The following is a 45,873-nucleotide window of genomic DNA, read 5'->3' on the forward strand; positions in this document are numbered from 1 at the left end:
GGGGCGCCCGCTGTCACAGCGGGCGCCCCTCGCGCGTGTCGCGCCCCCGTGCGCGCCGGCTCCCCGCACCGCCGGGCCGTCGCCGTCCCGAGGAGTGAGACGGCATTCCGGACACGGTCAACTGCCGTCAGGCCCCTGACCAGCGCGAAACGGCGGGGGACCAGGGGAATGCCATGTCGATTTCACGCCACGGAAGCGTCCAAGCAGTGAGAGGAGACTCCTGCCCGCCGCGCGCCTCTGCTTCAATGGGCCCATGGCCGGCTTCCAGAAGATCACCGCGACGGGTCGTCACGACCTCGAGCCGTTCTGGCCTTCCCGTCAGCACCACGACTTCGACCGTGTGTGTCGCCGCGCGATGAACGCGCGGGCCCTCTAAAGCCGTACACCCCCGGCCTTCGGCCAGCGCGGAACGACGTACGTCCTCCGGCGCGCCCGACCACGAATCGCGGCCGCCGCTCCTCCCGACGAACTCCTCGCGCGAAAGAGCTGACCTCTCATGGCGACCTCTGGTTCCCTCTCCACCGCCACCCTGGCCACCCCCGCCCCGAACGGCGCCCGGCACCGGCTCCGCGCCGTCGACCGGGACGAGGTGGTCGACGTCGCGGACTTCCTGCCGCCGGGCGCCACCTGGCTGCCCGCGCCGCAGCACACCCTGCCGGCCCTGCCGGGCCAGCCGCCGATGGTGGGCTACCTGGTGCTGGTCCCGGCCGACCAGCGGCCCCCGTTCCTGCCGGTCGCGGTCCCGGACCAGCCGGAGCCCCTGGCGGGCTCCGCCGGCACCGACCCGCTGGTGCGGATCGACACCGTGCAGCGCACCGCCAGCGTCGACGGCCGCGAACTCGACCTCACCTACCTGGAGTTCGAGCTGCTCGCCCACCTGGTGGCGCACCCGCACCGGGTGCACACCCGCGACCAGCTGGTCACCACGGTGTGGGGCTACGGCCACGTCGGCGACGGCCGCACCGTCGACGTGCACATCGCCCGGCTGCGCCGCAAGCTGGGCGCCCAGCACCGCCAGGCGATCCAGACGGTGCGCCGGGTCGGCTACAAGTACACGCCGCCGACCGGCCGCTGACCGTTCTGCCGTCGGCAGAGCCGCGCGCCCTCCGGCTCCGGACCGGGCACCATCCCGGCATGAGACTTCTGGTGCTGGGCGGTACGGAGTTCGTGGGGCGGGCCGTGGTGGAGGCCGCGCTCGGGCGCGGCTGGGAGGTGACCGTCTTCCACCGGGGACGGCACCGGGCACCGGCCGGGGTGCGGTCGCTGCACGGCGACCGCACCGCGCCCGACGGTCTGGCCGCGCTCGCGGCGGACGGTTCCGGCTGGGACGCCGTGGTCGACACCTGGTCGGCCGCCCCGCGTGCCGTGCACGAGGCGGCCCGGCTGCTGCGCGGCCGGGCCGGCCGGTACGCGTACGTCTCCAGCCGGTCGGTGTACGCGTGGCCCTGGCCGCGCGGCGCCGCCGAGGACGCCCCGCTGGTCGAGGGTGCCGCCGACGCCGGGCCGACGGACTACGCGGCGGACAAGCGCGGCGGCGAACTGGCCGCCGTCGGGGCCTTCGGCGCGGCCGGCTCGCTGCTGGTCCGGGCCGGCCTGATCCTCGGCCCGTACGAGAACGTGGGCCGGCTGCCCTGGTGGCTGACCCGGATCGCCCGCGGCGGCCCGGTGCTGGCCCCCGGCCCGCGGACACTGCCGTTGCAGTACGTCGACGCGCGCGACCTCGCCGCGTGGCTGCTCGGCGCGCTGGAGCGCGGTCTGTCCGGCCCGTACAACCTGGTCGGCCCGCCCGGCCACACCACGATGGGCGAGCTGCTCGAGGCGTGTCTGCGGGTCACCGGCGCGGACGCGGAACTGTGCTGGACCGACCCGGAGCCGATCCTGGACGCCGGGATCGAGCCGTGGACCGAGCTGCCGGTGTGGGTGCCGCCGGGCGGCGAGATGTTCGACGCCGTGCACTGCGCCGACGTGTCGCGGGCGTTGGCGACGGGGCTGGTGTGCCGTCCGGTGGGCGAGACCGTGGCGGACACCTGGCGCTGGCTGACGGAGCTCGGCGGCAGCGCGCCCCAGCGGCCGGACCGCACCCGTAAGGGACTGGACCCGGAGGTCGAGGCGAAGGTGCTGGCCCGGGCCGGGGGTGTACCTGGCACCACCCCCCAGGAGGGGCCCTCGGACGACTGACCCGGCCGCGGCCGTCGGCAAGACTGGCCGCATGAACACCGAGAAAGACACAGCCGCCTTCCGTTCCCAGGCCAGGGAGGCGCTGCTGGCCGCCGTGCAGGGGCTGGTGCTGGCCGTCGTCGTGCTGCCGTGCGGTGTGGCGTTCCTCGTCCTGACGCTCCTCTCCGTCGCACTGATACCGCTCGGCATCGGCCTCGTCACCACTCCGGCGATCCTCACCGGCGTCCGGGCGCTGGCCGACGCCCGCAGGAGGCTCGCCGCCCAGTGGTGCGGGATCCACATCCCGGCGGCGTACCGGCCGCTCCCGGAGAGCGCCAACCCCTGGACGCGCACCGTCGCGCTGCTCCGGGACCCGCAGGTGCGGCGGGACGTGCTCTGGCTGCCGGTGGACATGACCGCGGGCTTCGTCACCGCGCTGGCACCGGCCGTGCTGGTGTTCTTCCCGCTCCAGGGGTTCCTGGTGGGCGCCGGGCTGTGGCGGGCGTACGTCCGGGAACCGGGCGACGTCTACTGGTACGGCTTCGTGCCGGTCACCGGCCAGGCGACGGCCCTCGGCGCGGCCGCGTTCGGCGCCCTGGTCCTCGCCGGCACCTGGCGCTTCACCCCCCGCCTGCTCACCGCGCACTTCCGGCTCACCCGGGCCGTGATCGGCGCCTCCCACGCCGCACTCGCCGAGCGGGTCCGGGTGCTGACGGAGACCCGGCGGGACGCGGTCGACACCTCGGCCGCCGAACTGCGCCGCATCGAACGGGACCTGCACGACGGCGCCCAGGCCCGGCTGGTCGCCATGGGCATGGACCTCGGCACCATCGAGATGCTGGTCGAACGGGACCCGGCGCAGGCCAAGCGACTGCTCGCGCAGGCCCGCCGGAACTCCGCCGAGGCCCTGGCGGAGCTGCGCGACCTGGTGCGCGGCATCCACCCCCCGGTGCTCGCCGAACGCGGACTCGGCGACGCCGTACGGGCGCTGGCGCTCCGGCTGCCCCTCCCCACGGAGGTCACCGTGGATCTGCCCGGCCGCGCGGACGCGCCGGTCGAGTCGGCCGCCTACTTCGCGGTGAGCGAGGTGCTCACCAACGCCGTCAAGCACTCCGGTGCCGACCGGATCCGGGTCGACGTGCACCACACCGACGGCCGGCTGCGGATCATCGTCACCGACGACGGCCGGGGCGGCGCGGCCGCCGGGGCCGGTTCGGGGCTCGCCGGGATCGAGCGCCGGCTCGGTACCTTCGACGGAGTCCTGGCCGTCAGCAGTCCCGCCGGCGGTCCCACCATGGTGACCCTGGAGATCCCGTGCGCGTTGTCCTAGCCGAAGACCTCTTCCTGTTGCGCGACGGGCTGGTGCGGATGCTGGAGGCCTACGGCTTCGAGATCGCCGCCGCCGTCGAGTCCGGGCCGGAACTCGGCCGGGCGCTGGCCGAGCTGGCGCCGGACGTGGCGGTGGTGGACGTACGTCTGCCGCCGACGCACACCGACGAGGGTCTGCAGTGCGCGCTCGCGGCCCGGCGGGCGCGGCCCGGGCTGCCGGTGCTGGTCCTCTCCCAGCACGTGGAGCAGCTGTACGCGCGCGAGCTGCTCGCCGACGGCACGGGCGGGGTCGGCTACCTGCTGAAGGACCGGGTGTTCGACGCGGAGCAGTTCGTGGACGCCGTACGGCGGGTCGCGGCCGGCGGTACGGCGATGGACCCGCAGGTGATCCAGCAGTTGCTGTCCCGGCGGTCGGCCGGCGACCAGCCGCTCGCCCGGCTGACCCCGCGGGAGCGGGAGGTGCTGGAGCTGATGGCACAGGGCCGGTCCAACGCGGGGATCGCCGCCCAGCTCGTGGTGACGGAGCGGGCGATCGCCAAGCACACCTCCAACATCTTCGCCAAGCTGGGCCTGGAGGTGTCCGACGACGACAACCGGCGCGTGCTGGCGGTGCTCGCCCATCTGGACCGTGACCGGTGACCTGTCAACTCTGCTGTTTCTGAGGGGAATTTGTGAGACCGGTGAACACCTCCGGGGCGGCGTCCGTATGGAAGGGCGCCGCTTCACTCCTGTCGGGCGCCTCGATGCTGCCCCGCAAGGAAGTCAGAGGAGTTCCATGGGACGCAACACACGAAAACGCCGTACGCCGCTGGCCACCAAGGCCATTGCCGCATCGGCGGCCCTAGCGCTCGGTGGGGGCGGGCTGATCTGGGCGAACTTCTACGCCTCGGCGCACGAGTCGAACAACCAGTCGTGGGGAGGCAACCAGACCAAGGCCGCGACGGCGCAGGTCGCGACCATCTCCTGCCCGGACGTCGGCCAGAAGCTGACGAACGTGCCGAACGCGGCCCGGCAGGGCGTGGCGACGGAGCTGGCCAACCTCGACAAGCAGATCACCGAGGCCTACAACCGGCTCGCCTCCACCCGGGACGCCCAGACGAGGGACGCGAGCTTCGTACAGAACTCGATCGTCGGCCCCCTGAAGGAGAAGCGGGCGGCGACGATCGACCGGATCCGCATCGACATCCAGCGCGTCGGCGGTTCCTTCGACAACACGCTCAAGCAGCTCGCCGCCTGTACGACGCAGACCGCCAACCAGACGAACGCCGGTGGCCAGCAGCAGAACGACGGCCAGCAGCAGAACGGCGGTCAACAGCAGCAGGGCGGCCAGCAGCAGAACGGCGGTCAACAGCAGAACGGCGGCCAGCAGCAGGGCCAGAACGGCCAGCAGGGCAACATCGGCGGGCAGGCCGGCAACGGCCCGGTCGCGGCGGACTTCGTCGACATCACCAAGGTGGCGCCGAACGTCCAGGGCAAGCCGAACAAGACCGGCAACGCCTCGACCGGTACGTTCACCACGCGCTGCGGCGTGAACGCGAACAAGAACTTCAACACCGACAACGTGATCGTGGCGCCCGGCGTGACCAACGGCGCGCACCACCTGCACGACTACGTCGGCAACCAGAAGGTCAACGCGTTCTCCAGCAACAACACGTTCCTGCAGGGCGGCACCAGCTGCCAGAACCGCAACGACCTGTCGTCGTACTACTGGCCGGTGGTCCGCATCCAGGACGGCACCCAGGACTTCGACCAGAACAAGGACGGCGGCGGCAAGGAAGGCAACGTCGGCCGCATCCTGACCCCGGCCCAGGCCGAGATCAAGTACGTGGGCAGCCCGGCCTCCAAGGTCGTCGCGATGCCGCAGTTCCTGCGCATCATCACCGGTGACGCCAAAACCACCACCAACGGTCTGGCGAACGCCAACGCGCACTGGAGCTGCACCGGCTTCGAGAACAAGGTGCAGCTGACGCAGCAGTACCCGATCTGCCCGCAGGGCAGCAAGGTGGTCCGCTCGTTCGCCTTCCAGAGCTGCTGGGACGGACAGAACGCCGACAGCGCCAACCACCGCACCCACGTGGCGTTCGCCGACCCGGCGAGCGGTGTCTGCCCCAACGGGTTCAAGGCGATCCCGCAGCTGACCATGCGGCTCGTCTACAACATCAACCCGCCGACCATCCAGAACGGCCAGGTGAAGAACGCCTACGCAGTGGACGGTTTCCCGGAGCAGCTGCACAAGGCGGCCACGGACCACGACGACTTCATCAGCGTCACGAAGAACGGTCTGGCCAACAAGATCGCCAACTGCATCAACCGCGGTCAGAACTGCGCGTGATCCGGTAACGGACACAGGACAGAAGGCCGGTGACGAATCCCCCTCCCGTCACCGGCCTTCGTCATGCCCCGGCATTCCGGTCAGCCGCTGTGCGCGTGGTGGTCGGTGCCCTCCTCCAGGTCGCCGCCGAGCGTGCCGCGCAGCGCCTTGACCACCCCGTCGTCACCGACGGCGACCCACTTGCGGCCGACCAGGTAGTGACCGCCGTAGTCCTTCGCGTCGTTGATCCACTCGCGCTGGCCGCGGTCGGTGGCGAAGGTGGCGAGGATGAATTTGCCGTCACCGTTGCGGCAGATGGCCTGGCGGATCTCGTCGGCGTCGGTCTGTATGTTCGGCTTGCACTTCACCTCGGCGGCCAGACGCTCCAGGCTGCCGGTCGCGGTGGGCGGCACCGACTCGGTGTCCCCGCCCGAGCCGGAGCCGCAGCCCGCCAGCGTCAGCACGGCCGCGGCGCCGAGCAGCAGTCCTGTCAACCTCATCTGTTCCTCCGGTCCTGGTGTGCCAAGCATGCCCCAGCCCCTTCGGATACGGCTCCCGCGCGCGGTGCGCTCAAAACCGGTGACCGGGCGCGCACGGATGTGCGAAGGTGACGCGGTGAACCAGAACTGGGAAGACCGTGTGGCCGCCGCCTGGGCCGCCTTCGACGACTATCCGGAAGAGCGCGCCCAGGACTTCCGCGCCCTGATCGACGCACTCGTGGCCGAGCTGCCGGACGACAGCCCGCTGGGCCCCTTCGAGCAGGCCTGCGCCTGGGACTCCACCGGGCACTCCGACAAGGCGGTGCCGCTGTACCGGGAGGCGCTGGCCCGCGGACTCGACGGCTACAAGGGCCGCCGGGCGAAGATCCAGCTGTCGAGTTCGCTGCGGAACACCGGGCACGCCGAGGAGGGCGTCAAGCTGCTCACCGCCGAACTGGACGCGCCCTCCGACGAGTTGGACGACGCGGTACGGGCCTGCCTCGCCCTGTGCCTGTCCAGCCTCGGCCGTGACCGCGAGGGCCTGTCCCTCGTGCTCGGCGCGCTCGCCCCCCATCTGCCGCGCTACCAGCGGTCGATGGCGAACTACGCGCGTGCCCTGGTCGAACCCGAGGTGTGAATCACTCGTCCGGCGGTGACCGACGACCGGCTCGCTCGTTCTCCCGGACGTGCAGTCACAGGATGTATCCCAGCGTCCCCCCTCCGCCGGCGGCGCCGGCCCGGTCGACGTCGAGCAGGCCGAGGCCGCGCTCGTCGAGCACTACCCCCGGCTGGTCCGGCTCGCCTACCTCGTGCTGCCGCCGGGCCTCGGCCGCAGCCGCCGCGTGCTGACCGCACACGCCCTCACCCAGCGCGCGCTGCCCCGGGGCCGCAGGCAGCCGTCCGTGATCCCGGCCCAGACCGCGGGCCGGGAGGGCGACCCCGGGTACGCCTGTCTGCGCGAGCGGGTGCTGCGGACGGCCCTGGAGGCGGCCCGCCCCCGCAAGGGCCTGCCCCGGCTCGCCCAGCTGCCGCCGCTGCTCCCCCAGGTGTGGGGCCTGAGGCTGTTCCCGCGCTCGGGCGGTGCCGACGAACTCGCCCTGGACCAGCGGCTGTCCGCCCTGTCCGGACCGGCCCGCGCCGCCTACGTCCTGCGGGGCCTGGAGCAGCTGCCCGACCCGGACGTCCGCGACCTCCTCGAAGCCGCCGGGGTGGCCGACCCGGGCGGCGCGCTGGCCTCGGCGAACAGCGTGCCCGCCCAGCCGGGGCTGCTGTGCTCCCCGGAGTTCGACCCGTGCTCGCTGCAGGCCCGGCCCACCGACCTGATGCGCCGCCGCCGGCACACCAAGGCGGTGCTGACCGCCGTCGCGGCGCTCTCGGTGTGCGGCGCGCTGGTCGCCGTGCCGGGCGGCGGCTGGGGCCCCGACGGTGCCGCCGCGCCCGTCTACGCCGGGAACCCGGCCGCCGAGGCCGCCCTGGACCCGGGCCGGCTGACCCGGGTCTCCCCCGCCGTCTGGCGCACCTCGGCCCGCACCGACTTCTCCGTGTGGCCCGCGCGCGGCCCGCTCACCGGTGACAAAGCCCTGCTGCGCCGCGCCCTCGCGGTCTGGGCCCGTCCCGGGGAGACGGTCCGGGTGTCGGCGACCCCCGGCACCCAGACCGGCGGCCCGGCCGGCCCGCCCCAGCTGCTGTACGCGGGCGAGATCGACGCCGCCCGGGTGGTGATCCTCTACGACGGCCTGCGCATCGCCCGGTACGCCGAGCCGAGGAGCGGCACGCAGGGCGCGGCCCTGGACTTCGCCCGGGTGGACGGCGCGACGGGCGCCGCGGCGAGCGCGCTGGTGCTGGGCCGCTCCGACGGCAACGTCCGCTATCTGACCGCGCCCTGGGTCACGAAGGCGGCCCAGCGGGACCTGACGAAGCCGGGCGCGTCGGTGACGCCGCTCGCCCTCGCCGACGGTGTCACCGCACCGCTGGCCAGCCCCGCCCTGCAGCCCGGGGCCTGCGCGTCGTGGAACGTGCTCCAGCTGACCGGCGCCTTGGGCACGCAGCTCGCCACCGACCTCGGCGAGCTGGTCCCGGCCCACCTCACGGCCGGCCGGCCCGGTGCGGCCGAGGAGGTGTCCGGCGCGGAGGGGCTGCGGACGTGGGCGCCGTTCGCCTGTTCCCTGGCGGCCGAGCGCTCGGCGGGCATCCGGAGCGTCAACGCCTGGGCGTACGCCGAGCAGCCGCTGCCGGACGGCAGCGGCTCCGGTACCTGGGTGTGCACCCGGGCGGAGACCTGGCGCGGCGACGGCACGGCCGCGCTGGCGCTGTTCCGCACGCCGGGCGGGGCGGCCGGCGCGGTCGTCGCCAAGGGCACGAACGTGCCGGCCTGCGGGCCGCGTGATCCGCATGTGCTGGCCGGCGTGCTGTGGAAGTCGGCGGCGGGCTCCTGGTACCTGCTGGCGGCGGGGAGCAGGGAGACCGCGTCGATCGGGGCGTCGGGCGGGGTCACCGCGTCCGGGCCGGGGCCGCTGCTGGCCGTGAAGGCCGCGCAGGGGGCACGGGCGGACCTGACGGGGAGGCTGGCGGACGGGCGGGAGATCCGCGGACTGCACTAGCTGACACCAGCGTCAACAAGCTGCCGCACAGGGGTTCTCAAGCACCCTACTGATCAGTACATTGACGCCATGTCCAACACGCAGGCCCGGGTGCCGCTCAAGGCCCGCAAGGTGTCCTTCTCCTGGGAGGACACGCCGCTGCACTGGGTGCCGGGGGACCCCTTCACCACGCACACCATCAACGTGCTGCACCTGCTGCTGCCGGCCGGTGAGCGCTGGTTCGTGCACGTGTACAAGCAGGTGCTGCCGTACATCCGGGACGAGCGGCTCCGTGCGGACGTCATCGGATTCATCGGCCAGGAGGCGATGCACTCCCAGGCCCACGACGAGGTGCTGCCCCACCTGCGTGAGCTGGGGCTGGATCCGACGCCGTACATCGCGCAGGTCGACTGGTTCTTCGAGAAGCTGCTCGGCGACCGGACCCTGCCGCCGGGCAGGCCGCGCAGGTGGTGGCTGATGGAGCGGGTCGCCCTCATCGCTGCCATCGAGCACTACACGGCGTTCCTGGGCAACTGGGTCCTCAACGCCGAGGCACTCGACCGGCACGGCGCCGACCCGACCATGCTGGACCTGCTGCGCTGGCACGGCGCGGAGGAGGTCGAGCACCGCTCGGTCGCCTTCGAGCTGTTCATGCACCTCGACGGCGGTTACCGCCGGCGGGTCCGGACCTGGGCCACCGCCTTCACGGCGCTGGTGTTCCTGTGGCAGCGCGGGACGCGCTTCTTCATGGCGAACGACCCGACCCTCGTCGACGGCAGGGCCACGCTCAAGGACCTGTACGTGCGCGGCAGGCAGGGCCTGCTGCCCACGACCGGGGACATGCTCAGGTCCGTCCCCCGCTACCTGCGCCGCGACTACCACCCCTCGCAGGAGGGCGACACCGAGCAGGCCGTCGCCTACCTGGCCTCCTCGCCCGCGGCCACGGCGGCGGAGAAGAGGGCCGCGTGATGCCGAAGCCGCGTACCGTCGCGCTCGTCGCGGGCGCCGCCCTGCTCACCCGGCGGGCCCTGCGCCGCCGCGTCCGGCGCTCCCCGCTGTGGCCGCTGCCCGCCCTGGACCCGCCGCTCTCCGGCCGGCCGCGCCCGCGGGCCCTGCGGCTGCTGCTCACCGCGCACGAGACGATCGCCGACGGGGTCGTCCAACTGCGCCTGGAGGGCGCGGACCTGCCGCGCTGGGAGCCGGGGGCGCACCTGGACCTGGTGCTGCCCTCGGGGCTCGTGCGGCAGTACTCCCTGTGCGGGGACCCCGGGGACACCTCCTCCTACACGGTGGCCGCGCGGTTCGTGCCGGACGGCCGGGGCGGCTCCCGCGAGGTGCACGAGCAGCTCGCCGAGGGCATGGAGCTGGAGGTGCGCGGCCCCCGCAACCGCTTCCCGCTGGCCGGCGCGCCCTCGTACGTGTTCGTCGCCGGCGGCATCGGCATCACCCCGATCCTGCCGATGCTGCGGTCCCTGCCGGACGGCACCGACTGGCGGCTGCTGTACGGCGGGCGGACCCGGGCGTCGATGCCGTACCTGGAGGAGGTGCGGAGGCTGGCCGGGGACCGGCTCACGGTCGTCGCCGAGGACGAGGACGGCCGGCCGGACCTGGCCGCGCTGTTCGCGGGCACGGCCCCGGGTGCGGCGGTGTACTGCTGCGGTCCGGAGGGCCTGACGGCGGCGGTGCAGGAGGCACTGCCCGAGGGGACCGCCCTGCACCTGGAGCGGTTCGCGCCCGGTGCGGCGGCCGGCGGCGACAGCGCGTTCGAGCTGGAACTGCGGCGCAGCGGGCGCACGTTGACGGTGCCGGCCGGCTCGTCCGTGCTGGACGCCGTACGCCGGGAGCTGCCGGACACCGCCTACTCCTGCGAGCAGGGCTTCTGCGGGACCTGCCGGCAGCCGGTACTGGACGGGGAGGTCGATCACCGGGACGAGCTGCTGACGGACGCGGAACGGCGGGACGCGATGCTGATCTGCGTGTCCCGGGCGCGGGGCGATCGCCTGGTGCTCGACATGTGATCGCAAACGGCCGGAACTGATCGGTAAAGTGTTCGCATGAGTACCGGGGTTCGCCGCAGGATGGGCGTCGAGGAGCGGCGGCAGCAGCTGATCGGTGTCGCCCTCGACCTGTTCAGCCGACGCTCGCCCGACGACGTCTCCATCGACGAGATCGCCACCGCGGCGGGCATCTCCCGCCCGCTCGTCTACCACTACTTCCCCGGCAAACTCAGCCTGTACGAGGCCGCGTTGAAGCGTGCCTCGGAGGATCTGGCGAGCCGTTTCGCCGAGCCGCACGAGGGCCCGCTCGGCGCCCGGCTGCTGCGGGTGATGAGCCGCTACTTCGACTTCGTGGACGATCACGGCCCCGGTTTCTCGGCCCTGATGCGCGGCGGCCCGGCCGTCGGCTCCTCCACCACGAACGCGCTCATCGACTCCGTACGGCAGGCCGCGTACGACCAGATCCTGTCGCACCTCGGGGTGCGGGAGGCGTCCCCGCGCCTGGAGCTGGTGGTCCGTTCCTGGATCTCGCTCGCCGAGTCCACGGCGCTGATCTGGCTGGACGGCCGGCGCGTCCCGCGCGCCGAGCTGGAGATCCAGCTCGTGCACGACTTCGCCGCGCTGGCGGCCGTCAGCGCGGCCTACGACGCGGACATGGCCGGGCTGCTGCGCACGATGGTGAAGGACGAGCCGGCCGACGGCCCCTTCGCGGACCTGGTCGGCCGGCTCATCGCCCTCGGTTCGTGAGCGTGCCCTAGGGCCTCTCTTCCGGATCTTGCCGGTGTCGCGGGTCGGCCAGGTGGTGCGGTCGCTCGGGGCCGGCCTGATCCGGAAGAAAGACCCTAGCGGTCGAACTTCCGGTACGACGCGTCGAGATCGCGGATCTCGGCGGAGGCGTGCACGGCGAACGCCGTGTCCGCCACGTGCTTGCGGAGCAGGTCCAGGACCGCCTCCGTCAGCTGCGCCTTCGTCTCGTCGCTGCGCCCGGCGAGGAGCCCGATCGTCACGTGCACGACGGCGTGCCCGCGCGCCCCGGGATCCTCCTGACCGACCACCGTGTACGCGCTCGGCCGGAACTGGGACTTGCAGTTCTCCGGCTTCGCCACCGCGATCTCCGCGACCGCGTCGTGCAGGCCCCGGGCGAAGCCCTCGCGGTCGAAGGCGTGCTCCAGCGTGTCGGAGTAGTCGATGGTGATCTGCGGCATGCGCACTCCTGTTCTACGGCAACGGCCTCACCCTAGTTCCGACCGGGTGAACACCGCGACGGTCCGGGCCGGAACGGTGAACGTGCCCGAGCCGGCCGCGTAGGCGGAGCCCTTCACGACCTCGTCCGCTCCCGCCGCCTGCACCGGGTGCAGCCGGTACCGCTGACCGGCCAGTGCCGCGATCCGCTGCTCCTGCCGCTCGGGGGTGGCGTTGAAGACGACGACCAGGTCACCGAGGCGCATGGTGATCACGCCCGGCGTCTCCTCCGTGCCGGACAGCGGGAAGGAGAGGTGCTCCTGCACCTGCCCGGCGGTGCCGAGGGAGAAGGCCCGCTCGGTCGTCCGGATCCTCAGCAGGTCCCGGTAGGCGGCGGAGGTCCCGGTGATCTGCGGGCAGCCCACCGCGACGGCGCTCAGCAGCGGCTTGGCGTACTCCCACTTGGACGCGTTGTCGGCCGCCGGGGGCAGCCCGCGGCCGAAGCCGTTGCCGTCGGCGCAGTTCCAGTGGATGGCGTTGAACCAGTCCCCGCTGTCGAAGGAGTTGCGGTCCAGGGACTTCGAGCGCAGCAGGTCGGTGCCGGCCTGGGAGAGGGCCGGTCCCTGCGAGAGGGCCGCGGTGGCCATCGCGAGGACCTGCATCCGGGACCGGTCGGACGCGGAGGTGTCCTTGGGCAGCTTGTAGGCCAGCGCGTCGAACAGCGACTCGTTGTCGTGCGCGTCCACGTAGGCGAGGGCGTCGCCGGGCGCGTCCGCGTAACCGGCGGGCGAGCCGTTGTAGTCGACCTCGGCGCCGGTGACCTGCTTGCCGGCGGTGTCGGTGAAGCGGTACCGCGCGAGGTTGCCGGTCAGACCGACCTTGATCAGGTCCTGGTAGTGCAGCAGCCGGGCCTTCTGCTCCTCCTTCGTGCCGTTGGCCGTGGAGGAGTTGGGGTCGGTGTAGAGCCCGGACGCGAAGCCCTGGACGCCCGGGTCCTCGTCGAAGGGGCCGCCGCCGCGCACCGCGTCACGGGCGCGGTCGGAGAAGGTGGCGATGCCGGTACCGGCCATGTTCTTCTGCGTGGCCTGCACGAACCGGGCGTCGTCCGCGACCTCGCCGAAGTTCCAGCCCTCGCCGTACAGGATGATCTTCTTGCCGTCGACGCCGTCCTTCTCCGGCGTGAGCGCGTCCAGGGCCTTGCGGACGGCCAGGATGTTGGCCTTGGGGTGGTGGCCCATGAGGTCGAAGCGGAACCCGTCGACCTTGTACTGCTTGGCCCAGGTGACGATCGAGTCCACGACCAGCTTGCCCATCATCGCGTTCTCGGGCGCGGTGTTGGCGCAGCAGGTGCTGTTGGCCACCGAGCCGTCGGCGAGGAGCCGCTGGTAGTAGCCGGGGACGATCCGGTCGAGTACGGAGGTGTCCGCCTGGCCGGCGGCCGCCGTGTGGTTGTAGACGACGTCCATGACGACCCGCAGGCCGTCCTGGTTGAGCGCCTTCACCATCGTGCGGAACTGGACGGTACGGGCCGTGCCGTCCGGGTCGGTGGCGTAGGAGCCCTCGGGGACCGTGTAGTGGTACGGGTCGTAACCCCAGTTGAAGGCGTCCTTGGCGGCGATCTTCGCCACGCACTCCTGCTGCTTGTCGGAGTCGGCCGGGTAGGAGGCCAGGTCGCAGTCCGTGGTCGCCTGGTCGGCCTTCCTCTCGGGGATCGTCGCGATGTCGAAGGCGGGCAGCAGGTGGACGTACGACGTCCCGGCCTTCGCCAGCGCGCGCAGGTGCTTGGAGCCGTCGCTGTTCTTGTCGGTGAAGGCCAGGTAGGTGCCCTGGTCCTTGGCCGGAACGGTCTTGTCGGCGACCGAGAAGTCCCGGATGTGCAGCTCCTGGATCTGCGCGTCCTTCAGCGGTACGGCCTTGGGCTTGCTCAGGGCCGCCCAGCCGCTCGGGGAGAGCTTCTTGTCGTTCAGGTCGACGACGAGGCTGCGCGCCGAGTTCGCGGTCAGGGCGACCGAGTAGGGGTCGGTGACCTTGTTGGTGACCACCTTGCGGACGCTGGGCGCCCAGACCTTCACCACGTACCGGTAGGGCTTGCCCTTCCAGGAGGCCGGGCCGGTGACGGACCAGACGCCGGTGGTGTCGTTCCGGCGCATCTTCACGGACGTGCCGTCGAGGTCGAGGTGGACGCTCTGCGCGGTCGGCGCCCATACGGCGAGGGTCGGCCTGCCGTCGTGGAAGGTCGGCCCGAGGTCGGCCTTCGTCGCGCCGGGGTACAGGTCGTCCAGCACGCCGGCGATCTGCACGCCGGTCGCGGCCAGGACGGCGCCGTTCGCGGCCCGCTGGGTGGCGACGAGCTGCCCGGCGAGCGCGCCGCGCACCCGGTCCCGGTCGCGCGGGTCGACGGACCAGGCGGTGTAGTCCTTCAGGTGCGGGAACTTCGCCTTCTGGGCGTCGGTCAGGGTGGTCTTGGTCAGTCGCAGCCAGCGCTCGTCGTCGCTGGTCAGCGCGCCGTCCTTGACGGTGATCGAGCCGTCGTGGGAGGAGAGGAGCTGGGTGGAGGCGGCGCCGTCGACGCCGTTCCATGCGACGGTGTTCCGGTCGATCCAGATCGCCTTGGAGGTGGTCAGGTCGAGCGCGGCCGCGCTGCCGGCCGGCTGGGGCAGCAGGTGCTCCTCCTGGCCGTTCAACAGCCACACCTCGTGGCCGTCGGCCTTGAGGTCCAGGGACTGGTCGGTGGGCAGGTCCTTGTCGTCGCCCTTGTGGAGGATGTAGCTGAGACTGGTGGCACCCGCGCCGAGCGGCACCTCGAAGACCGCGCCATAGGCATCAGTCTTCACCGGCTTCAGCGGGTTCGGCCAGTCGGTGGGGTTCGCCGCGCCGGTCCAGACGTGCAGACCCCAGCCGTCGTAGTTCCCGTCGGCCCGGTGGTAGTGCAGGACCGCCTTGGTGGTGTCCTGGGCGGGGTAGTCCGGCTTCCGGGTGAGGACGTCGGCCTTGCCCTGCTCGATCCACACCTCACCCGTCCGGGTGACGTCGATCGACCGGTCGGCGGAGACGTCCTTGTCGCCGTCCTTGTCGATGACCAGGAAGCCGACGTTCGAGGCGCCGGACTTGAGCTTGACGTAGGCGAAGGCGCCGTAGGCGTCGCGGCCCACGAAGGGGTGGCTGGCCGGCCAGTTCGTGGCCTCGCCGTCGGCGAGGTCGCCCCAGGCGTACAGGCCCCAGTTGTCGTAGTCGCCGTCGGTGCGCTTGTAGTGGACGACCGCGTAGTCGCGGGAGGAGGCCGTGGGGACCTCGGGCGCGGGCGGGGTGCCGGTGCTGCTGCTCGCCGTGGCGCTCGCGGTGTGCCCGGCGGAGTCGACGACGACGGCCTTGTAGCGCAGCGCGGTGCCGGCGGGCACGTCCTCGTCGAGGGTCTGGGTGACCTGGTAGGGGGCGTGGTCGGCGGAGCCGAGCGTCTTCCACCTGCCGTTGCCCACCTGGGCGGCGAAGACGACCCGGTTGAGCTGTCCGCCGTCGACGCCGGCCTTGAGGACGACCGTCCCGGTGGCGCCGGCGGCCGGCGCGGTCAGGGTGATCTCCGGCGCTGCGGCGGGCGCGGGGAGGGCGCCGGCGGCCCGGTAGACGACGGCGGAGCCGGCCGGGACGGTGACGGTGACCTTCTTGTCGCCGTCGGACCGCACGGTGCCGGTGGCCCGGTAGACGCCCCGGTACGTCCTGTCCGCCGATCCGGTCGCGAAGGTCGCCGTCCGTTCCTCGCCGGCGTTGTTGAAGGCGACGACGTACTCCTGGCCGCTGCGGGCGTCGGTGCGGGTGAAGGCGTAGACGCCGGGCCCGTCGGCCGCGTACCGCTCGGTCTGCACTCCGTCGGTCAGGGCCGGGTTGGCCCGGCGCAGCTTCGCGAGCGCGGCGATCTGCCGGTACAGCGGGGCCTTGGTGTCGTAGGCGGCACTCGCGTGGGTGCGGTCGGTGCCGATCTCGTCGTCGTCCAGGTAGTCGGCGACCTTCGAGGCGAACATGGTCTGGCGGGCGTCCTTGTCGCCGCCGGGGCCGGTGAAGCCCTGCTCGTCGCCGTAGTAGACGACCGGGTTGCCCCGGCTGAGGAACATCAGCTCGTTGGCGAGCCTGTCCTTCGCCAGGATCTCGGCGTCGGTGGCCTTCGGGTTGTCCTGCTTCAGGAAGTACCCGATGCGGCCCATGTCGTGGTTGCCGAGGAAGGTGACCTGCTCGTACGCGTTGGCCTTGTCGGTCGTGTACTTGTAGTCGTCACCGAAGACGCCCGCGAGCTTCTGCGCGCTGCCGCCCTGGGAGGCGTAGGAGCGGGCCGCGTCCTGGAAGGGGAAGTCGAGGGTGGCGTCGAGGCGGCCCTGGGTGACGTACGGGGAGGTGACGGAGGTGTCGGCGGAATAGACCTCGCCGAACATGAAGAAGTTCTTCCGCCCGTGCCGGGCCGCGTACCGGTCCAGTGCGGTGGCCCACTGGGTCCAGAACTCCATGTTCACGTGCTTGACGGTGTCGATGCGGAACCCGTCGACGCCGAAATCCTTCACCCAGCGCTGGTAGATCCTCTCCATGCCGCTGACGACCTCGGGGCGCTCGGTCCACAGGTCGTCGAGGCCGGAGAAGTCGCCGTAGGTGGTGGACTCGCCCGCGTAGGTGGAGTCGCCCCGGTTGTGGTACATCGTCGGGTCGTTGAGCCAGGACGGGACCTTGGACCCGCTCATGACCTGCGGGGTGCGCGGGAAGGAGCCGGCGTCCACGGCCGGGAACCTCCGGCGCCCGTCGGCGTGGTCGGCGTCGTCGAAGGGCCGGCCGTCCTTGGTCAGGTACGGGAAGGCGCCCTTGGAGAGGTAGTCGTACGACTTCTCCTTGTAGTCCACGACGTCGGCGGTGTGGTTGGTGATGACGTCGAAGAAGACCTTCATGCCCTTGGCGTGCGCCTTGGCGATGAGGGTCTGGAGGTCCTTGTTGGTCCCGAAGTGCGGGTCGACCTGGGTGAAGTCGGTGATCCAGTAGCCGTGGTAGCCGGCGGAGGCGTTGGCGCCGGTGCCCTGCACCGGGCGGTTCTTGAAGATCGGCGCCATCCAGATGGCGGTGGTGCCGAGGCCCTTGACGTAGTCGAGGCGCCGGGTCAGGCCCTTGAGGTCGCCGCCCTGGTAGAAGCCCTTGTCGGTGGGGTCGTAGCCGGTGTTGAGCCGGGAGCCGGTGAGTCCGCCCCGGTCGTTGGAGGTGTCACCGTTGGCGAACCGGTCGGGCATGACGAAGTAGAACTGCTCGCGGGTGTCGTCGTGCCGGGCGGGCACGGCGGCGAGGGTCGCGTCCGAGGGGGGTGCGGGCGGGGTGGCGGCCCGGGCCGCCGGCGCCTGGATCAGGGCGGCGGCGAGGGCCAGGCCGGTGAGGGCGGCGGCCCTTCCTCTGCGATGCGGCGTACGGCGCGTGCGCGGCGCCGGCCATCTCGGTATCACGGCTCGTGACTCCTAGGGGGATTGCGGCGGGGAGTTTGCTGCAAGGGGTGTGAAACCTCCCGTAAGAGGTTTCACACCCCGTCAGGAAGGCGGATCAGCAGCTCGACTTGCCGGCGTAGATCGCCAGGGCCGTGTTCGAGCCGAGGGTGGCGGTGAACTGTCCGCTGGAGTTCACGCTCACCGTGGTGTTGTTCTGGACGTTGCAGTACGTCCCGGCGGGCAGGGACGTCTGGTAGGTGCGGGTCAGCGACGAGGACTCGTGGTTGATCGCCACGTAGCCCTTGCCGCCCCGGCCGAACGCGATGGCGTCGTTGCCGTTGTCCCACCAGTTGACGACCGCCTGGCCGCGGGTCGCGTTGCGGAAGGCGACCATGCGGATGATCTCCGGCCAGGCGTGCTGGCACTTCCAGCCGTCCTGCCAGCAGGCGTTCACCTGGCCGCCGTTGGGCGGGCCCGCGTCGGCGTCCGACCACTCGTAGCCGGAGTTGACGTCGGGGGCGCCGTAGGGCCAGGCGAGCATGAAGACGTTGGCCAGCGTGTAGTCGGCGCCGCTCTTGTAGTTCAGCGTGCTGCCGTTGCGCTCGGTGTCGTGGTTGTCCACGAAGACGCCGGCGGCCGAGTTGCTCAGGTAGCCCCAGCCCTCGCCGTAGTTGGTGAGGTACGCGAGCTTCTCGCTGGTGAAGACGCGCTTGAGGTCGTAGGCGTAGCGGAACTCCTGGACGTCTCCGTTGCCGGTGTACTCGGCGGGCTGGACGGCCTCGCCCGCGCCGTAGATCATCTCCTGCTTCCAGTAGACCGACGGGTTGGTCAGGCGGCTCTTGACGTCGGCGAGGTCGTCGGCGGGGATGTGCTTGGCCGCGTCGATGCGGAAGCCGTCGACGCCGAGGGTGAGCAGGTCGTTCAGGTAGCCGGCGATCGTCTTGCGGACGTACTCCTCGCCGGTGTCCAGGTCGGCGAGGCCGACGAGTTCGCAGTGCTGCACGTTCCAGCGGTCGGAGTAGTTCGACACCGGGGAGGTGCAGTCGTCGAAGTCGGAGGAGGAGTACAGGCCCGGGTAGGTGTACTTCGTGTACGGCGAGCCGCCGGTGCCGGTGCCGCCGCCCGCCGACATGTGGTTGACCACCGTGTCGACGACGACCTTCACACCGGCCGCGTGGCAGGTGTTCACCATGTTCCGGAACGCCGTGCGGTCGCCGAGGCGGCCCGCGATCTTGTACGACACCGGCTGGTACGACGTCCACCACTGCGATCCCTGTATGTGCTCGGCGGGTGGGGAGACCTGGACGTAGCCGTACCCGGCGGGGCCGAGGGTGGTGGTGCACTCCTTGGCCACCGAGGCGTAGTTCCACTCGAAGAGAACGGCGGTGACGTCCTTGGTGCCGGGCGGGGAGGCCTCGGCGGTGGTCGGGGTCATGCCAACCAGAGCTGCGGCCGTGAGGGCGACCGCCTTGGGGAGGGTTCTGCGTGCCATGTGGGGATCCTTCGACGTTGAAGGCAAGGACCGCTGAAGGCGCTTGCTGAAATCTTTCAGCAAACTTGCGGTGACGCAGATGTTAAAGGCCCGCCGCCCGAAAGGCAGCGGGCCGTAGTGAAGTTCATGCAAGAACTTTCAGGCGAGGCGTCAGCCGGGCTCGCCCGGCCCGCTCTCAGTCCGCCGTCGTCCACCACACGGTGGTGTCGGCGGGCAGCTTCGCCTCGCCGCCGGTCTCGGCGATCTCCCCGCTGGCGAGCAGCACACGGCCGTACGCCGGGGTCGTCACCGACTCGCCCGTGGTGTTCGCGACGCACACGAAGTCGCCGCGCCGGAAGGCCAGGACGCCCTCGGGCGCCCGCAGCCACTCCACCGCGTCACCGGCGCCCAGGTCCGGGTGCGAGCGGCGCGCCCGCAGCGCGGCCCGGTACAGCTCCAGCGTCGAACCGGGCACGCCCGTCTGCGCCTCCACGCTCAGCTCGGCCCAGCCCGCCGGCTGCGGGAGCCAGCTGCCGCCGCTGCCGAAGCCGTACGACGAGCCCTCCCGGGTCCACGGGATCGGCACCCGGCAGCCGTCGCGGAAGCCGTCCTGGCCGGCGCCCCGGAAGTACGCCGGGTCCTGGCGCACCTCGTCGGGCAGGTCCACGACGTCCGGCAGGCCGAGTTCCTCGCCCTGGTAGACGTACGCCGAGCCGGGCAGCGCCAGCATCAGCAGGGTGGCCGCCCGGGCGCGGCGCAGGCCCAGTTCACGGTCGCCCGCCGTGCGGATCTGGGTGCCGAGGCCGGGCGGGTTGGCGAAGCGGGTGGCGTGCCGGGTGACGTCGTGGTTGGACAGCACCCAGGTGGCGGGGGCACCGACCGGGCGCATGGCCTCCAGGGTGCGGTCGATCACCCCGCGCAGCTCGGCCGCGTCCCACTCCGTGGCCAGGTACTGGAAGTTGAAGGCCTGGTGGAGCTCGTCGGGGCGGACGTAGTTGGCGGTGCGCTCGACGGTCGGGGTCCAGGCCTCGGCCACGAAAATGCGCCCGCCCGTCTCCCACCACCGCCCTTCTGACGAAGGCCCTTCGGGCCCCCTTTTGTCCGCATACTCGTCGAGGATCGTGCGCCACTGCCGGTAGATCGCGTGCACGCCGTCCTGGTCGAAGAACGGCATGACATCGTTGCCCAGCAGTTTGAGCTGGTCGTGGGAGCCGAGGTCGGGCAGGCCCTCGGCCTTGACCAGGCCGTGGGCGACGTCGATGCGGAAGCCGTCCACGCCCATGTCCAGCCAGAACCGCAGGATGGAGCGGAACTCGTCGCCGACGGCCGGGTGTTCCCAGTTGAAGTCGGGCTGCTCGGGGGCGAAGAGGTGCAGGTACCACTCGCCGGGCGCGCCGTCGGGTTCCGTGACCCTGGTCCAGGCCGGGCCGCCGAAGATGGACTCCCAGTCGTTGGGCGGGAGTTCGCCGTCCTTCCCCTTGCCGGGGCGGAAGTGGTAGCGCTCGCGCAGCGGGGAGCCGGGGCCCTCGGCGAGGGCGCGCTTGAACCACTCGTGCTGGTCGGAGGAGTGGTTGGGGACGAGGTCCACGATGATGCGCAGGCCGTTCGCGTGGGCGTCGCGGATCAGCGCGTCGGCGTCGAGCAGGGAGCCGAACATCGGGTCCACGGCGCGGTAGTCGGCGACGTCGTAGCCGGCGTCGGCCTGCGGGGAGGCGTAGAAGGGGCTGAGCCACACGGCGTCGACGCCGAGGTCACGCAGGTAGGGCAGACGGGAGCGTACGCCCTCCAGGTCGCCCATGCCGTCGCCGTTGCTGTCGGCGAAGCTGCGCGGATAGACCTGGTAGATGACCGCGTCCCGCCACCAGTCGCGGCGGTCGGCGACGGTGGCGACGGCGGAGTGGCGGGCCGGTGCGGCAGGTGGCTGCTGGCTCATGGCGTCCTTGATACGTAACAGGGGCATGGTGGTCGGGCGGTGGGTGCGGCGGGCGGCCGGGCGGGACTGCGAGGCGGGCCGCGGTGGCAGCGGGGTCGGAAGGCCACGGCGGCCCGCCTGGTCGGGTGCGGGCCTCAGCCCTTGGTGCCGCCGGCGGTGAGACCGGTGACGAGGTTCCTCTGCACGAGGTAGAAGAACACGGTCACGGGTATCGCGATCAGCACCGCGGTGGCGGCCATGTAGTTCCACTGGGCGTCGTGCTCGCTGACGAAGGTCTGCAGGCCGACGGCGAAGGTGTACTTGGAGTCGTCCAGCAGGAAGGTGGTCGCGAAGGCGACCTCGCCGACGGCGGTGATGAAGTTGTAGAACGCCGCCACGGCCAGGCCCGGGCGGGCCAGCGGGAGGATGAGCCGGAAGAAGGTGCCGAACGGGCTCAGCCCGTCCACGCGCCCGGCCTCGTCGATCTCGAAGGGGATGGTGTCGAAGTACCCCTTGAGCAGCCAGGCGCTGTACGGCACCGCGGTGGTGCAGTTGATGAGGATCAGCGCCCAGTAGGTGTCGATGAGGCCGAGTTCGCTGAAGATCTCGTACATCGGCACGATCAGGACGGCGATCGGGAAGGCCTGGGTGAGCAGCAGGACCCACATCAGCTGCTTGTAGCCGGGGAAGCGCATGCGGGAGACCGCGTAGCCGGTGGTGGCGGCGACGAGGACACCGACGAGGGTGGTGCCGAGGGCCACGATCATCGTCGACTTGAACCAGTCGAGGAAGCCGGTGTGCTCCAGCACGAAGCTGTAGTTGGAGAAGGTCAGCTTGCCCGCGATCTCGCCCGGGTGCAGGTAGTCCTCCTTGTCCGGGCCGAGGGACAGGTAGAACAGCCAGGCCACCGGGGCCAGGGCGATCAGGCTCGCCACGACGAGGCCGCCGTGCAGCAGGGCGGCGCCGACCGGGCCTCGCTCGCCGCGCCGGCGGACGCGGCGCCGGGGCGCGGGCGCGGGGGCCGGGGCGGTCTCGGTCTTGTCCAGGGTGGTGGTGCTCATGGCGGCGGCTCCTGCGGCGTCAGACGGCGAGCTGGTCATTGCGCTTCAGCCAGCGGAAGTAGAAGGAGGTGAAGACGGTCAGGATCGACAGCAGCAGCACGCCGTACGCGGCCGACTGGGCGAAGTCGCGCGGCTGCTGGCCGAAGCCCAGGGCGTAGGCCCAGGTGACGAGGATCTGGGCGTCCGGGGCGGAGTTCTTGCCGAACAGCAGGAAGATGATGACGAACTGGTTGAAGGTCCAGATGATGCCGAGCAGCACGACGGTGGAGCTGACCGAGCGCAGCCCGGGCAGGGTGACGTGCCGGAACCGCTGCCAGGCGGTGGCGCCGTCCATCTCCGCGGCCTCGTAGAGCGTGGAGTCGATGGACTGCAGGCCGCCGAGCAGGGAGAGCATCATGAACGGCACACCGCACCAGGTGTTGACCATGATCGCGGAGAACCGCTGCCAGAAGGTGTCCTCCAGCCACCCCGGCTGGGGCAGGTGGAGGCTGCCGAGGAGCTGGTTGAGCACGCCGGAGTCGGCGAGCATGATCCGCCAGGAGAAGACGGTGACGAAGGTCGGCACGGCCCAGGGCAGGACGAGCAGCAGCCGGTAGACGGTACGGCCGCGCAGCTTCTGGTTGAGCATGAGCGCGAGGCCGAGGCCGATGGTGTAGTGCAGGGCCACGCAGGCGACCGTCCAGAACACGGTCCACAGGAAGTGGGACCAGAACCGGTCGTACGCCGTCGGGCCGAACAGGATGTCCTGGTAGTTGTCCAGGCCGATGAACGTGTAGGTGGCGTCGATGTGGTTGACGCCGATCGTCCGCGCCGAGTTGAGGCTGTTGGCGTCGGTGAGGGTGAGGTAGAAGCCCCGCACCAGCGGATAGCCCACGAGGACACCGAGCACGACGACCACCGGGGCGATCATCGCGTAGGCGTACCAGTACTTCTGGAAGCCGTTTCTGACGCGCTGCCCCAGCCCGGGACGAGGCGCGCGGTCACCGCGGCGCTTGCCGGTCGCGCGGTCGATGGCGACTGTCATGGTTCGACACCTTCAAACGTTCAACGGGTTGGGCTGGGCACAGGGCGGTGGCCGCCGGACCCTTCCCCCTGTGCGCGCAGGGAGGATCCGACGGCCACGCGGACTCACTTGCTGAAGCCGTCGACCAGCTTGGAGATGGCCAGCTCGGCGTTGCCCAGGCCCTTGTCCAGCGACTCCTTGCCGCCGGCGACCTTGGGCAGCTCGGTGTCGAGCGGGCCCCACAGGGAGCTGTACTCGGGCAGCGCCGGGCGGGGCTGCGCGGCGGCCAGGACGCCCTGGTAGCCGGCGATGCCCGGGTCGGTCTTGACCTTGTCGGTGTAGGCGTCGGAGCGGGTGGGCAGCGTGGAGTTCTTCAGCGCGATGGTCTCCTGGGCCTGCGCCGAGGTCATGTACTGCACGAACTTCAGGGCCGCCTGCTGGTGGGCCTTGTCGGAGCCGGCGTAGACCGAGAGGTTGTGGCCGCCGGTCGGGGCGCCCGCCTTGCCGGTGGAGCCGGCCGGGACGGTGGCGATGCCGAGGTTCGACTTGTCCTTGAAGGCGCTGCCCTTGTAGAAGTTCGTGATCTCCCAGGGACCCTGGATGATCGCGGCGACCTTGCCGTTGACGAACGCGTCCTGGATGTGGGCGTAGGCGTCGGCGGTGGCGTCGGCCTTGTGCAGGCCCTTGCCGGAGAACAGGCTCAGCCAGGTGCCGTAGGCCTTCTTGGCGGTGGCCGAGTTCACGGTGATCTTCTTGGCGGCGACGTCGACGGTGTCGGTGCCCTCGCCGTAGAGGAAGGTCTGGGCGTAGTAGGCCTGGGTGGAGCCCCAGTAGCCGTCGACCTTGGCCTTGTCCTTGATCTTGGCGGCGTCGGCCTTCAGCTCGTCCCAGGTCTTGGGGGCCTCGGTGATGCCGGCCTTCTTGAACAGGGCCTTGTTGTAGACGAGCGCGAGGGTGTCGGTGACGAACGGCACGCCGTAGGTCTTGCCCTCGTACTGCGCCTGCTTGATCAGGTTCGGCTCGAACTTGCCCTGCTCGGCGAGGGCCTCGGTGCCGTCCAGCGGCAGGAAGTAACCCTTCTTGGCGAAGGCCGGGGTCCAGCCGACCTCGGAGCGCAGCACGTCCGGGGCGCCCGTGGCACCGGCGGCGGTGTCGAACTTGTTCTGCGCCTGGTCGAAGGGCACGTTGACGTACTTGACCTTGATGTTCTTGTTGGCGGCCTCGAACTGCTGGACCAGGGCCTTGTACGTCGGTGCCTCATTGGTGGCGTTGGAGGTGTCCCACCAGGTGATGGTGACCGGGCCGTCCGACTTCCCGCTGTCGCTGTCGCTCCCGCCGCACGCCGTCGCCGTGAGGGCGAGGGACGCCACCAGCGCGGAGGCCGCTATGCCACGCCGCATGAGTTCTCCTTGAGGGTTAAGCCCGAGTGGTACAGAGGGCGGTCCCGTCCGCCTCTGCGACTTGCCGACTGCGCCGTTGCCGCGGCCGGGCGACTGGGAACGTAACAGCGATGTAAGCGCGGCGAAAGACCTTGCAGAAAAAAAGTGCAAGGGGACACGATGGTTACCCCGTCGTGACCGCCCGTCGACCGGGACGCAACCCGGAGACACAAGGGCTGAGCGGTGTGGACGGTACGTGTGCAAGACTTGCAAGCTCTTGCCACCATGAATCCCGAGGGAGCGCGATGACGCAGCAACCCACGGCAGGCCGTGCGCCCGCCCGCGCCCGGCGTCCGGCCGGTGTGCAAGGGGAGATACGACCGGTACAGTCCAGTGGCGTGACCACACGGCTTGCCGACATCGCTGCGCAGGCGGGGGTGAGCGAAGCGACCGTCAGCCGGGTCCTCAACGGGAAGCCGGGCGTCGCCGCCACCACCCGCCAGTCCGTGCTCGCCGCGCTGGACGTGCTCGGCTACGAGCGCCCGGTGCGGCTGCGGCAGCGCAGCGAGGGTCTGGTGGGGCTGATCACGCCGGAGCTGGAGAACCCGATATTCCCGGCCCTGGCCCAGGTCATCGGCCAGGCGCTGACCCGCCAGGGCTACACGCCGGTGCTCGCCACGCAGACCCCGGGCGGGTCGACGGAGGACGAGCTGACCGAGATGCTGGTGGACCGCGGGGTCGCCGGGATCATCTACGTCTCCGGGCTGCACGCGGACACCACCGCCGACATGCAGCGCTATGAGCGGCTGCGTGCCCAGGGCGTGCCGTTCGTGCTGGTGGACGGCTTCTCGCCGAAGGTGCAGGCGCCGTTCATCTCCCCCGACGACCGGGCGGCGATGGCGCTCGCGGTGACCCACCTGGTGTCGCTGGGGCACACCCGGATCGGGCTGGCGCTGGGGCCGAAGCGGTTCGTGCCCGTGCAGCGCAAGATCGAGGGCTTCGTCCGGGCCGTCCACGACCAGCTGGGCCTGCCCGTGCAGACCGTCGAGACGGAGCTGGTGCAGCACTCGCTGTACACGCTGGAGGGCGGCCAGGCGGCGGCGACGGCGCTGATCGAGCGGGACTGCACGGCCGTGGTTTGCGCCAGCGACATGATGGCGCTGGGCGCCATACGGGCGGCCCGGCAGCGGGGCCTGGAGGTCCCCCGGGACGTGTCCGTGGTCGGGTTCGACGACTCCCCGCTGATCGCCTTCACCGACCCGCCGCTGACCACGGTCCGCAAGCCGGTCCCGGCGATGGGGCAGGCCGCGGTGCGCACCCTGCTGGAGGAGATCGGCGGGACCCCGGCACCGCACAGCGAGTTCGTGTTCATGCCGGAACTGGTGGTCCGCGGATCCACCGCCTCGGCCCCGCACGTCCTCCGTGCGTCGTAGAAGGTGCGCCGCGGACCCGACCTTGGGATGATCGGCCGGGGAAGCCGCATCTGGCAGACTCTGTGCCTATGAGTGACTCGACCGTGACAGGGCCGGAAGGGCGCGAGCAGGTGGCCGTTCCGGGAACCGTCACGGGCGAGGACCGACCCGGTCCGCTGGACCGCCTGCGCCGCCCCCGGCGGCCCCGGCTGTGGTTCGAGATCCTTCTGATCGCGGTGAGTTACTGGACGTACTCGCTGATCCGCAACGCGGTGCCGGAGCAGCGGGGCGAGGCGCTGCGCAACGCCGACTGGATCTGGCGCACCGAGCACACGCTCGGCGTCGCCGTCGAGCAGTCGGTCAACCACGCCGTCAACTCGGTGTCTTGGCTCATCGTGGGGATGAACTACTACTACGCCACCCTGCACTTCGTCGTCACCCTCGGTGTCCTGGTGTGGCTGTACCGGTGGCATCCCGGCCGGTACGCGGCCACCCGGATGGTGCTGTTCGCGACCACGGGTGTGGCCCTGGTCGGTTACTACCTGTTCCCGCTCGCGCCGCCCCGGCTGATGCGCGGCGGGTACTTCGTGGACACCGTGACGGTGCACCACACCTGGGGGTCGATGGCCTCCGGCGACCTCAAGCACATGTCGAACCAGTACGCGGCGATGCCGTCGATGCACATCGGCTGGTCGCTGTGGTGCGGGCTGACGATCTTCGCGCTGGCCTCGGTGCCGTGGGTGCGGGTGCTGGGGCTGCTGTATCCGGCGGCCACCCTGCTGGTGATCGTCGCCACGGCCAACCACTTCTGGCTGGACGCGGTGGGCGGGGTGCTCTGCCTGGGCTTCGGCTGCGCGGTGGCCCGGGTCTGGTACGGCCGCCTGCCGCACGCGCTGCCCCGGCTGGTGCCGGCCCGGCCGCCCGCGCCGGCTCAGGCCCTGTCGTCGTAGAACAGCTCCTCCACCACCGTGCGCGCCCGGCGGGTGGTACGGCGGTAGGCGTCCAGCATGTCCCCGGCGTGCCCGGCGCCGTGGCCCAGGTAGCGGCCGACGGCGGCCAGCTCGCGCGGCTCAGTCGGGAAGGTGTCCCCGGCCCGGCCGCGGACCAGCATCACCGCGTTGCGCACCCGGGTGGCCAGCACCCACGCCTCGTCCAGGATCTCGGCGTCCTCCGCGGCCAGCAGCCCGGCCTCGCGGGCGGCGGCCAAAGCCTGCCGGGTGCGGGTGGTGCGCAGGCCGGGAACGCGGTGGCCGAGCCGGAGCTGGAGCAGCTGCACGGTCCACTCGACGTCGGACAGGCCGCCGGGGCCGAGCTTGGTGTGCAGCTTGGGGTCGGCGCCGCGGGGCAGCCGCTCGGACTCCATGCGGGCCTTGAGCCGGCGGATCTCGCGGACCGCGTCCTCGCCGAGGCCCTTGGCCGGGTAGCGCAGCGGGTCGATCAGCTCCACGAACCGCCGGGCCAGGTCCTCGTCGCCGGCGACCGGCTCGGCGCGCAGCAGCGCCTGCGACTCCCAGACCAGGGACCAGCGGCGGTAGTACGCCTCGTACGACTTCAGGGTGCGCACCAGCGGGCCCGACTTGCCCTCCGGGCGCAGGTCGGCGTCGATGAGCAGCGGCGGGTCGGCGCTGGGCAGCTGGAGCAGGCGGCGCATCTCGGCGACCACCCTGTTCGCCGCCGCGGCCGCCTCGTGCTCGTCCACGCCGTCCCGGGGCTCGTGCACGAACAGCACGTCCGCGTCGGAGCCGTAGCCCAGCTCGTGGCCGCCGAAGCGGCCCATCCCGATGATCGCGAACCGGGTGGGCAGGGTGTCGCCCCAGCCGTCCCGGACGACCGCGCGCAGGGTGCCGGCGAGGGTGGCCGCGGTCAGGTCGGAGACGGCCGCGCCGACCCGGTCCACCAGGGCGCCCTGGTCGGCCTCGACGGGGCTGGTCTCGGTGCCGTAGGAGCTGACGATGTCGGCGGCGGCGGTGCGGAACAGCTCGCGGCGGCGGACGCCACGGGCCGCGGTGACGCCCTGCGCGGCGTTCTCGGCGCGGCCCACGGCCGCCATGATCTCCTGCTCCAGCTGGGCGCGGTCGCGGGGGGCCAGGCCGCCGCCGAGGGCCGCCGGGCCGGCGCCGGTGCCGTCGCCGAGGAGGGCGACCGCCTCGGGCGCGCGCATCAGCAGGTCGGGGGCGAGGCGGCCCGCCGACAGGACGCGGGCCAGGTTCTCGGCCGCCGCGCCCTCGTCGCGCAGCAGCCGCAGGTACCAGGGTGTCTTGCCGAGCGCGTCGGAGACCTTGCGGAAGTTCAGCAGGCCGGCGTCGGGGTCGGCGGAGTCGGCGAACCAGCCCAGCAGGACCGGGAGCAGGGTGCGCTGGATCGCCGCCTTGCGGGTCACGCCGGAGGCCAGGGCCTCCAGGTGGCGCAGGGCGGCGGCCGGGTCGGCGTAGCCGAGCGCCTCCAGCCGTTCGCGGGCGGCCTCGGGGCGCAGCCGGGCCTCGCCGGGGGCGAGTTGGGCGACCGCGTCGAGCAGCGGGCGGTAGAAGAGCTTCTCGTGCAGCCGGCGTACGACGCCGGTGTGCCGCTTCCACTCGCGGTTCAGCTCGGCCACCGGGTCGGTGCGCAGGCCCAGGGAGCGGCCGAGGCGGCGCTGGTCCGGCTCGGCCTCGGGGACGAGGTGGGTGCGGCGCAGCCGGTACAGCTGGATGCGGTGCTCCATGGAGCGCAGGAAGCGGTACGCCTCGTCCAGGCGGGCGGTGTCCTCGCGGCCGACGTAGCCGCCGGCGGCCAGGGCCTGGAGGGCGTCCAGGGTGGTGCCGCTGCGCAGGCTCGGGTCGGTACGGCCGTGCACCAGCTGCAGGAGCTGGACGGCGAACTCGACGTCGCGCAGACCGCCGGGGCCCAGCTTGAGTTCCCTCTCGACCTCGGCGGCGGGGATGTTCTCGACCACGCGGCGGCGCATCTTCTGGACGTCGGCCACGAAGTTCTCGCGCTCGGCCGCCTTCCAGACGAGGGGTTCGAGGGCGTCGACGTACGCCTGGCCGAGCGCGGTGTCGCCGGCCACCGGGCGGGCCTTGAGGAGGGCCTGGAACTCCCAGGTCTTCGCCCAGCGCTGGTAGTAGGCGAGGTGGCTGCTGAGGGTGCGCACGAGGGGGCCGTTGCGGCCCTCGGGGCGCAGGTTGGCGTCCACCGGCCAGATGGAGCCCTCGACGGTCGTCTCGGAGCAGATCCGCATCAGGTGGGAGGCGAGTTTCGTGGCGGACCGGAGGGCCTGGTGCTCGGGGACGCCCTCGGCCGGCTCCGCCACGAAGATCACGTCCACGTCGGAGACGTAGTTCAGCTCGTGGCCGCCGCACTTGCCCATCGCGATCACCGCGAGGCGGCAGGCGGCGGCGTCCTCGGGTGCGGCGCGTTCGGCCAGGGACAGGGCGGTGCGCAGGGTGGCGGTGGCCAGGTCGGCGAGTTCCGCGGCGGTCTCGGCGACGTCCGTGGTGCCGCAGACGTCCCGGGCGGCGATGGACAGCAGGCAGCGGCGGTAGGCGATGCGCAGGGAGACCGGGTCGGTGGCCTCGGCCAGGCCGCGTTCGAACTCCGTGACGCCGGGGTGGAGGTCGTGCGGCTCGTACGTGACCAGGGCGTGCCAGTCGCCGGGGTGGCGGGCCAGGTGGTCGGCCAGGGCGGCGGAGGCGCCGAGGATGCCGAGGAGGCGGTCGCGGAGGGGCTTGGCCGCGATCAGGGTGTCCAGCAGCTCGCGGTGGGCGGTGGGCCCGGGCTGGGCCTCCAGGAGGCGGACCAGGCCGTGCAGGGCGAGGTCGGGGTCGGCGGTGGCGCCGAGGGCTTCCAGGAGGACGGGGTCGTCGCGGACGGGGGCCAGTTCGGGGCCGTCGAGGAGGCGCTCGGCGGCGGATGGGTCGGTGAAGCCGTGCCGCAGCAGACGGGTGAAGGTACTGCTCCTGCGCCCCGGCGTCATGTCCGTGACCTCCCCTGGCATACGTCTCGGATCGCACTCGTCCTGGCCAGAGCCTAACCGGAGGGGGCGGGGGCGGCTTCGCGGGCGGGGGGTTGGCTCGGCGTCCCTGCGCGGCAGCGCGGCGCGCCCGCCGTGCCCACGGCAACCCATCCCGGTGCGCCGCGGCATGCGGTGGGCCGGGGCGGGGGCGGCTTCGCGCGCGGGTGACCGGCTCGGCGTTCGCGCGGGGTGGGGCGGCGCGCCCGCCGTACCCGCGGCAACCGGCCCCAGTACGCCGCGACGTGCGGCACACCCGCCATGCCAGCGGCAACCGGTCCCGGTAGGCCGTGGCGTACGGCGCGCCTGCGGTGGACCGGGGCGGCTTCGCGCGCGGGTGGCCGACTCGCCCTCCCCGCGCGGCAGCGCGGCGCGCCCGCCGTACCCGCGGCAGCCGGTCCGGAGCGCCGTGGCGTGCGGCGCACCCGCCATGCCTGCGGCAACCGGTCCCGGTGCGCCGTGGCTGTGGTGGGCGGGGGCGGGTGGTGTCCGGGGTCCGCCCGGGGGTCTGGGGGGGTGGGTCGTCGGAGTTCGCCGGCTCCTGTGGGCGGGGGCGAACCGGCGCGTCCCCTTCCCGTCGTGCGCGGGCCCGGGTCAGGGGGCGGCCCGGTCGGTGGTGTCGCGCTGGTGCGGGAGGCTTGTCCGCAGGAGGTCGTGGAGCGTCTCGGCCGCGGTGGGCGCCGCGTCCCCGCAGCAGTTGTTGAAGAGGATGTGCAGTTCGTCCGTGGCCTCCGCCAGGGCCTGGATGCGGGGCAGCCATTCGGTCAGCTCCCGCTCGGTGTAGGCGTGGCGGAAGCGCTCCTCCTTCGTGCCCTTCCCCCAGTGGGGGCTGCGGCCGTGGAAGCGGATCACGGCGAGGTCGGAGGTGGTCACGGGGGCGGTCTGCACGCCCTCGTAAGTGTCGGTGGCCACGGCGGTCGCGTCCAGGTCCGCGAGGAAGGCGGTCGTACGGTCCGCCTGGTCGGGGTGCCACCAGGCGGGGTTGCGGAACTCCACCGCGAACGGCCAGTCGTGGGCGCGTTCGCGTGCGGTGCGGATGAAGGCCTCGGCCTTCGGGCCGGGGGCGAGGGAGGGCGGGTACTGGAAGAGGACGGTGCCCAGGCGGGCGGAGCGGTGGAGGGGGGCCAGCGCTTCGGCGTAGCGGGCCCAGACCTCGGCGTGCAGGTCCTCGTCCCGGGGGTGGCCGCGCAGGTCCGGCGGGAGGGCGGCGGGGCGGGTGGGGTGGCCGGTGAGGAGGGAGAACGCCTTGACGTCGAAGCGGAAGCCGGGGGGTGTGCGCTCGGCCCACAGGGCGGTGGTGCGGGCACTGGGCAGGGCGTAGTACGGGGAGTCGGCCTCGACCAGCGGGAAGCGGGTCGTGTAGTGCCGCAGCCGCTTCTCCGTGTCGCGGTGGCCGGGCGGATACCAGCCGCTCCTGAGCAGGTCAGGGTCGGTCCAGCCGCAGGTGCCGATGAGGATCTTCGCCATGGGAGCCCAAGTACCCGTCGTTCATCCGGTCTTCACCCGCGAGGTTGGCTCGCGTGGGCCGCGGGAATGTCGGCGTGTGCATGCTCTGTCCGCACCGCCAACCGTCCATCCATTCCCCGGAGGTTGATGTGTCCGGCAGTTCTGCTCGTTCGGCGTATCGCCGTGCCCGTACCGCCGTGGCGTCCGCCGCGGCCCTCGCCGTAGCCGCCGTCGGACTGTGGACCGGGCTCGGTGGCGAGTCCGCCCATGCCGCGGGTGCCGTGCCCAGCCCGGACCACGTGGTCGTCGTGGTCTTCGAGAACCATGCGTACAGCCAGGTCATCGGGTCCTCCAGCGCGCCGTACATCAACTCGCTGAAGACCGGGGGCGCCAACCTGACCCAGTCGTACGCCGAGACCCACCCGAGCCAGCCGAACTACTTCGCGCTGTTCTCCGGTTCCACCCAGGGCATCACCGACGACAGCTGCTACACCCCGGGCTTCTCGTCGGCGCCCAACCTCGCCTCCGAGCTGATCGCCGCCGGCCGCACCTGGGCCAGCTACAACGAGACGCTGCCGAGCCAGGGTTCCACGACGTGCAGCAGCGGGAACTACGCCCGCAAGCACAACCCCTGGTTCGGGTTCAGCAATGTGCCGACCTCGACCGCGAAGACCTTCGCGCAGTTCCCGACCGACTACTCGACGCTCCCCCACCTGTCGTTCGTGGTGCCGAACCTGTGCAGCGACATGCACGACTGCTCGGTGTCCACCGGCGACACCTGGCTGAAGAACAACCTGGGCGCCTACGCGACCTGGGCCAAGACCCACAACAGCCTGCTCGTCGTCACCTTCGACGAGGACAACCGGCTGAGCGGCAACCGGATCCCGACCGTGCTCTACGGCCAGCCCGTGACCGCCGGGTCCAGTTCCTCGACCACGTACAACCACTACGACCTGCTGCGCACCCTGGAGGACACCCAGGGCCTGACCACGCACGCGGGCAACGCGGCCACCGCCAAGGACATCACCGGCGTCTGGGCGTCCTGACGTGTACGTAGCGGACAGCCGTGCCAGTACGTCCGCTCAGGGTGCCGTCCGGCCTTCCGCCGGGCGGCGCCGTGCGGCCCTCACCCCCACCGTGCTCGCGCTGGGCACGGTGAGCCTGGTCACCGACGTGTCGTCGGAGATGGTGACGGCGGTGCTGCCGCTGTACCTGGTGACCGGGCTGGGCCTGTCACCGCTGGGCTTCGGACTGCTGGACGGCATCTACAACGGGTTCTCGGCGCTCGTGCGCCTGGTGGGCGGGCACTTCGCCGACCGGGGCGGCGGCCGGCACAAGTGGGTCGCCGGGATCGGCTACGGCATCTCGGCCGTGTGCAAGCCGTTGCTGCTGGTGGCGCACTCCCTGACGCCGATCGGGGTCGTGCTCGCCGCCGACCGGACGGGCAAGGGGCTGCGGACGGCGCCGCGCGACGCGCTGATCTCGCTGTCCAGCACGCCCGAGGCGCGCGGGCGGGCCTTCGGGGTGCACCGGGCGATGGACACCGCCGGGGCCCTGCTCGGGCCGCTGGTGGCGTTCCTCATCCTCCGGGCCACCGTGGACGGGTACGACGCGGTGTTCACCGTCAGCTTCTGTGTCGCCGTGCTGGGCGTCCTGGTGCTGGTCCTGTTCGTGCCGGGCGGCCGGCGCGACGCGGTCCCGGCGGAACGGCCCACGCTGCGGGCGGCGCTCGCCCTGCTGCGCCGCCGCGACCTGCGCCGGATCACCGGCTGCGCGCTGCTGCTGGGCCTGGCCACGGTCAGCGACTCCTTCGTCTACCTGCTGCTCCAGCGCCGACTCGGCGTCCCCGACCGCTGGTTCGCGCTGCTGCCGCTGGGCACGGCCGCCGCGTTCCTGCTGCTGGCGGTGCCGCTCGGCCGGCTCGCGGACCGGGTGGGCCGCTGGACGGTCTTCCTGGCCGGCCACGGCGCCCTGCTCCTGGCCTACGGTCTGCTGCTGACCTCCTGGCACGGCACGGTGCTGCCCGGCCTCGTGCTCGCCCTGCACGGCGGCTTCTACGCGGCCACCGACGGGGTGTTGATGGCCGCCGCCTCCGACAGCGTGCCGGAGGGGCTGCGCTCCTCCGGGCTGGCCGTCGTACAGACCGGGCAGGCGCTGACCCGGTTCGCCTGCTCCCTGCTGTTCGGCGCGGCCTGGACGGTGTGGGGCGACCGGGCGGCGCTGGCCGGGGCGGCGGTGGCGCTGGCCGCGTGCGCTGCGTTCTCCCTCACCCTGCGCCCGAAGGGGACGGTGCCCGCATGACCGTACGCAACCGCGTCCTGATCCTGGCCTCGGCCGTCGCCGTGCTCGCCGCCGTCGCCCTGGCCTCCGTGCTGCACGCCTCCGCGCGGGCGGACCGCCGCAACCACACCCAGGCGGGCGGACCGCGCGTCACCTCGGGCACGGTGACGCTGCACGGCGCCGGGCGGCTGGTGTTCCGGAACATGGCGTGGGGGCCGCACCGGGACGAGCTGACGGCCGTCCCCGCGGACGACCCGGGCGGACCGCGCACCGCCGCCGGCCTCAAGTGCCTGCGTTTCCACGCCGCCTCGGGCACCGGCGTGTGCCTCCAGGCCGTGCACGGACCCGTCTCGGACACCTACCGCGCGCTGATCCTGGACGCCCGGCTGCGGACCGTGGACCGCTACGACGTGCCGGGCATCCCCTCACGCGCCCGGGTCTCCCCCACCGGGCACTTCGCCGCCTGGACGGCGTTCGTGGGCGGCGACTCGTACGCCGGGACCGACTTCTCCACGCGCGCGGCGATCGTGGACACCCGCAGCGGGGAGCTGACTCCGTCCCTGGAGGCGTTCCGGATCGTCAGGGACGGGCGTCCGTACCGGGCGGCGGACGTCAACTTCTGGGGCGTGACGTTCGCCGCCGACGACCGCACCTTCTACGCGACGATGGCCAGCGGGGGGCGGACGTACCTGGTCCGCGGCGACCTGCGCCGCCGTACGGTCACCACGCTGCACACGAACGTGGAGTGCCCGTCCCTGTCGCCGGACGGCACCCGGGTCGCGTACAAGAAGCGGGTCGCGGGGCTGCCGAAGGACGCGCCCTGGCGGCTGTACGTCCTGGACCTGCGGACCATGCGGGAGACTCCGCTCGCCGAGCCGCGCAGCGTGGACGACCAGGCGGTGTGGAAGGACGCCCACACGCTCGTGTACGCGCTGCCCGGGGACTACGGCGCCGACCTGTACGAGGTCCCGGCGGACGGCTCCGGACGGCCGCACCGGATCAGCTCGGCGGCGGTGTCACCGGCGTACCTGCCCTGAGGCCCGGCCCTCAGGCGTACACCAGCCGCACCGGGGAGGGCAGTTCGGCGGAGCCCCGTGACGGCTTCCCGCTCGTCGCCGGCGATCGCCGGTTCGCCGGTGCGCGGGGCCCGGTTGACGAGCTTGGCGGCGCGGCCGCGCAGGTCGGGTGCGGTGAGGCGGCGTTTCTCTCCCTGAAGGAGACGCACCCGGAGAGTCCGGTCCGGGCAAGGGCCCGGTCAAGCCGATAGCGCGGGTTTCCGTCATCACGGTGGTTTGCCGTGCGCGGCTGCCGTCGTCGCGTTCCGTCGCACCGGAGACTTTCCGCGGCGGTGGCCGGGTGGTCGCCGGCAGGAAGCGAGGGCACCAGATGGCCGACAGCAGGATCCTGGTGGCGGTACCGGAGCACCCGCGCGCCGAGGGCGCCGGGGCCGAGCAGTTGCGGAAGATCCGGGAGGCGGTGGAGGCGGACGGCTTCGGGGTGCGCTGGGCGGTCACAGCCGAGGACGCGGACGCGGTGCTGCGGACCGAGGCGGGCCTGGCCGCGGCCCTGGTCGCCTGGGACCTGCCCGGCGGGCGGGCCACCGGTGACGGGCCCGGGGCGGCGCTCGCCGCGCGGGACGGTGCGATCGACGGGGCCCCGGGCGGGGCGGCCGTACTGCGCCGGATCGGGCGGCGGTACCGGGACCTGCCGGTGTTCCTCGTCATGGCCGAGGAGGGCGTGCGGGAGCTGCCGCTGTGGGTGTCGGAGACGGTCGTCGGGTACGTGTGGCCGCTGGAGGACACCGCCGGGTTCATCGCGGGCCGGATCACCAGCGCCGCCCGCGCCTACCGGGAGGACGTGCTGCCGCCGTTCTTCCGGGCGCTGCGCCGCTTCGACGACGCCCACGAGTACTCCTGGCACACCCCCGCCCACTCCGGTGGCGTCGCCTTCCTCAAGTCGCCCGCGGGACGCGCCTTCCACGACTACTTCGGCGAACGGCTGCTCCGCTCGGACCTGTCGATCTCGGTGGAGGAACTGGGCTCGCTGTTCGAGCACACCGGCCCGATCGGCGAGGCCGAGCGTAACGCGGCCCGCGTCTTCGGCGCCGACCTCAGCTACTTCGTGCTGCACGGCGACTCCACCTGCAACCGGCTGGTGGGGCACTTCAGCGTCACCCGCGACGAACTCGCCCTGGTGGACCGCAACTGCCACAAGTCGGTGCTGCACGGCCTGGTGGTCTCCGGCGCCCGGCCCGTCTACCTGGTGCCCACCCGCAACGGCTACGGTCTCGCCGGCCCGCTGCCGCCGGCCGAGCTGGCGGCGGACTCGGTCGCGGCCCGGATCGCCGCGCACCCGCTCGCCGAGGGCGCCGTCTCACCGGACCCCTAGTACGCGGTGTTCACCAACTCCACCTACGACGGCCTGTGTTACGCCGCCGTACCCGCCGCGAAGGCGCTCGCGGCCAGCACGCCCCGGGTGCACTTCGACGAGGCGTGGTTCGCGTACGCCCGCTTCCATCCGCTGTACCGGGGCCGCTACGGCATGTCGGTGGACGCGGACACCTTCCCCGGCCCGGAGCGGCCCACGGTCTTCTCGACCCAGTCCACGCACAAGCTGCTGGCCGCGCTGTCCCAGTCGGCGATGGTGCACGTACGGCCGACGCCCCGGGCACCCGTGGAGCACGACCGCTTCAACGAGGCGCTGATGATGCACGGCACCACCTCGCCCCTGTACCCGATGATCGCCTCGCTGGACGTGGCGACGGCCATGATGGACGGGCCGCAGGGCGAGTGGCTGCTGGACGAGGCGGTGACGGAGGCGATCCGCTTCCGGCAGGAGATGGTGCGGCTGGGGCGGCGGGTGGCGAGCGCCGGGGACCGGCCGCCGTGGTTCTTCGGCGTGTGGCAGCCGGAGGAGGTCACCGACCCGGCGACGGGCGAACGGCTGCCCTTCGCGGACGCCCCGCCCGAGCTGCTGCGCACCGAACAGTCCTGCTGGCTACTGGAGCCGGGCGCCGCCTGGCACGGCTTCCCCGGGCTGACCGAGGGCCACTGCATGCTGGACCCGGTCAAGGTGACGCTGACCTGCCCGGGCATCACCGCCACCGGGGAGATGGCCGAGGAAGGCATCCCGGCCCGGGTCCTCACCGCGTACCTGGCCACCCGGAACATCGTGGTCGAGAAGACCGACAGCTACACCACGCTGATCCTGTTCTCCATGGGCATCACCAAGGGCAAGTGGGGCACGCTGCTGGACGCCCTGATGGACTTCAAGGCCCTCTACGACTCCGACGCCCCGCTGGACCGGGTCCTGCCCGAGGCGGTCGCCGCGCACCCGAAGCGCTACGCCGGTCTGACCCTGCGCGGACTGTGCCGGCAGATGCACGAGCAGCTGCGCTCGGCACGTCTGGTGGAGCTGCTCGAAACCGCGTTCCAGCATCTCCCGGAGCCGGTCCACCCGCCCCAGCACTGCTACCAGCGGCTGGTGCGGGGCGGCACGGAGCGCGTCCGCGTCGCCGACGCGGCGCACCGGGTGGCGGCCGCGATGGTCACGGTGACCCCGCCCGGCATCCCGGTCCTCATGCCGGGCGAGTCCACCGGCACCCCCGACGGCCCCCTCCTGCGCTACCTCACCGCCCTGGAAACCTTCGACCGCCGCTTCCCGGGCTTCCGCAGCGAAACCCACGGCGTGACGATCGACGAGGACAGCGGGGACTACGGGATCGAGTGCCTGCGCGAGCACTGAGCCGGCACCGCGCCGGCCGTCGAACGTGTCACGGGGCGGCGGCCCGCGCCGCCTCGGCCGGCACGCACCGCCACGCCAGGCCCGCCGCGAGCAGGTAGGCGAGGGCGCCGACGACCATGGCCAGGCGCACTCCGGAGCCGTAGTCGGCACTGGTCGCCAGCAGACTGCCGCCGAGTGCGACGCCGGTGGCGCTGCCGATCTGCCGGGTGGTGTTGAACACGGCGGAGGCGGCTCCCGCGTACGCCCGCGGTGCGGCGCCCATCACCGTGGCGGTCGAGCCGGTCAGGGCGAAGGAGGTCCCGAACCCGGCGGCCATCATGGGCGCCACCAGCAGCGGGTAGGCCGGATCCGCCCCGGCGACGGCCCAGCCGGCCAGCCCGAGGGCGCCCAGGAGCATGCCGGTCACCACCAGCGGGCGGTCTCCGGTACGGCGGGTCAGCCGCCCGGACAGGACGGAGGCGAACATGGTCACCGCCACGGCCGGGAACAGCGCCAGCCCGGTCCGCAGCGCGCTGAAGCCGCGCTCGTGCTGGAAGTACAGGCTGGCGGTGAACACCATGCCGTAGAAGCCGAAGTTGAACAGGAGCCCTACGACGGCCGTTCCGCCCATCGCCGGTGAGCGCAGCAGCCGCAGCGGGAGGGCCGGAGCCCGGGCGAGCCGCTCACGCAGCGCGAACCCGGCCACGGCCAGGGCCGCCAGCCCCAGTCCGGCGAGAACGGCCGGGTCGGACCACCCGCGCCGGCCGGCCTCGTTGAGAGCGGCTGTCAGCAGGGTGACGGCCGCCACCACGGCGGCCTGGGCCGGCCAGTCCACGGCCCGGTCCGGGTGCCGCGGCGAGGGCGCGACGAACCGCGCCGTCAGGACCAGACAGGCCACGCCGACGGGCACGTTGATGAGGAACACCCACCGCCACCCGACGGTGGACACCAGGAGCCCGCCCAGCAAGGGCCCGGCGGAGGCGGCGGTCCCCGCCATCGACCCCCACAGCCCGAAGGCGCGCGAACGCGCCGCCGGCTCGGGGTAGGCCTCCTGGAGCAGGGCGAGCGAGCCGGGAACGATCAGCGCCGCGCCGAGCCCCTCCCCCAGCCGGGCGGCGACGAGGGCCGGGACACCGGGCGCGCCCGCGCACAGGGCCGACGCCACCGTGAACAGCGCCACGCCCGAGCAGAAGACCCGCCGGTTGCCCAGCCGGTCGCCGAGCGCACCGCCCGTCATGAGGAACCCGGCGAGGACCAGGGTGTAGCCGTCCGTGATCCACTGGATGCCGGTGAGCGAGGCCGTCAGCTCCCGGCCCACCACGGGCACGGCGACATTGATGATCGTGACGTCCAGGATGACCATGAAGTACCCGACGCACACGGCGAGCAGCGGTGCCACAGCCGCATGCTAGGGCCGGGGGGACGCCGTTCCGACGACCTCGGGGCGTGTCCGTACCCGGCCGGGCGGCGTCGTGGCACCCGGCCGTGGGACCGGCGGTGCGCGACCGCCGGCCCCGTGGGACGTTCCGCCGGGACTCCGCTCGGCGCGTGCTACAGCACCGGCAGGTTCTTCCTCAGCTCGAACGCGGTGACCTCGGAGCGGTACTCCTCCCACTCCGACTTCTTGTTGCGCAGGAAGAAGTCGAAGACGTGTTCGCCGAGGGTTTCGGCGACGAGGTCGCTGCCCTCCATGAGGGTCAGGGCCTCGCCGAGGTTCTGCGGCAGGGGCTCGATGCCCATGGCGCGGCGTTCGGCGTTGGACAGGGCCCAGACGTCGTCCTCGGCGCCCGGCGGGAGTTCGTAGCCCTCCTCGATGCCCTTCAGGCCGGCGGCGAGGAGGACGGCGTAGGCCAGGTAGGGGTTGGCGCCGGAGTCGATGGAGCGGACCTCCACGCGCGCGGAGCCGGTCTTGCCGGGCTTGTACATCGGGACGCGGACCAGGGCGCTGCGGTTGTTGTGGCCCCAGCAGATGTAGGAGGGGGCCTCGCCGCCCGCGCCGGCCGTGCGCTCGGAGCCGCCCCAGATGCGCTTGTAGGAGTTCACCCACTGGTTGGTGACCGCGGAGATCTCCGCCGCGTGCCGCAGCAGGCCCGCGATGAAGGAGCGGCCGACCTTGGAGAGCTGGTACTCCGCGCCGGACTCGTAGAAGGCGTTGCGGTCGCCCTCGAAGAGGGACAGGTGGGTGTGCATGCCGGAGCCGGGGTGCTCGGAGAAAGGCTTCGGCATGAACGTCGCCTGGACGCCCTGTTCCAGCGCCACCTGCTTCATGACCAGGCGGAAGGTCATGATGTTGTCGGCCGTCGAGAGGGCGTCGGCGTAGCGCAGGTCGATCTCCTGCTGGCCCGGCGCGCCCTCGTGGTGGGAGAACTCCACCGAGATGCCCATCGACTCCAGCATGGTGATCGCCTGGCGGCGGAAGTCCATGCCGACGTTGGTGGGGGTGTGGTCGAAGTAGCCCGAGTTGTCCGCGGGGGTCGGCCGGGAGCCGTCCAGCGGGCGGTCCTTCAGCAGGAAGAACTCGATCTCCGGGTGGGTGTAGAAGGTGAAGCCCAGGTCGGAGGTGCGGGCGAGGGCACGCTTGAGGACGTAGCGCGGGTCGGCGAAGGACGGGGAGCCGTCCGGCATGAGGATGTCGCAGAACATGCGGGCCGTACCGGGGGTCTCCGCGCGCCAGGGCAGGACCTGGAAGGTGGACGGGTCCGGCTTGGCGATCATGTCGGACTCGTAGACCCGGGCGAAGCCCTCGATCGCGGACCCGTCGAAGCCGATGCCCTCGTCGAAAGCCTGCTCGAGTTCCGCAGGGGCCACGGCGACGGACTTGAGGAAGCCCAGCACGTCCGTGAACCACAGGCGTACGAACCGGATGTCGCGCTCCTCCAAGGTCCGGAGCACGAACTCCTGCTGCTTGTCCATCTTCCGCTTCCCCATCCTTGCTGGTCAGGCCGCCTGTCCCCGGTACCACGGGAGGCGGTCGGGCACCTGAGCATCCCACCACAACACCGTTTCACGCGCGTTGCGGACCTTGATCGCCCGAGCGTCCTGGTGCTGAACGCCTCTCGTACGGCAGCTGTACTGCGCTCTCGCCCATCTTGCCTGCTCCGACCGATATCCGTAATGGCCGGTCCGCTCCCCCTGGTGAGCGACACCACTCCGGTTAAATTTGCATCTCGGATGCAAGTTTTCATAGCGTGTCGATCAGCCGAGTTCTCCGAGGAGTCCCGATGCTGACCGAACAGTCCGCAGCCACCGTCCGCGCCACCCTGCCCGCCGTCGGAGCGGCCATCGGCGAGATCACCGAGCGCTTCTACACCCGCCTCTTCGCCGCCCACCCCGACCTGCTGCGCAACCTGTTCAACCGCGGCAACCAGGCCGCCGGCACCCAGCGGCAGGCCCTCGCCGGCTCGATCGCCGCCTTCGCCACGCACCTGCTGGACCACCCCGACCAGCGGCCGGACGCGATGCTCGCCCGCATCGCGCACAAGCACGCCTCGCTGGGCGTGGCCCCCGAGCAGTACCAGGTCGTCCACGAGCACCTCTTCGCCGCCATCGCCGAGGTCCTCGGCGAGGCCGTCACGCCCGAGGTGGCCGCCGCCTGGGACGAGGTGTACTGGCTGATGGCGAACGCGCTGATCGCGATCGAGAAGCGGCTGTACGAGGAGAGCGGCGGCCCCGGCCCGCGCGCGTGGGAGGTCGTGGAGCGGGTCGAGGAGACGGCGGACGTCGTCACCTTCCGGCTGCGGCCGGCCGACGGCGGCCCCGTGGCCGGCTTCCGCGCCGGGCAGTACGTCTCCGTCGGCGTCACCCTGCCGGACGGGGCCCGGCAGATCCGGCAGTACAGCCTGACCGGGGCGCCCGGCGAGGCGGTGCGCCAGATCAGCGTCAAGCGCGTGCACGGCGCGGCCACGCCCGACGGCGAGGTCTCGAACCACCTCCACGCGCGCGTGCGGCCCGGTGACGTCCTGGAGCTGTCCGAGCCGTACGGCGACCTCGTCCTGGCCGGCGCGCCGGACACCCCCCTGCTGCTCGCCTCGGCGGGCATCGGCGTCACCCCGATGATCGCGATGCTGGCCGACCTGGCGGCCGGCGGCCACCGTGCCCCGGTCACCGTCGTGCACGGCGACCGCTCCCCCGCCGAGCACGCCCTGCGCGCCGAGCACACGGGCTACGCCGGCAAGCTGCCCGACGCCTGCGTGCACCTCTTCTACGAGCGGGACGCCGAGCCCGGCACCCGGACCGGCCTGGTCGACCTGGCGGACGTCACCGTCCACCCCGGCACGCGCGCGTACCTGTGCGGCCCCCTGCCCTTCATGCGCGCCGTCCGCACCCAGCTGATCGCGAAGGGCGTCGCCCCGGCCGACATCCACTACGAGGTCTTCGGCCCCGACCTGTGGCTGGCGAGGGGCTGAGCGACAGCGCCCAGTGAGAGGCGCGGGGCCGCCGCGTCTCGTGAGGGGCGCGGCCCTGCGCCTCGCGAAGGGCACGGCCCTGCGCCTCGCGAAGGACGCGGAGCCTGCGTCTCCTGAGGGGCGCGGGCCCGCGTCCGGTATGCGGCCACCACCGCGCGGGCGCGCCGTGCGCTCAGACCGGCCCCGGCCCCCGGGAGATCCCGAGCAGCAACGGCCCCGTCGGCTCCCCCACGATGTCGGCGATCGTGACCGGATCCAGCGAAGCGAAGAACGCCTCCTGAGCCCCCCGCAGCGCGCCCCGCAGGCGGCAGGCGGAGCGCAGGGGGCAGGCCGGCGTCCCCTGCGTCCCCTCGCAGTCCACCACGTCACCCTCGCCCTCGAAGGTCCGCACGACGGCGCCCACCGACGCCGTACGGCCCCGCTCGGTCAGCGCCAGTCCCCCGCCCCGGCCGCGCCGGGCGTCGACCAGGCCCAGGTGCTGGAGTTCGGCGACGACCTTCGCCGCATGGGTGTAAGGGACGTCCATGTCGGCGGCGACCTGGCGGGTCGTGGGGGTGGCGTCGGCCACGGCCAGTCGCATCAGGACGCGCAGGGCCAGGTCGGTGGAGCGCAGCAGCCGCATACCGCGAGCGTAGGTAATGCGCATCCTGGCTTCAAATTATCCGGTTCCGGTGCCCTCCCTACGGAAGCGCGGCCCGAGCGCATTACGATCAGCGGGCCCCACCGTCCACGTCCCCTTCTGAAGAAGGACACGCCTCATGGGTTCCGGCAAGAACAACAGCACCGCGTCGCGCAAGGCACGCATCGAGGAGATGCGGCGCGAGGAGCGTGCCCGCGAGCGCCGCAACCGGGTGCTCACCATCGCCGCCAGCGTGGTGGTCGTCGCCGGTCTCGTCGTCGGCGGTGTGGTCCTGGTCGACTCGCAGCGGGACTCCGGCAAGGACGAGGCGACGCCGAGCGGCGACGCCAAGGGCTCCGGCGACTCCGGGCACTTCACGACCGGCAAGGACGGCGTGAAGACCTGGTCGGGCAAGCTGTCCCGGACGCATGTGACGACCAAGGTGTCGTACCCGATGCACCCGCCGGTCGGCGGCAACCACAACCCGGTCTGGCTGAACTGCAACGGCGACGTCTACACCAAGCCGGTCGCGGACGAGAACGCCGTGCACGCTCTGGAGCACGGCGCGGTCTGGGTGACGTACACCGGCAAGGCGGACAAGGCGGACGTCGACGCGCTCGCGGCCAAGGTGAAGAAGACGCCGTACTCGCTGATGAGCCCGTACGAGAACCAGGACGCCCCGCTGGTCCTGTCGGCGTGGGGCCACCAGGTCGCGGTGAAGAGCGCCAAGGATCCGGAAGTGGACAAGTTCTTCGCCGCCTACGTGCAGGGGCAGCAGACGCCCGAGCCGGGCGCCTCGTGCACCGGCGGGGTCATGAAGTGAGGCGGCAGCACATCGGCTGGGTCGCGGGGACCGCGGCGGCGGTGCTCGTCGCGGCCGGCGCGATCACGTACTCCGTGGCCGAGGACTCCGGCGGACCGGACCCGAAGACACCGGGAGCGGAGTCCGCCGACGCCGGGTTCGCCCGGGACATGGCCGTCCATCACCAGCAGGCCGTGGAGATGTCGTACATCGTGCGGGACCGCACGAAGAACGAGGAGGTCCGGCGGCTCGCGTACGACATCGCGCAGACGCAGGCCAACCAGCGCGGGATGCTGCTGGGCTGGCTGGACCTGTGGGGGCTGCCGAAGGTGTCGGCCGATCCGCCGATGACCTGGATGGGCATGGGGGACATGGCCTCCGGCAAGGACGGCGCGCTGATGCCGGGCATGGCCACGAACACCGAGCTGAAGAAGCTCCAGTCGCTCAGCGGCAAGCAGGCCGAGGTCCTGTACCTCCAGCTCATGACGGACCATCACAAGGGCGGGATCCACATGGCCGAGGGCTGTGTCGCCAAGTGCACCGTCGGCGTGGAGAAGCGGCTCGCGCAGGGCATGGTCGACGCGCAGCAGTCGGAGATCGAGCTGATGGCCGGGATGCTCAAGGAGCGGGGCGCGCAAGCCCGTTCGTAACACCACCGCACGGATGAATGCCCCAAATCGCCCCTGATGGCGGTTACTTGAGCTTCTCTTGACTTTCCCCTTCCCCTGGCATGAACGGTTCATCGAAAGAGTGGCCCCCATCGTGTGATCCACTCGCCGGCCGACACCGCCGCGGGCCGGCGCGCGGAAACGCGACGTACCGACCACGACATGCATGCGAACCGCATCGCAGGGGGTTCTATGAGATCCAACCGCGCCACCGTGCGCGCCGGCGTGAGCATGGCAGCGACACTGCCCATGATCGCCGGCGCACTGGCGCTGGGCATACCCGCGGCGCACGCCGCGGACAGCCCCGCTCGTGACGTTCTGAAGGGCACCAAGCCGCTGTGGGCCACGGCCAAGGCGGACCAGGGCGCCACCCCGGACAGCGCCCGGGTCAAGGCCCGCGTCTACCTCGCGGGGCAGGACCGGGCCGGCCTGGCCGCCTACGCCAAGGCGGTGTCCGACCCCGGCTCGCCGCTGTACGGCAAGTACCTGAGCGGCAAGAAGGCGCAGGCCCGCTTCGGGGCGACCAAGGCCCAGGTGGCCGCCGTCACGTCCTGGCTGAAGTCGGCCGGCCTGACCGTCACCGCGGTCACCCCGCACTACGTCGCCGTCTCCGGCGACGTGGCCGCCGCCGAGAAGGCGTTCGGCACCCAGCTGCACGACTTCGCCAAGGGCTCGAAGACCTACCGCGCCCCGGCGCGCACGGCCTCCGTCCCGGCCGCCCTGAAGGGCGCCGTCCTGACCGTCACCGGCCTGGACAACGCCCCGCACAAGGCGCACCACGACGACCAGCTGCCGCCGCCGGACGCGGTGTTCAGGAACTCCGGGCCGTTCTCCTCGTACTACGGCTCGAACACCGCGACCACGCTCCCGGACGCGTACGGCCAGAAGATCCCGTACGCGGTCAGGGGCTACACCGGCAGGCAGCTGCGCGCCGCGTACGGCGCGGGCACCTACACCGGCAAGAACGTACGCATCGCCATCACCGACGCGTACGCCTCCCCGACGATCGCCTACGACGCCGGCACCTACGCGAAGAAGCACGGCGACGCGGCCTGGAGGACCGGCCAGCTGCACCAGGTGCTGCCGAAGGGCTACACCAAGACCAAGGAGTGCGGCGCGGCCGGCTGGTACGGCGAGGAGACCCTCGACGTCGAGGCGGTCCACGCGGTCGCACCGAACGCCGACGTCACCTACGTCGGCGCGGCCTCCTGCTACGACGACGACCTGCTGGACTCGCTCAGCAAGATCGTCGACAACCACCTGGCCGACATCGTCTCCAACTCCTGGGGCGACGTCGAGGCCAACCAGACGCCGGACCTGGCCGCCGCCTACGACCAGGTCTTCCAGCTGGGCGCGGTGCAGGGCATCGGCTTCTACTTCTCCTCCGGCGACGACGGCGACCAGGTCGCCAACACCGGTGTGAAGCAGGTCGACACCCCGGCCAACTCGGCCTGGGTGACCGCGGTCGGCGGCACCTCGCTGGCCGTCGGCAAGGGCGACTCGTACCTGTGGGAGACCGGCTGGGGCACCGAGAAGGCCTCGCTGTCGGCCGACGGCAAGAGCTGGACGAACTTCCCCGGCACGTTCACCTCGGGCGCGGGCGGCGGCACCAGCAAGACGGTCGCCGAGCCGTACTACCAGAAGGGCGTCGTCCCGGACTCGCTCGCCAAGGCCAACAGCGCCAACGGCAACCGCGTGGTCCCTGACATCGCGGCCATCGCCGACCCGAACACCGGCTTCCTCGTCGGCCAGACCCAGACGTTCCCGGACGGCACCGAGCAGTACAGCGAGTACCGCATCGGCGGCACCTCGCTGGCCGCCCCGGTCATCGCGGCCGTCCAGGCGCTGGCCCAGGAGGCCCGCGGCGGCAAGGCCCTCGGCTTCGCCAACCCGGTGATCTACGCCAAGTACGGCACGAAGGGCGTCTACCACGACGTCACGGACAACCCGACGGGCTCCGGCCTGGCGGTCGCCCGTATCGACTTCGTCAACGGCCTCGACGCCTCCGGCGGCCTGGCGACCTCGGTCCGCAGCCTCGGCAAGGACAGCTCGCTGTCCGCGGTGAAGGGCTACGACGACGTGACGGGCGTCGGTTCCCCGGCGAACGGCTACGTCCAGTCGTTCCGCCGGCGCTGATCCTCCGGATCGCCTGAGGGGCGGGGGGGGGGGGGGTGACCCCCACCCGGGACCCCGAACCCGGCCCGAGGGGGGGGGCCCCGCGCGGCCCG

At 72.2% G+C, this 45,873-nt stretch carries 32 protein-coding genes and 1 pseudogene; 20 read left to right on the forward strand and 13 right to left on the reverse strand.

From position 1 onward, the window contains the following. Nucleotides 1–496: 496 nt before the first annotated feature. The 5 genes from ABZ923_RS27870 (at nt 497) to ABZ923_RS27890 (ending at nt 5,818) form a co-directional block, all read left to right on the forward strand. The gene (locus ABZ923_RS27870; protein WP_361476649.1) at nt 497–1,075 is read left to right on the forward strand and encodes a winged helix-turn-helix domain-containing protein; all 579 of its coding nucleotides are present in this window, start codon (nt 497–499) and stop codon (nt 1,073–1,075) included. A gap of 59 nt (nt 1,076–1,134) precedes the next feature. After that, on the forward strand, nt 1,135–2,178 hold the full coding sequence (locus ABZ923_RS27875; RefSeq protein WP_361476651.1) for an NAD-dependent epimerase/dehydratase family protein: 1,044 nt from the start codon (nt 1,135–1,137) through the stop codon (nt 2,176–2,178). Nucleotides 2,179–2,209: 31 nt separating this feature from the next. Then, nucleotides 2,210–3,487, forward strand: a complete 1,278-nt coding sequence (locus ABZ923_RS27880) for a sensor domain-containing protein (RefSeq protein WP_361476653.1) — start codon at nt 2,210–2,212, stop codon at nt 3,485–3,487. Next, nucleotides 3,472–4,125: a response regulator transcription factor gene (locus tag ABZ923_RS27885; protein WP_361476655.1), complete on the forward strand. Its 654-nt coding sequence runs from the start codon at nt 3,472–3,474 to the stop codon at nt 4,123–4,125. The genes ABZ923_RS27880 and ABZ923_RS27885 overlap by 16 nt, the downstream gene beginning before the upstream one ends. 136 nt (nt 4,126–4,261) lie before the next feature. Next, on the forward strand, nt 4,262–5,818 hold the full coding sequence (locus ABZ923_RS27890) for a DUF1996 domain-containing protein (protein ID WP_361476657.1): 1,557 nt from the start codon (nt 4,262–4,264) through the stop codon (nt 5,816–5,818). An 80-nt stretch (nt 5,819–5,898) separates the two neighbouring features. On the opposite strand, the gene ABZ923_RS27895 is transcribed toward ABZ923_RS27890, so the two are convergent. Then, nucleotides 5,899–6,297: a hypothetical protein gene (locus tag ABZ923_RS27895; RefSeq protein WP_361476659.1), complete on the reverse strand. Its 399-nt coding sequence runs from the start codon at nt 6,295–6,297 to the stop codon at nt 5,899–5,901. A 97-nt stretch (nt 6,298–6,394) separates the two neighbouring features. Here ABZ923_RS27895 and ABZ923_RS27900 point away from each other — a divergent pair, with 97 nt between their 5' ends. The 5 genes from ABZ923_RS27900 (at nt 6,395) to ABZ923_RS27920 (ending at nt 11,599) form a co-directional block, all read left to right on the forward strand. Continuing rightward, nucleotides 6,395–6,913, forward strand: a complete 519-nt coding sequence (locus ABZ923_RS27900; RefSeq protein WP_361476661.1) for a tetratricopeptide repeat protein — start codon at nt 6,395–6,397, stop codon at nt 6,911–6,913. 49 nt (nt 6,914–6,962) lie between these two features. After that, the gene (locus ABZ923_RS27905) at nt 6,963–8,876 is read left to right on the forward strand and encodes a hypothetical protein (protein ID WP_361476663.1); all 1,914 of its coding nucleotides are present in this window, start codon (nt 6,963–6,965) and stop codon (nt 8,874–8,876) included. A gap of 69 nt (nt 8,877–8,945) precedes the next feature. Beyond that, nucleotides 8,946–9,824: a metal-dependent hydrolase gene (locus ABZ923_RS27910; RefSeq protein ID WP_361476665.1), complete on the forward strand. Its 879-nt coding sequence runs from the start codon at nt 8,946–8,948 to the stop codon at nt 9,822–9,824. Beyond that, the gene (locus tag ABZ923_RS27915; protein WP_361476667.1) at nt 9,824–10,873 is read left to right on the forward strand and encodes a PDR/VanB family oxidoreductase; all 1,050 of its coding nucleotides are present in this window, start codon (nt 9,824–9,826) and stop codon (nt 10,871–10,873) included. Before ABZ923_RS27910 ends, ABZ923_RS27915 begins: the two co-directional genes overlap by 1 nt. A gap of 36 nt (nt 10,874–10,909) precedes the next feature. Further along, nucleotides 10,910–11,599 carry a TetR/AcrR family transcriptional regulator gene (locus ABZ923_RS27920; RefSeq protein ID WP_361476669.1) on the forward strand — a complete coding sequence of 230 codons (690 nt, stop codon included), beginning with the start codon at nt 10,910–10,912 and terminating at the stop codon, nt 11,597–11,599. 95 nt (nt 11,600–11,694) lie between these two features. Here the strand turns inward: ABZ923_RS27920 and ABZ923_RS27925 are convergent, their stop codons facing one another. From ABZ923_RS27925 to ABZ923_RS27955, 7 genes are all read right to left on the reverse strand, one after another. After that, entirely contained in the window at nt 11,695–12,057 is a 363-nt protein-coding gene (locus ABZ923_RS27925) for an isomerase (RefSeq protein WP_361476671.1), read from the reverse strand. A gap of 27 nt (nt 12,058–12,084) precedes the next feature. Further along, nucleotides 12,085–17,496: a pullulanase-type alpha-1,6-glucosidase gene (pulA, locus tag ABZ923_RS27930; RefSeq protein WP_361476673.1), complete on the reverse strand. Its 5,412-nt coding sequence runs from the start codon at nt 17,494–17,496 to the stop codon at nt 12,085–12,087. A gap of 94 nt (nt 17,497–17,590) precedes the next feature. Next, complete coding sequence (locus ABZ923_RS27935) at nt 17,591–18,967, reverse strand: alpha-amylase family protein (protein WP_361476675.1); 1,377 nt, start codon at nt 18,965–18,967, stop codon at nt 17,591–17,593. 175 nt (nt 18,968–19,142) lie between these two features. Further along, nucleotides 19,143–20,879, reverse strand: a complete 1,737-nt coding sequence (locus tag ABZ923_RS27940; RefSeq protein WP_361476677.1) for a glycoside hydrolase family 13 protein — start codon at nt 20,877–20,879, stop codon at nt 19,143–19,145. Between the two features lie 134 nt (nt 20,880–21,013). Further along, nucleotides 21,014–21,919 (reverse strand): ABC transporter permease subunit, encoded by a 906-nt coding sequence (locus ABZ923_RS27945; RefSeq protein WP_361476679.1) that lies wholly within the window; start codon nt 21,917–21,919, stop codon nt 21,014–21,016. 19 nt (nt 21,920–21,938) lie between these two features. Continuing rightward, a complete protein-coding gene (locus ABZ923_RS27950; RefSeq protein ID WP_361476681.1) occupies nt 21,939–22,943 on the reverse strand; it encodes a sugar ABC transporter permease in 1,005 nt (334 codons plus the stop codon). 104 nt (nt 22,944–23,047) lie between these two features. Continuing rightward, nucleotides 23,048–24,322: an extracellular solute-binding protein gene (locus tag ABZ923_RS27955; protein ID WP_361476683.1), complete on the reverse strand. Its 1,275-nt coding sequence runs from the start codon at nt 24,320–24,322 to the stop codon at nt 23,048–23,050. A gap of 377 nt (nt 24,323–24,699) precedes the next feature. On the opposite strand from ABZ923_RS27955, the gene ABZ923_RS27960 reads away from it, so the two are divergent. Together ABZ923_RS27960 and ABZ923_RS27965 are read left to right on the forward strand one after the other, a co-directional pair. Then, the gene (locus tag ABZ923_RS27960; RefSeq protein WP_361476685.1) at nt 24,700–25,734 is read left to right on the forward strand and encodes a LacI family DNA-binding transcriptional regulator; all 1,035 of its coding nucleotides are present in this window, start codon (nt 24,700–24,702) and stop codon (nt 25,732–25,734) included. A 68-nt stretch (nt 25,735–25,802) separates the two neighbouring features. Continuing rightward, entirely contained in the window at nt 25,803–26,663 is an 861-nt protein-coding gene (locus tag ABZ923_RS27965) for a phosphatase PAP2 family protein (protein ID WP_361476687.1), read from the forward strand. On the opposite strand, the gene ABZ923_RS27970 is transcribed toward ABZ923_RS27965, so the two are convergent. Both ABZ923_RS27970 and ABZ923_RS27975 read right to left on the reverse strand, forming a co-directional pair. Next, nucleotides 26,645–29,665 carry a bifunctional [glutamine synthetase] adenylyltransferase/[glutamine synthetase]-adenylyl-L-tyrosine phosphorylase gene (locus ABZ923_RS27970; protein WP_361476689.1) on the reverse strand — a complete coding sequence of 1,007 codons (3,021 nt, stop codon included), beginning with the start codon at nt 29,663–29,665 and terminating at the stop codon, nt 26,645–26,647. The two genes, ABZ923_RS27965 and ABZ923_RS27970, sit on opposite strands and share 19 nt — an antisense overlap. Nucleotides 29,666–30,295: 630 nt before the next feature. Next, the gene (locus ABZ923_RS27975; protein ID WP_361476691.1) at nt 30,296–31,168 is read right to left on the reverse strand and encodes a DUF72 domain-containing protein; all 873 of its coding nucleotides are present in this window, start codon (nt 31,166–31,168) and stop codon (nt 30,296–30,298) included. A 176-nt stretch (nt 31,169–31,344) separates the two neighbouring features. Between ABZ923_RS27975 and ABZ923_RS27980 the strand changes: the two genes are divergently transcribed. The 4 genes and pseudogenes from ABZ923_RS27980 (at nt 31,345) to ABZ923_RS27995 (ending at nt 37,171) form a co-directional block, all read left to right on the forward strand. After that, nucleotides 31,345–32,193, forward strand: a complete 849-nt coding sequence (locus ABZ923_RS27980) for an alkaline phosphatase family protein (RefSeq protein ID WP_361476693.1) — start codon at nt 31,345–31,347, stop codon at nt 32,191–32,193. A gap of 1 nt (nt 32,194) precedes the next feature. Continuing rightward, nucleotides 32,195–33,448, forward strand: coding sequence for an MFS transporter (locus ABZ923_RS27985; protein WP_361476695.1), 1,254 nt, complete (start codon nt 32,195–32,197; stop codon nt 33,446–33,448). Then, complete coding sequence (locus ABZ923_RS27990; RefSeq protein ID WP_361476697.1) at nt 33,445–34,464, forward strand: TolB-like translocation protein; 1,020 nt, start codon at nt 33,445–33,447, stop codon at nt 34,462–34,464. Before ABZ923_RS27985 ends, ABZ923_RS27990 begins: the two co-directional genes overlap by 4 nt. 349 nt (nt 34,465–34,813) lie before the next feature. Further along, nucleotides 34,814–37,171, forward strand: a pseudogene (locus ABZ923_RS27995) (Orn/Lys/Arg decarboxylase N-terminal domain-containing protein). Between the two features lie 28 nt (nt 37,172–37,199). Here ABZ923_RS27995 and ABZ923_RS28000 read toward each other — a convergent pair. Then, nucleotides 37,200–38,549: an MFS transporter gene (locus ABZ923_RS28000; protein ID WP_361476699.1), complete on the reverse strand. Its 1,350-nt coding sequence runs from the start codon at nt 38,547–38,549 to the stop codon at nt 37,200–37,202. Nucleotides 38,550–38,701: 152 nt separating this feature from the next. Then, entirely contained in the window at nt 38,702–40,063 is a 1,362-nt protein-coding gene (glnA, locus tag ABZ923_RS28005) for a type I glutamate--ammonia ligase (protein WP_356160866.1), read from the reverse strand. A 308-nt stretch (nt 40,064–40,371) separates the two neighbouring features. Here glnA and ABZ923_RS28010 point away from each other — a divergent pair, with 308 nt between their 5' ends. Next, a complete protein-coding gene (locus ABZ923_RS28010) occupies nt 40,372–41,556 on the forward strand; it encodes a globin domain-containing protein (RefSeq protein ID WP_361476702.1) in 1,185 nt (394 codons plus the stop codon). A gap of 172 nt (nt 41,557–41,728) precedes the next feature. Here ABZ923_RS28010 and ABZ923_RS28015 read toward each other — a convergent pair whose 3' ends face one another. Beyond that, the gene (locus ABZ923_RS28015) at nt 41,729–42,178 is read right to left on the reverse strand and encodes an Rrf2 family transcriptional regulator (protein ID WP_361476704.1); all 450 of its coding nucleotides are present in this window, start codon (nt 42,176–42,178) and stop codon (nt 41,729–41,731) included. Nucleotides 42,179–42,314: 136 nt separating this feature from the next. Between ABZ923_RS28015 and ABZ923_RS28020 the strand changes: the two genes are divergently transcribed. From ABZ923_RS28020 to ABZ923_RS28030, 3 genes are all read left to right on the forward strand, one after another. Next, nucleotides 42,315–42,998, forward strand: a complete 684-nt coding sequence (locus ABZ923_RS28020; RefSeq protein WP_361476706.1) for a DUF3105 domain-containing protein — start codon at nt 42,315–42,317, stop codon at nt 42,996–42,998. Then, the gene (locus ABZ923_RS28025; RefSeq protein WP_361476708.1) at nt 42,995–43,627 is read left to right on the forward strand and encodes a DUF305 domain-containing protein; all 633 of its coding nucleotides are present in this window, start codon (nt 42,995–42,997) and stop codon (nt 43,625–43,627) included. The genes ABZ923_RS28020 and ABZ923_RS28025 overlap by 4 nt, the downstream gene beginning before the upstream one ends. A 210-nt stretch (nt 43,628–43,837) precedes the next feature. Continuing rightward, entirely contained in the window at nt 43,838–45,781 is a 1,944-nt protein-coding gene (locus ABZ923_RS28030; protein WP_361476710.1) for a S53 family peptidase, read from the forward strand. The last annotated feature ends 92 nt before the right edge of the window (nt 45,782–45,873 follow it).

Origin of the sequence: Streptomyces sp. NPDC046881 (genome assembly GCF_040645015.1) — a bacterium.
Taxonomy (GTDB): Bacteria; Actinomycetota; Actinomycetes; order Streptomycetales; family Streptomycetaceae; genus Streptomyces.

What these genes read in the sequence shown, in the direction of transcription:
- ABZ923_RS27870 (WP_361476649.1), top strand. Translation starts at nt 497, where the DNA reads ATGGCGACCTCTGGTTCCCTCTCCACCGCCACCCTGGCCACCCCCGCC.
- ABZ923_RS27875 (WP_361476651.1), top strand. Translation starts at nt 1,135, where the DNA reads ATGAGACTTCTGGTGCTGGGCGGTACGGAGTTCGTGGGGCGGGCCGTG.
- ABZ923_RS27880 (WP_361476653.1), top strand. Translation starts at nt 2,210, where the DNA reads ATGAACACCGAGAAAGACACAGCCGCCTTCCGTTCCCAGGCCAGGGAG.
- ABZ923_RS27890 (WP_361476657.1), top strand. Translation starts at nt 4,262, where the DNA reads ATGGGACGCAACACACGAAAACGCCGTACGCCGCTGGCCACCAAGGCC.
- ABZ923_RS27895 (WP_361476659.1), bottom strand. Translation starts at nt 6,297, where the DNA reads ATGAGGTTGACAGGACTGCTGCTCGGCGCCGCGGCCGTGCTGACGCTG.
- ABZ923_RS27900 (WP_361476661.1), top strand. Translation starts at nt 6,395, where the DNA reads ATGTGCGAAGGTGACGCGGTGAACCAGAACTGGGAAGACCGTGTGGCC.
- ABZ923_RS27910 (WP_361476665.1), top strand. Translation starts at nt 8,946, where the DNA reads ATGTCCAACACGCAGGCCCGGGTGCCGCTCAAGGCCCGCAAGGTGTCC.
- ABZ923_RS27915 (WP_361476667.1), top strand. Translation starts at nt 9,824, where the DNA reads ATGCCGAAGCCGCGTACCGTCGCGCTCGTCGCGGGCGCCGCCCTGCTC.
- ABZ923_RS27920 (WP_361476669.1), top strand. Translation starts at nt 10,910, where the DNA reads ATGAGTACCGGGGTTCGCCGCAGGATGGGCGTCGAGGAGCGGCGGCAG.
- ABZ923_RS27925 (WP_361476671.1), bottom strand. Translation starts at nt 12,057, where the DNA reads ATGCCGCAGATCACCATCGACTACTCCGACACGCTGGAGCACGCCTTC.
- ABZ923_RS27935 (WP_361476675.1), bottom strand. Translation starts at nt 18,967, where the DNA reads ATGGCACGCAGAACCCTCCCCAAGGCGGTCGCCCTCACGGCCGCAGCT.
- ABZ923_RS27940 (WP_361476677.1), bottom strand. Translation starts at nt 20,879, where the DNA reads ATGAGCCAGCAGCCACCTGCCGCACCGGCCCGCCACTCCGCCGTCGCC.
- ABZ923_RS27945 (WP_361476679.1), bottom strand. Translation starts at nt 21,919, where the DNA reads ATGAGCACCACCACCCTGGACAAGACCGAGACCGCCCCGGCCCCCGCG.
- ABZ923_RS27950 (WP_361476681.1), bottom strand. Translation starts at nt 22,943, where the DNA reads ATGACAGTCGCCATCGACCGCGCGACCGGCAAGCGCCGCGGTGACCGC.
- ABZ923_RS27955 (WP_361476683.1), bottom strand. Translation starts at nt 24,322, where the DNA reads ATGCGGCGTGGCATAGCGGCCTCCGCGCTGGTGGCGTCCCTCGCCCTC.
- ABZ923_RS27965 (WP_361476687.1), top strand. Translation starts at nt 25,803, where the DNA reads ATGAGTGACTCGACCGTGACAGGGCCGGAAGGGCGCGAGCAGGTGGCC.
- ABZ923_RS27970 (WP_361476689.1), bottom strand. Translation starts at nt 29,665, where the DNA reads ATGACGCCGGGGCGCAGGAGCAGTACCTTCACCCGTCTGCTGCGGCAC.
- ABZ923_RS27975 (WP_361476691.1), bottom strand. Translation starts at nt 31,168, where the DNA reads ATGGCGAAGATCCTCATCGGCACCTGCGGCTGGACCGACCCTGACCTG.
- ABZ923_RS27990 (WP_361476697.1), top strand. Translation starts at nt 33,445, where the DNA reads ATGACCGTACGCAACCGCGTCCTGATCCTGGCCTCGGCCGTCGCCGTG.
- glnA (WP_356160866.1), bottom strand. Translation starts at nt 40,063, where the DNA reads ATGGACAAGCAGCAGGAGTTCGTGCTCCGGACCTTGGAGGAGCGCGAC.
- ABZ923_RS28010 (WP_361476702.1), top strand. Translation starts at nt 40,372, where the DNA reads ATGCTGACCGAACAGTCCGCAGCCACCGTCCGCGCCACCCTGCCCGCC.
- ABZ923_RS28015 (WP_361476704.1), bottom strand. Translation starts at nt 42,178, where the DNA reads ATGCGGCTGCTGCGCTCCACCGACCTGGCCCTGCGCGTCCTGATGCGA.
- ABZ923_RS28020 (WP_361476706.1), top strand. Translation starts at nt 42,315, where the DNA reads ATGGGTTCCGGCAAGAACAACAGCACCGCGTCGCGCAAGGCACGCATC.
- ABZ923_RS28030 (WP_361476710.1), top strand. Translation starts at nt 43,838, where the DNA reads ATGAGATCCAACCGCGCCACCGTGCGCGCCGGCGTGAGCATGGCAGCG.